Consider the following 43,677-nt stretch of genomic DNA (forward strand, 5'->3'; position numbering starts at 1 on the left):
GCCCAGCCCACCCGGACGCTGCCCGCGTTGCCGATGCCCATGGCCACCGTGAAGGTGACGCTCGCGAAGGAGATGGCAATCTGATGCGCCCCCACGCTCGCCGGCCCCAGGCCCGCCGCCAGCACCCCCGCCAGCGCGAACACGCCAATCTCCGCGGAGAAGTGGAGGCCAATGGGGATGCCCAGCTTCACCGCCCGGGCCAGGTCCGCCCACACGGGCAGGCGCGTGGAGGACTCGGCGCCCACCAGGGGCCTGCCCCGCACCGCGAACACCACCACGCCCAGCTGCACCGCGGTGCACAGCGTCGTCGCCATCGCGGAGCCCGCCACGCCCATGGCTGGAATCGCCCTCAGCGGCCCGAAGGCGGCCGGCAACACCTCACCGCCGAACACCAGCAGCACGTCCGCGGCCACGTTGAAGACGTTGGCCGCCACCGTCGCAATCACCAGCGGCCGTGTGTAGGCCGTGGACTGGCAATACGAGCGCACCATGAGGAAGGCCAGCATCAGCGGCATGCTGGGCGCGCGCCACAACAGGTAGTCCCGGGCGCCCGAGACCTCGGCCGCGCCAATGCCGCCCAAGAGCAGCAACGGCGGCGTCAGCAGCAGCAGCGCCCCCAACACCAGGCCCGAGAAGAGCGCCAGCCAGCCGCCCTGCCAGAGCAGCCCCCGGGCCCGGGTGAAGTGCCGCGCGCCCATGGCCTGGGACATCATCGGGTCGAACCCCATCATCAGGCCCATGCCGAAGCCGCTGACGGCGAAGAAGAGGCCGTTGCCCAGCCCCACCGCCGCCAGCGCGGACGTCCCCGCGCGCCCCATCACCAGCGTGTCCACCAACCCCATGAGCGCCTGCCCGCCCTGGGCGATGGCGATGGGGATCGCCAGCCGGGACAGCTCTCGGAGCTCGGTGCGGGGAGAATTCACGGAGGACGTCGGTAACACGGCGGTGGACATGGGGAGTGCGCCTATAGCGCCTTCCGGCAGGGAATGCGCTGCCCACGTCCGACGGCGCCGCGACCCCTCGCCTGACCAGGAGGCTGGTGATGCCATCCCCATGACACGTCCCCTGGGACACCCGGCGTCCCAGGGGGCGAGTCGCGCGTCAGCCCCGCGTCACGGCCCCTGGGGCCCTGGCTGAGCGGGCGCCGGAGGCAGGAAGGGCGCGGTGGCCAGCGGCGTCTGGAGGCTGCTCACGTGGGACACGCGCAGGCCCGCGTCGGAGATGGCGTACACGTAGTCGTCCGCCATGATGCTGCGGCGCACCGTGGGCTGCCAGTACCAGCTCCAGTGCGGGAAGTTGAACGCCTGGTACATGTCCCGCACGGAGACGGTGCCCACCGGCGAGAAGCCCGTGGCCGTGTCCACGCGGAAGACGCGCAGCTCACTGCGGAAGCCGGACCAGTAGTCGGAGGCGTTGTAATCCCAGTCCATGAAGGGCAGGGCCAGCAATCCCTTGGCGGGGAAGTAGGTGAAGGCCTTGTGCTCTTGGAGCGCCTCGCTGTGGCTGCTCATCGAGCCCAGCTGGTGCGTGAAGGTCTCCCTGGGCCGCGCCAGGTCGCTCACGTCGAAGAGCGACAGCTTGAGGGCGCGGTCCTGCCAGGTGCCGTCCTCGTTGCGGTGCTCGCCGAAGGTGAGCAGGTGCGTGTCGCCCAGCGGATGGATGTAGGTGGAGAAGCCGGGAATCTTCAGCTCGCCCACCATGCGCGGGTGCGCCGGGTCGCTCAGGTCGAAGGTGAAGAGCGGGTCCACCTGCCGGAAGGTGACGACGTAGCCGCGCGTGCCCACGAAGCGCGCGCTGAAGATGCGCTCGCCCCGGGCCAGGTCCTCGCTGCGCCCCAGCTGCTTCAGGTACCCGCCCTCTTCGCGCAGCGTCACCACGCGGTTGACCGTCTCCGGAGGCGTCCACACGGCGTCGCCATCCCCCGCGACCTCCTCCCCCGGGAGCTCCACGGTGGTGGCCACCCGCAGCACGCCCTCGTGCTCGTCCATGGCGAACTGGTTGACGACGTACCCCTCCACCGTGCCGCTGCCCACGTAGGTGGCCCGGTCCGGGTCGCGGATGTCGAACTTGTGGAGGTACGTGTGCGTCGTCTGGCCCGGCTCCGGCCACCACCACCAGTGGCGCGCCGCCAGGTAGAGCGCGTCATGGGACGCGTACACCTCGCCGGGCGCCGCCACCAGGCTGGTGCGGCCAGGCTCCGACTCGCTCGCGTCCAGGTTCAGCGACAGCACCGACACCAGGCCCAGGCCCGTGGGCGCGTTGGTGCGGTAGAACGACGTGCAGTCATACGCGAGCGGCTTCACCTCGCCGGCCGCCGTCACGCGGCGCCCAGGGGGGAGCCACTGCGCCAGCGTCTGCGCGCGGATGGCCTGCTCGTTCTGCTGGATGAGCGCGTCGATGTGCGCGGCCAGCCGGAGCCGGTTGTCGAAGAGCCCCCGCGAATACTCGGGGTAGAGGCGCACGTCCGCGGGCCAGCGGAACCCGTCCGACACCACCAGCCGCACGGCGCCCTCCACGCGCCGGGCGCTGAGGTAACCGCCGGGCAGGTATACCTGCTCCAGCACCCGCGGCGCCTCCAGGTCCGCCACGTCCACCACCGTCACCTTCACGGTGTTGCCGTGCCCGTAGCCGCCACAGCCGAAGCCGGCGCAGTCGAGTGCGGGCCCGTCCGTGACGCGGCCTCCCGAGCCCGAGCCCGGCCGCGGCTCGGACACCGCCGAGGTGATGACCAGCCGGTTGCGCTCGGGGTCGAGCAACATCTCCCGCGGCCAGCCCTCCACTTCCAGCGCGGCCGTCCGCGCGAGCTGCTCGGCGGGCCAGGAGCGGTGGAGGTAGAGCCGCTGCCCCGACAGCACGAAGATGCGCGTGCCATCGTTCTGCACGAAGTCGGCCTCGTGCACGCCGGACACCTGGTTGTTCGTGCCCGTGTAGTCGGTGGGGCTGCCGCCGCCGCCAGCGGAGTCTTCCTGCGGTGCCCCGACCGTGGGCGTGGGCGGCGCCTCACCCCCTCGGCCACCCCCGTAGGTGTACTGCTTGTAGACCTCCAGCACCGCGCGCATCTGCTTCGTCGCGGTGTCCTCGATGTGCTGCTCCAGGGCCTCGCAGCCGGGGAAGGTCTCCAGCCGGGCCTCCTGCCGCACGGGCTCGTTGCCGAACGGTGGCGGCGGCTTGCTTCCCTCGTCACCACACCCCACCGCGACGACCGCCACCACTCCGGCCCAACTCCAGCGTTTCCACTGCTGCATTCGCCCCTCCCTCTGCGCTTCGGCCCCACTGGCGGCCCACGGGCCTCCCCGGTGTCACGCCAGCGGCGGCCGGGCCTTGTTGCCACTGGCGTGCCAGGGCCTCGCCCCCTGTGAACCCAGGCCTGTCGAGCGGTCGCGCGGCCCCGCGCCTCTCAGAAACCTGAGGCGCGCGGTGAACCTGGAGCCGGAAAACCGAGACCCCGGGGCACGAAGCGGACGAACTGCTGGGTGAGCACCGGGTCCATGTGCTCCAGCCGCAGCCCCATGCCCACCGCGGACCGGAAGGCGCCCTGCGGCAGGGGCGGGTTGGACCACGCCACCGTCGCCTCGGCGGTGCAGGGCGAGCGCTGGCCCGCGAGCAACACCTTCAGCGTCAGCCGCGTGCCCTCGCGCGCTGGCGTCAGGGTGCGCACGAAGAGCGCGCCCGGCCCCGCGTCATGGCTGAAGCCCGACAGCGTCGTCCCGTTGGCCGTGGTGAACTCCACCACCGTGAAGAAGGGCACGCGCTCGGCGGCGCGCAGCGGGGTGTGGCCCGGGACCAGCCGCCCCAGGACGCGGCCGAGCAGCTCGTCCGCGCCCAGGTGACGCTTCTCCAGGAGCGGCGCGCCCCCCAGCGCCTGCGCCCGGGCGAGCACCTCCTGCGACTCCTCCGCGCGCGACAGCAGCACCAGCGGCTTGCGCGGGTGCGCGTCGTGGAGCTTCGTGGCCAGGGCCAGCGCCTCGCGCGGCGTGCGCGACACGTCCACCACGAAGCCATCCAGGTGCGCGCCGTGCTCCGCCGCCAGGTTCGCCGCGTCCCCCATGTCCCGTGCGTAGAGGACGTGAAGGCCCTCCTGCTCCAGCGAGCCGCCCAGGAAGGTGTGCAGGAAGCGCCCGCCCTCCACCAGCAGCACCCGGCGCCCTCGCGGCAGGCCCTCGCGGACACGCTCCCGGGCCTGGCGCACCGCGGCCAGCTTCGCCTCCAGGGCGCCCAGCGCCACCGGCTTGGGCAGGAAGTCGTCGGCGCCCGCGCGCCAGCAGTGCATCACCTCGTGGGGCTCGCCGCCGGAGGTGAACATGATGACGGGCACGTTGCGCCCCGCCGGGTGGGCCTTCACCAGCCGGCACACTTCATCACCCTGCATGCGCTCCATGCGCAGGTCCAACAGGATGAGCGCCGGGGTGCGCCGGGCCAGCTCGGCCATGCAGGTCTCGCCGCCCTCCAGCGCCACCGCCTCGCAGCCCAGCCGCGTCAGGTGCAGGCGCACCACCTCCCGGGCGGTGCGGGAGTCATCCACCACGAACACGGTGTCACGCGCGTTGGGAGGAGGGCTCATACGCTCACGGATAGGTGGAAAGAGGTGCCAAGGCCACGGGCGCCCGGGGCCACCGTTCGGGGATGGACGCTCAGGCGCGAGGCTCCTGGCGACCGGACAACAACCGCGTGAGCTGCTTGGCGATGGTGGCGCACTGCGCCGCGTTGCCGCTGTCCAGGGCGGACCGGCCGCCATCCAGCAGGCGCTGCACCGTGCCCAGGGTGGCCTGCGCCTCCGGGCTGGGGTTCTCCTGGGCGCTGCGCTGGAGGAGCCGCGCCAGCTTCTCCCCGCGCTCCAGCAGCTTGCGGAACAGCTCCTCCGCGCGCTTCGAGTCCACCACGCCCTGCGAGCGCGCGTAGTGGGCCTGCTCCGCGCCCAGCTTCTCCGCCTCGCCCTGCGGCAACCCGGCGCGGGCCTCCAGCCGCACGGCCTCCATGTTGCCGGTGGTCAGGTCCGTGGCCTTGACGGAGAGAATCGCCTCACTGGACAGCTCGAAGACGACCTCCAGCGGCACGTCTCCGCGCGAGGCGACGTGGAGGCGCTTGAGCACCACCTCGCCCAGCTTGTAGTTCTCGTCCTGGAACTCGCTCTCGCCCTGGTACACGGGGATGCGCGCTTCCTGCTGGCCGGAGCTGCCCGGATAGAAGATGTCCCGCGCCACCACCGGCACGCCGGTGTTCTTCGGGATGAGCCGCTTCACGCGCCCGCCCATGACGCCCACGCCCAGGCTCTGGGTGGCGACGTCCAGCAGCAGCGCCTGACCGGACTGGCGGATGAGCTCGTCGGCCTGCACCGCGGCGCCCAGCGCGACGGCCTCGTCGGGGTGCACGTCCGTGGAGGGCGCGCGGCCGAAGAAGTCCGCCACCAGCCGCCGCACCAGCGGCACGCGCGTCATGCCGCCCACCAGCAGCACCACGTCCACCGCGTGCGGGTCCATCTTCGCGTCGCGCATCACCGACTCGCAGACGTCCAGGCAGCGGCGCGACAGCGGCTCGGACAGCGTTTCGAAGAAGGAGCGCGTCAGCACCGTCTCCAGCTCCGCCATCCGCTTGCCGGGCGCCGAGTGGTCTCCCAGCCCGGCGACGTAGATGGACGCCTCTTCCTTCTCGGTGAGCTCGCGCTTGGCGGACTCGGCGGCCACCTTCAGCCGGCGCAGGCTCTGCGCGTCCTGCGACACCACGTGCCGCAGCTCATCGTCCACCTGCGCCAGCAGCCACTGGACGATGCGCTGGTCGAAGTCCTCGCCGCCCAGCTTCGGGTCGCCGCCGGTGGCGCGCACCTCGAAGACGCCGGACTTCACCTCGAGGATGGACACATCGAAGGTGCCACCGCCCAGGTCGAACACCAGCGCGTTGCCCTCGAAGCCGCGCGACAGGCCATACGCCAGCGCCGCGGCGGTGGGCTCGTTCACCAGCCGCACCACGTCCAGCCCGGCGATGCTGGCCGCCTCGCGCGTGGCCTGCCGCTGGTTGTCGTCGAAGTTGGCCGGGACGGTGATGACGCACTTGGTGACGGGGCGGCCGAAGTGCGCCTGCGCGTCCAGGGCCAGCTCGCCCAGAATCATCGCGGACACCTGCGTGACGGGCATCACCCGCCCGGCGAGCCGCACGCGCACGTCGCCAGCGGGCCCGGCCACCAGCGGATACGGCACCAGCGCCTTCGCCTCCTGAATCAGCTCCGGCGTGTAGCGGCGCCCCAGGAAGCGCTTGGTGGCCCACACCACGGAGTCCGGGTGCTCCTCGGCCAGGGATTGTGCAGCGACGCCCACCACGCGCTCGCCAGCTTTGTTCACGCCCAGCGTGGACGGCGTCAACCGGCCACCCGCGCGCGCGGGAATCAGGCGCGGGCGTCCGTCTTCCACGGTCGCCACGGCGCTGTTGGTAGTACCCAGGTCGATGCCGATGACGGGGTCATGCATGGGGGGCCGAGAGGACACCACCCTACGGGTGTTCGCGCCAGCTCGCCAAGCCCCCTTCCCGCGCCTGCCTGCCGATAAGCGTCGCTTTCCCACGCCGCGGCCCGGGCCGGCAGGCGTGCCCCGGGTGACAGGGCGCCCCGATGCCAGGGACGTTGCTCGGGGGAAATGCCCGTGCTAAGGGCGCGACCGCCATGGTGAACGTGTCGATCGCCCGCCGCTACGCCCGCGCCCTCCTCGATGTCGCTTCAGAGGCGGGCCGCACTGACGCCGTCGCCGAGCAGCTCACCGCCTTCGCTGACGTCATCGCGAAGAACGCCGAGCTGACGGATGTGCTCGTCAACCCCGCCTACACCCGCGAGCAGCGCCTGCGGGTGGTGGAGTCGGTGATGACGGCCATCCCCGGCGGCGTGGAGCCCACGCTGGCCAACACCCTCCGCCTGCTGGTGGACCGCAACCGCCTGGGTTACCTGGCGGACATCGCCCGCCTCTACCGCGACATGGCGGATGCCCGTGCCGGCCGCGTCCGGGGCCACGTCACCAGCGCCGCGCCGCTCCCGGCCGACGCCCTGGCCCAGCTCCAGCAGACCCTGCAGCAGCTCACCCAGCGCAACGTCCTGCTGGAGACGCGCGTGGACCCCAGCCTGCTGGGGGGGGTCGCCGCTCAGGTGGGCAGCATCCTCTACGACGGCAGCATCCGGACCCAGCTCGAGGAGCTGCGCCGCGAGCTGAAGCAGCGCTGAGGCCTGCCCGCTCGCCGGGCAACCAACGTTCCAGGTCGTCTTCATCACCCCGCAGTCCAGGGCTAACCGGTATTCCCAGCGGGCCCTGACAGCGGTATACTCGCCAGCGGAACGGGACAGCCCCGTGCCGCCTGGACGACCTGACCATGCCGCAGTCCCTACTCCACCGGTATTCCGAAGGTCCGTCCACGCTGGCGGCGCCCGAGGAGGCGCGGCCCTTCCTGGGGGCCCTGCTGAGCGCGGCGGGGTGTGGCGTGGCCCTGCTGGACCGGGAGCTGCGTCCGGTGTGGGTGAATGCCACGCTGGCGGCGCTGTCCGGCCTGGAGCCGCGCGCGCACGTGGGCCGTCCGTTGGCGGAGCTGTGGCCGCAGGTGGCGCAGGCGCTGTCGCCGCTGCTGGCCCGGGCGCTCTCCGGGGAGGACGTGACGGAGACCCCCGTGCGCGGCGTGCTGGCTCCCGCTGCGGGTGAGCGGCACCTGCGGGTGGGCCTGTCCCCGGCGCTGCAGGGCGGCGCGCTGGCAGGGGTGGCGCTGTGGGTGCGCGACGAGACGGAGCGCGTCCTGGAGGAGCAACGGCTGCGCGCGCGGGAGTCGCACATGCGCAGCCTGGCGGACGTGGCCTGTGACGGGCACTTCCTGCATGACAACGGCATCGTGATGGACGCCAACCGGGCGATGTCCCAGCTGCTGGGCTACGCGTCTCCGTCGGAGATGATCGGCCGGCACCTGGCGGACTACGTCGCCCCGGAGTTCCGCTCGCAGGTGGGGCTGGTGCTGAGCCGCGGGCTGGAGACGCCCTATGAGGTGGTCGTCCTCCGCCGGGATGGCCAGCGGCTGCCCCTGGAGGTGCTGGGGCGCTACGTGACGTGGGAAGGCCGGCAGGTGCGGCTGGCCGCGGTCTGGGACATCAGCAGCCGCAAGGCCGCCGAGGAGCGCTCCGCGAGCACCGAGCAGTTCCGGCACCAGATGCTGGGTGTGGTGGACGCGGAGCTGCGAGCGCCCCTGCAATCACTGCAGGAAGGCACGCGCTCCCTGCAGCGGATGGACGGGCTGGAGGAGCCGCAGCGCACGCTGGTGGGCCAGGTGGCCCGGTCCGCCCGGCGCATGGAGCGGATGCTCCAGGAGCTGATGGATTTCACCCGCACGCGGCTGACGGGCGGGCTGGCGCTGCGGCCGGAGCCCGCCGTGCTGGACGCGGTGGTGGAGCGCGTCGTGGAGGAGCGCCGCCGCGAGCATCCCCGGCGCACCCTCCACCTGGAGACGGAAGGCGACCTGCGCGGCCACTGGGACACCCGCCGGCTGGCACAGCTGGCCGACAACCTGCTGGGCAGCGTGCTCCATCAAGGCGCCGAGGAGTCGCCAATCACCCTGCGCGTGGCGGGCGCGGTGGGCGGCGTCACGCTTTGCGTGAAGAGCCCTGGACTGACCGTGGTGGCGGAAGAGCACTCCTCCCTCTTCGAGCCCTTCCGCAAGGAGCGCGGCGCCACCCCAGAGGGCCTGGGCCTGGGGCTCTACCTCGCGCGGCAGATCGCCGTGGCCCACGGGGGGAAGCTGGCGGTGGAGTCCTGCTCCGGGGGCGGCGTCAGCTTCACCGCCTGGCTGCCCCGTGAGGGAGCGGGACACTGAAGGCCTTGGGGCCTGTCGCCGACCGCATTGCAGCGGGTGGGTGTGCATGGTAAGGGGCCCCGACTTCAAGGTTTCGGCGGCCTGCTCCACGTCGGCCGCCCCTGCGCAAGGACGCATACGCTCATGGAAATCCGCGCCGACGAGATCAGCAGAATCATCCGGGAGCAGATCAAGGATTACGGGAAGAAGGTCACCGTCGCGGAGACGGGGACCGTGCTGTCCGTCGGTGACGGTATCGCGCGCATCTACGGCCTCGAGGGCGCGCTCGCCGGTGAGCTGGTGGAGTTCGCCAACGGCGTGCAGGGCCTCGTGCTCAACCTGGAAGAGGACAACGTCGGCGTCGCCATCATGGGTGACTTCCAGGCCATCCGTGAGGGCGACACCGTCAAGCGCACTCAGCAGATTGCCTCCGTGCCGGTGGGCAAGGAGCTGCTCGGCCGCGTGGTGGACCCGCTCGGCAAGCCGCTGGACGGCAAGGGCCCCATCGCGGCCACGGAGATGCGCCGCCTGGAGGTGAAGGCGCCCGGCATCGTGGCCCGCAAGAGCGTGCACGAGCCCCTGCAGACGGGCATCAAGGCGCTGGACGCGCTGGTGCCGGTGGGTCGTGGTCAGCGCGAGCTCATCATCGGTGACCGCCAGACGGGCAAGACGGCCGTCGCCATCGACACCATCATCAACCAGAAGGGCCTGAACGTTTACTGCATCTACGTGGCCATCGGCCAGAAGCAGTCGACGGTGGCCCAGGTGGTGGAGAAGCTGAACCGCTTCGGCGCCATGGAGTACACCACGGTGGTGGCGTCCAACGCCTCCGACCCGGCCCCCATGCAGTTCTTCGCGCCGTACGCCGGCGTGGCCATGGGCGAGTACTTCCGCGACAACAAGATGCACGCGCTCATCGTGTACGACGACCTGTCCAAGCAGGCCGTGGCGTACCGCCAGCTGTCGCTGCTGCTCCGCCGCCCGCCGGGACGCGAGGCCTACCCCGGCGACGTGTTCTACGTGCACAGCCGCCTGCTGGAGCGCGCCGCCAAGCTGTCCGACGAGGAGGGCGCCGGTTCGCTCACCGCGCTCCCCATCATCGAGACGCAGGCCGGTGACGTGTCGGCGTACATCCCGACGAACGTCATCTCCATCACCGACGGGCAGATCTTCCTGGAGACGGACCTCTTCTTCGCCGGCGTCCGCCCGGCCATCAACGTGGGCCTCTCCGTGTCCCGCGTCGGTTCGGCCGCGCAGATCAAGGCCATGAAGCAGGTGGCCGGCACCATGAAGCTGGAGCTCGCGCAGTACCGCGAGCTGGCCGCCTTCTCCCAGTTCGGCTCCGACCTGGACAAGGCCACCCAGGAGACGCTGGCGCGCGGCGCCCGCATGGTGGAGCTGCTCAAGCAGGGCCAGTACGAGCCCATGCCCGTCGAGAAGCAGGTCATGCAGATCTACGCCGCCACCAACCGCGACGACCCCAAGAAGCGCGGCTGGATTCGCGACATCCCGGTGGCCGACGTGGTGCGCTGGATGCGTGAGTTCCTGGAGTTCGCCGACGGCAAGCACCCGAACGTCGCCAAGGACCTGGCGTCGAAGCGCGAGCTGACCGCCGACATCAAGACGGCGCTGAGCAAGGCCATCACCGAGTTCAACGAGGTCTTCCAGCCGACGCCGGGCGCCAAGGTTTAACGCCCCCGCCGGTTGTGGCCCACGCGCCCCGCGCTCCCTTCACCGGGAGGCGGGGCTTCGTGTTTCCGCGGGCCCGGCCTTCAGCGCAGGCGGGGCAGCACGCCGTGCAGGCTGCGGTCCACGCCGCCGCGCGCGCCCAGCAGCTCCATGGCCTTCAGCTCGTAGGGCAGCACGTTGTCGCGGGCCACCAGCTGCACGTGCGCGCCCAGGGCGGCGGGCAGCGCCAGGTCCAGCTCGTAGATGTCACCGGCCACCAGCGTCTGCTCTGGCGTGGTGCCCGTGGCCTCCCAGACGCGCTTGAGGGCCTGGAAGTACCGGCCCCGGCGCAGGTAGACGGGGCGGCGCAGCACGCCGTCCAGCGTCTGCGTCTCCGGCACCGCGGTGAAGCGGGCATCCGGCGCGTCCGGCGGGTCCAGGAGGAACTTGCGCGCGTCCCCGGACACCGTCAGCTTCTCGCGCCCCTTGGGCGCCAGCTGGTCCAGCTTCTTCTCCACCAAATCCGTGTGCGCGTTGGTCACCACCGTCACCGGCAGGCCCGTGGCCACCAGCGCCTCCAGCACCTCCTTCGCCTCCGGCTTGAAGGCGGTGGCCGAGTGCGCGTAGGCCTCGCGGTAGAGCTTCTGCACCACGTCGGAGCGGCGGGCCTCGTCCTGGCCCTGCCCGAAGCGCTGCATGAGGCGGTGGGCCGCGCAGGTGGCCGTCAGGTACGGGTCCGCCGTCGCGGGCGCCACCACCCGGCCGCCCAAATCCCAGCCCAGCGCGTCCGCGCCCGCGCGCAACGCGGCGACCTCCTCCTCCCACGCGGACTCCAGGTCCTCCCCTACCGCCGCCGCCAGGCCCTGCCGGAAATGCCGGAGGAAGGGCGCGCTCTCCGCCGCCACGTCCGTGAAGGTTCCGTCGAAGTCCAGCACCACGCACGCAATCGCCATCAGACCACCGGCTCCCGAAGTTGAGGAAAGGGGCCGGATGACGCCTCACCCACGGGCCTCGAATCAAGCCCAGCCGCATCAACCGGCGGCCGGGGGGCTGCGCCCTGGCCTCGGGGTGGCCAGCACGCCTCGCTGTGGCGCGCGCTCCCACGTCCTCCCCTTGAAGCCTACCCCGCATGGGCCGCTAACCTCGCGGACATGGAAGCGATGCAGCGAAACGAGTCGGCGCCCCCGCGCCGGGCGTGGCTGCCCTGGGGCCTGCTGGTGAGCGCGGTGCTGCTCGCCACGACAGGGGCCTGGGCGGGTTCGCGCTCCATCTCCGCCCTGGTGGAACGCAACGACGCCCTGACACGCGAGGCGGCCGAGTCCGAGGCCCGCGTGGCCGAGCTCCAGGCCCTGCGCGAGGCCATGTCGCGCCGGCTGCGGACATTGGAGCAACAGCACCACGCCGCCTATGCCGCCGCGGTGACGGCCACCGCCGCGTGCACCACGGCGCTCCAGCCGCCGCCCGCGCCGGGCAAGCCCGAGCCCCGGCGCCTGGCCAAGGCCAAGAAGCAGGGACGGCGCTGACAGCGCGTGGCCTCCACGTCCACACCCCTTGAGCGGGTGTGGCCCCCCAGGCAACAGGGCCCGCTGGCAACCCCGCGAAACCGCGGGCCTGAGCGTCCGGCCCGCTACGTGCTACCCCGGGAGTCATCGAGTCCCTTTTCGCTCCGAGGTCCACGCTTTATGTCGCCCTTCGCGCTTCGCCTTTCCTCGCGCTCCTCGCGGGCCGCGCTCCTGTTCCTGACCGCGCTGCTGCTTCCCCAGGCTCCGGTTCAGGCGGAGCCCGGCATCCGCATCCTGAACTCGCTCCGCACCGAGGAGCTGGCCTTCAACGCGCTCACCAGCAACCGGGCCGCGCTGGATGCCCTCACCACGATGCCACTGCACACGCAGTCGTTCGCCACCGACGGACGGCTGAAGCACACGCTGGAGCACCCACCTGCCCGGGAAGTGATGACCTACCTGACCGAGTGCGCGTTGCCGCCGGGCGCCACCGTGAAGTGGAAGAGCCGCGCCGGCGACATCTACAGCTTCAAGGGCGAGCTGGGGCTGTGCCCGGAGTGGGAGAAGGACAAGCCGACCCAGGCCTGCCTGGGCTACGTGACGGCCTGTCTGCTGGCGCGCAACAACGCCTTCGGGGACAGCGTGATGGTGTCCATGCGCGGCGAGGACTCGCGCGAGCTCCGGCGCTTCAACCCCTCAGGCAACCACCGGGAGTGGAGCCCCATGTTCCTGCCCTGCGCGTCGGGTGAGGCGGGCCTCCAGGCCGAGTGCGGCTGGCTGGGGGAGCACGTGGGCGCCTGCACCCCGGGCGAGAAGGTGACGGTGGCCGCGGGCGCGCCCCACCCGGAAACCTGCACCGGCCGCCTGGGCCGCATCTTCGGCGACCGGGTGCTGCGCGTGTGCGAGGACCCGCGGGGCTGCGCCTGGGAGGACCGCCTGGCCGACACGCTCGACAACCCCTGCGGCGGCATCGAGCCCAGCGTCGACTTCAAGTGCCCCGCGAGCGGCCGCTACAGCATCATGTCCGCGCCCTACAGCCGCGCCGCGACGCCGGGTTCTTGGGTGGCCCCGGTTGCCACCGCCGGCACCTACCCGGCCGAGCCCTTCGGCGCGTACACGTTCCGGGAGGGCGCCTTCTACGGAAACATGTTCGACTCGCGCGAGCTGACGGTGGAGGTCGTCCTCAACCCGGATACCTTCGAGCCCAAGCTCGTCAACCTGCGCTTCAAGGGCGTGGTCCACGACAACGTCCACGCCTGCCACGGCCGGGACTGGGTGGACGGCGACAGCCACCTGCGCTCGCGCATCTGCGCCAACGCCGACATCGGCGGCCAGAGCATCTCCGGCTGCATGGCGCACGCGGCGGGCCCCTGCGAGCCGGGCAGCTACAACCCCCGCCCCGCCCGCTGCAAGTTGAATGACGGCGCCGCCGTCTGGGGAGACGGCGACTTCGAGGGCTGCGACGACTCGCGCGGCGTCCATCACCCCGAGCCCATCACCGTGTTCCTGCGCTCGCCCTGCGAGGATGTGGACCCCAAGGCGCAGACCACCTGTGGGGGGACGTGTGACTACTCCGTGTCCCCTCCCAAGTGCACGGATTCGTGCAAGCTCGCGAAGTCCCCGGGCCAGTGCCTGCAGACGGACGCGTGCCTGAAAGACCCCGCCGCCTGCCCAGCGCCGCCCAAGCAATGACGCGGATTGAATAAAGCAGGCCGCCGGGCGTCCAGGACTCCGGCGGCCGCATCCCCGGCCCATCCCCAGGAGCTGACCCCGTGTTCCCAATCCGGACCCTGCTGTGTGCCCTTCTCGCGCTCGCGCTGGGTCTGGGTCCCACGGCGGCCGAGGCCCGCTTCGGCAAGCGCTCGCGGCCGTCCCAGAGCGAGCCGAAGCGGGATGGGGATGACAAGGAGCACGGGGCCTCCGCCATCGGCTCGGACGACGATGACGACGACGCGCCCCGGCGGACGTCCCGGCCGCGCTCCTCGCGCAACCGGCGGTACGCGAGTGGCGGCTCGAGCACCACGTCGGTGAGCTGGCTCTCCTTCTTCTTCGCCACCGGCAACCACCGGCTGAGCCTGTCGCCGGAGCTGCGCGGGGCGCGCCACGCGGCGCCGCTGTCCTTCCGCCTGGGCCTCCAGGGCGGGCCCGTCAACGAAGGGGGCGGCGGCGCCGACCTGTTCCTCGGGCTGGAGGGCCGGCGCTTCGGCGTGGACCTGCGGCTGACGGGCCTGGGCCTGCCCACGGATGATGGGACGAGCGGCTCGGACTCCATCACCCTGACGCAGTCCCACCTCACCTGGGCGCTCATCTCCCACGAGCGTGCCCGCGTGCGCGCGGAGGCGGGCGTCAGCACCGCGCACGCGCCGGACATCACCTTCGTCGGCCCCAGCCTCGGCGCCTCCCTGGAGGCCTGCATCGCCGGCCCCCTGGACCTGGAGGCCCGCGTGCAGGTGACGCCCTTCCCCTACCGGCAGGTGGACGCGAGCGCCGCGCTGGCGCTGCACCTGGGCGCGGTGGTGCTGCGCGGCGGCTACCGCGGCATGGTGCTGGACGACGCCGGCTACGTGGATGGCGTCTCCCACGTCGACACCTTCTACGGCCCCTTCCTGGGCCTGGGCCTCACCTACTGACGTCTTCTGGAGCCCTCACGCGGGCGTCTTCACCGCGCCGCTGGCCACCGGGCAGTGCCGCCGCGTCGCCTCCAGCAGCATCTCCAGTCGCACGGGCTTGCGCAGCACCCCCGCCGCGCCAGGCGGCAGCGGCCCGGCCTCCGCCGTCATCACCACCACCCGCGTCCCGGCGAAGCGCTCATCGGACCGCAGCCGCTCGAGCAGCCCTCGCCCGTCCACGCGCGGAATCTCCCAGTCGAGCAGCACCAGGCAGGGGGACTCCAACGCCGCGAGCACGCGAAGGGCCTCCACGGCGTTGATGGCCATGGACACCTCGAAGCCCTCGTCGTGCAGCGCTTCCGCCATGGCCCCCCGAACGTCCGGGTCATCCTCCACAATCAGGACCTGCGGCTGCACCACGGGATGAGTCACACCCGGCACCCTAGTCCCTCCTTCGCGCCCAGGCACGAGCGACTTCGCCGCATCCCGCTCTCTGTCAAAGCATGAGCATCTGCCGGGCCCGAGCATGCAGATATTACAGCTCGGGAAAGGCCGCTGCCGCCCGCCAGCACCACGCGCCACATTCGCGGCGACGGCGAACCCCGCCGCGGTGTCCGGCGCCGCACAGCACGCGCTGGTGGACGACACGTCGCGCTGGAGGCCCATGGTCCGTGGGGAGGGAAGGCGGTTGAATCCGCCCGCCCCCGAAACCCCCACGAGGAGTGGACCTTGCCCGCATCCAAGGCCGTGCTGTGCGCCGCGCTCGCGGCGGGTGTCCTGCTGGGCACCTCCCCCGCCCAGGCGCGCTTCGGCAAGCGCGGCACCTCCTCGTCCTCGTCTTCGTCCCGGAGCCCGCCCCGCCAGGCCCCCCGTCCCAGGTGTCGCGCGGCGCCCGGGCTCATCCCGCGTCCGCCGTTGGCCAGCGCCGCGAGCGCTCGCGCGGCAACCGCCGCGCCCACCCGGCCTCCGCCATTGGCCGCGAGCGCACGCCCCGGGGTGACGACGCGCCCCGGCGGCGCGTCACGCGCGTGCGCCGGCTGCCACCGGGCGTCATCGTCACGGGGGCCCTCATCGGCGCCACCCGCCCGGGCTTCGCCTCCGCGCGGCCCGCCCAGCGGGTGATGCGCGAGCCGGAGGACACGGTGCCGCTGCTGGTGCGCATGGGCGTGCAGGGGGACTTGCTGGGCGACGCCGGGGCCATGGGGCTCTTCATGGCCATGGACGGCCGCCGCCTGGGCCTGGACACGCGCATCACCGGCATGACGCTGCCCGCGACGGACGGCTCGGGGGCCACCGACCGCATCACCCTGCTGAGCGCGCATGCCTCCGCGGCGCTGTGGGCGGGCGCGCGGGGCCGGCTGCGGCTGGAGGGCGGCTTCGCCAGCGCGCATGCGCCGAGCATCCTCTTCGTGGGCCCCAGCTTCGCCGCGTCCGCGGAGGCCTGCATCGGCGCCTCGCCAGTGGACATCGAGGCGCGCATCCAGGCGGTGCCGTTCCCGCACCGTCAGGTGGATGCCCAGGCCGGCCTGGCCCTGCACGCGGGCGCGCTCAACCTGCGCGGTGGCTGGCGCGCGCTCTACCTCAACGATGCCGGGCACACGAACGGGGAGGAGCAAGTCGAGCGGCTCACCGGCCCGTACCTGGGGCTGGGCCTCACGTTCTGACGCGTCCAGTGGTACTGGCCGGAGCCCCTGTCTCACGGGCCCCAGCCAGCCCTCCGTCACGCGTTACTCGTCGGACGCGGCGGCCATGGGCGCAGAACCGCCGCCCAGCTCACCTCCCAGCTCCGCCACGTTGGACGTCGCCGGGCCGGTGCCGCGCTTGCTGGTGCCGCGCCGCTTGGGCGGAGGCGCCAGCCGCGGCTGCGTGCCGAACAGGCGCTCGTACGTCTCCGGCGTGTTGATGTTCACCACCACGCCCGGGTCCTTCACCGGCACGCGGCGCACCTTCATCGCCGCCAGCGCGGGCTCCAGTTGCGGGCCGTCCGCGGCGCGCAGCCGCTCCGCCCCGCTCCGGGAGAGCACCAGCGGCCAGCCGGGCGCGCCCTCGAACTCCGGCCGCAGCAGCTCATCCGCGTCTTGCGCCATCTTCAGGAGCGACTTGAGCGTGGACGCGCGCAGCGCCGGCATGTCCACCGGATGCAGCAACACCACGTCCGCGCCCGCCTCCAGCGCGGCCTCCAGCCCCGCCTTTATCGACAGGAGGGGCCCCTCCTGCCACCGCTCCGCTTCCACCAGCTCCATTCCCGGATGCTGCTCGCGCACCGCCTCGGAGTCCTTCCCCACCACGCCGAGCACCATGGAACCCGCCTTGCCAAAGGTGGATGCCAGGGACTGGAGGAAGCTCTTGCCTCCCTCATGCTCGATAAGCGCCTTGGGGTGGCCCATCCGCCGGGCCTCACCCGCAGCGAGGATGATCGCCACTGCCTTCATGCCAGCCTCCTCCGCCCCCATGAATGAACGTCGCAGGCCCGGGGGCCTCCGCTCAAAGGCTGCGGCGTCCGCGTGGGATTGCAGCCCACCCCTGGGTCCCAGCCGTCAGCCAGACGCCAGTCACTCCGGACGGGTGTTCGCTGGATGAGCATCCGGCCAGGCGCTCCGTCCGCCATCCGTCACCCGAAACGCCGGGCCCCGTCGTGGGGCTCCCCGAGCGGCGCCGTGGGCCCCAGCGGCACCACGCGCGTGGCTCAATCAACTGTCCCATGGCGGACGCCTCCCCGCGCTCAACGTGTCCATCCTCGCAGCCAGGTGCACCCTCTCCGGCGCGGGTTTCCGCTCCCAGGCCGGGTCCGCCGGACGCGGCGTGCGCAGGGGCGGGCTCTCTTCTGACGCCGCTGAAACCTTGCACCGCCAGACACCTGCGCACACCGGGGCGCCTTGAGGCGCACCCTGGGCGTCTGGCTACGGTGGCCCCCGTTCAGCCACTCGGGAGGTCTCGACATGACGGAGTCCACGCAGCACGGCCAGGCACCGCACGGACGGCCCTGGGTGCCCTGGCTGGTGACGGCGCTGGTGGTGCTGATGTCGGGCGGGATGATGTACCTGGCGCACCGCGGGACGAGCCAGGCCGAGGCGCTGGCGGAGCAGTCCCGCCAGGCCGCCATGGACGCCGCCACGCGGGCGCGGGACGCGGAGACCGCGCGGCTGCAGTTGGAGCAGAAGCTGGCGACGCTGGAAGCCGAGCGCACCCAGCTCGCCACGGAGAAGGAGCAGCTCAGCTCGGAGAAGGAGCAGCTCAGCCAGACGGTGCAGGAGCAGGAGGCGGAGCTGGCGAAGCTGAAGGCCACCTACGACGACCTGCAGGACAAGATGAAGGCGGAGATCGCCGACGGCGCCATCCGCCTGTCCCAGGTCGAGGGCCGCATCCAGGTGGACCTGGTGGACAAGGTGCTGTTCGACTCCGGCGACGCGAGCATCAGCGCGCGCGGCCAGGAGGTGCTGACGCGGCTGGGCAGCGTGCTGGCCAAGGTGGAGGACAAGTCCATCCAGGTGTCGGGCCACACGGATGACTCGCCCCCGTCGCAGAAGCTGCAGAGCACCTTCCCTTCCAACTGGGAGCTGTCGGTGGCGCGCGCGGTGAACGTGGTGCGCTTCCTCCAGGACACCGGCGGCGTGCCCGCGCGGCGGCTGGTGGCGGCGGGCTATGGGCAGATGCGGCCGGTGTCCACCAACGCGACCCCGCTGGGCCGCGCGCGCAACCGGCGCATCGAGGTGCTCCTCATGCCGGACCTGCCCGCCAAGCGCACGCCGGCCGCGGCCGTCCAGCGCGCGCTCGCGGGTGGCACCGCGACCAAGGCCCAGGCGAAGCCCGCGCGCGGGGCGAAGTAGCCCCGCGCCGGCGGGTGGCGCCTTGTTCGCTACTGCTTCTTCACCGACTCCAGCAGCTTGCGGAAGGACTTCTCCGAAGCGGCCACCGTCTTCTCCGGGCCCGTCAGCTTGAAGAAGACGGCGCCCTGGGCGCCCTCGACGATGGCGCCCAGCAGCCGGAAGCCGGGCTTGGGCGTGGAGGGGCCCATCATCGGCCCGCCGCCCGTGTACGTGCCCTTCACGTCCACCGTCGTCAGCGGCAGGCCGTTGAGCTTCTCCGCCTTCGTCTTCGCCTCCTTCGTGATGGGCTTGCCGTCCGCCGTCTGGAACTGGCCCACCCAGCGCTTCACGTTGGCGTCCACCGCGCCGCCCTGCCCCGGGCCAAAGTAGAAGACGGCCAGCTCCGCGCCCTCCGTGTCCCCCTTGGCCGCGGGGAGCTTGTACGTCGCCGCGCGCATCGGCCGGGGCCCCTGCACCGCCCAGTCCGCGGGCGCCGTCCACGTCAAGCCCCCCGCGTCCTCCGCATGCGCCACCACGGCAACCGCCACCACCAGCACACCCAATAGTCGGTTCATGCGCGGCAGCGTAACCGCCCGGTGCCCACTGCGCAGCGTGTCAACGACCGCCCGTCTCACCACCCCGCACGCGCCATCACAAGTGACACAACGCGTCAAGTCCCTTGTCTTCCTGCCAACCCAGGGACGTGGTACGCCACGAACGTTTCCAGTCCAGTCATCCAACCCAGGACTTGGAGGGGGTTGTACCCATGAGAAAGGTGTTGTTCCTCGGGGCTATTGCCCTGGGCGCCTCGGCCTGTACTCCCGACATCGCTCAGGACCCGCCGCGGAGCGCCGAAGACTCCGTCGTCGCGGAGTTCGATCCGACCGGGTCCCCGCCCGTCGTCCCGTCGCCCAACGACCTGGCCATCGTCAATGGTCTGGTCAACGCGCCCATCAACCCGCAGGCGCCCGCCGCGGAGCAGGAGTTCACGCGCGACTACGTGAACACGCTCAACGGCTTCCCCACCACCGTCACCGCGACCACCCGGATCCAAGGCCTGGAGGCGGGGACGGTCAACACGAACACGGTGAAGATCATCGACGTGTACGCGGGCACGCCGCTGGCGAAGCCGGCGACGCCCAGCTACATCGGGTACAACGAGGAGACCAACCTCGTCACCATCATCCCCCCGCTGCCCGGGGGTTGGCCCAAGGGTGGCCGCTACGCGGTGGCCATCATCGGCGGTGAGAACGGCGTGAAGACGACGGCCGGCAAGCCGGTCATCCCGTCCGCCACGTGGTCCTTCGCCAGCTCCACCGAGTCGCTGGTCACCTGCGACGACCTGCAGGCGCCCGACTGCCAGACGGCCACCGAGCTCATCCCCTCCACGGTGACGGAGCCCGCCGCCCGCCTGGCGGACCAGACGGCCAGCGCCCTGCGGCTGGAGCAGCTGCGCCGCGGCTACGCGCCCATCCTGAACCTGGTGTCCGAGCAGTTCAGCGTGAAGCGCGAGGACATCGTCCTCCTGTGGACCTTCAGCATCATGGACCACCCGGAGGCCACCTTCGACCCGAACGCCAGCGTCATCCCCTTCCCCAATGACCTGCTGCGCGTGCCGGCCACGGAGACGACCCTGGCTCACCTGAACCTGCCCCTGCCCCCCGAGGCGGGCCCCGCGCAGAGCCTCATCGCGGGCCTCAACACGCTGGACGGCTGGTCCACCACCGCACCCATCGTGTCGGAGAACGGCGCGACCCGCGGCCCCATTGACCCGGGCTCCCTGCTGGACGCCAACACGGTGCGGCTGAAGATTGGCTTCGCGCCGGACGCCGAGGGCACCGAGGATGACGCGAAGACCACACTGCGCTTCGTCAAGCTGACCCGCCCCACCGAGGGCACCCACCCGCAGGTGAAGGTGTGCTTCAACTGCGAGCCCGTCGTGGAGGGCCTGACGCCGGCGCCGAACTCGCCGCAGCAGCTCCAGATTGTCCCGGAGGTGCCGCTGGACGAGGCCACCCAGTACGGCGTGGTGATGCTGCGTGGCATGAAGGACACGCTGGGCCGCACCGTGGCGCCCACCGCCGCGCAGGCGCTGATGCGCATGGCCAGCCCGCTGGTGGACGCCAACGGCAAGAGCCAGGTGGCCGCCGTGCCGGACGACCTCGCCGTGCGGTTGGAGCCGGCGCGTCTGGGCATGAAGCCGCTGTTCGACGGCCTGGAGGCCGCGGGCATTCCGCGCAAGGACATCAACCTGGCCTGGGCCTTCACCACCCAGAGCACCCGCTCCATCCTCGAGGTGCTGAACGGCGCCCCCACGCAGGTGCCGGCCGACCCCGTCTACCTGGTGGACCAGACGGCCACCATCAAGGGCACGATGGAGGCCCTGACGCTGGACAACGACGCGGTGGGCCGCGTCTTCATCGGCGCGTACCACTCGCCCTTCCTCCTGGATGACGCGCAGGGCACGCTCAACCGCGCCACGCCCCGCATCGACCGCGTGCCGTTCATGCTCTTCACGCCCGCCGGCACGGCGCCCGCGGACGGCTACCCGGTGGTCGTCTTCGGACACGGCCTGACGGGCAACCGCACCAACATCATGACGGTGGCCAACAACTTCAACGCGGCGGGCTACGCCGTGGCGGCCATCGACACCGTGTTCCACGGTGAGCGCGCCAGCTGCGCCGGCATCAGCCAGGCGTCCCCGGTCGTCATCGACGAGAACCGCGACGGCACGCCCGAGTACGTCTTCACCACGCCGGACGAGGCCTGCGATGACGGCGACACCTGCGACGTGACGGCGGGCAGCCCCACCTTCGGCCGCTGCGTGTCCAGCAACCAGCCCGTGTGCAACGTGGCGCCGGACGCCTCGCCGCACGGTGACCTGTTCTGCTCCAGCCAGGGCCTGGGCCGCTGCGTGGCCGCGCCTGGCAGCCCCACCGGCACCTGCGAGGGCGGCGACTTCGCCCGTCCTGGCCCCACCCAGCCGCCGTACGTCTCCGGCGCGGGCTTCCTGAACCTGGTCAACCTGTTCGCCACCCGCGACAACTTCCGCCACCACGTGGTGGACTTCGCCCAGTTCGTGCGCGCGCTGGACACCGACAGCCTCAACGGCCGCCTGGCCGGCGCGGGCGCCGGGACGCTGAACACCAGCCAGTTCAACTACGTGGGCCAGAGCCTGGGCGGCATCCAGGGCGTCCTGTCCGCCTCCGTGTCCCCCGTCGTGGGCCGCACGGCGCTCAACGCCGTGGGCGGTGACCTGGTGGACATCCTCCTGACGGCCACCGACCCGACGTTCGTGCAGTACCGCACGGGCTTCTTCAACTCCCTGGCCAGCATCGGCCGCACCCCGGGCACGCCGGAGTTCTACGAGTTCATCACCCTGGCGCGCACCATCCTGGACCCGGCCTCGCCCCGCAACTACGGCAAGTACCTGGAGAACTGGCCCGAGGACGATTCCAAGCCGCCGCTCCCCGCCAACCGCGAGGCGTTCATCCAGTACATCCAGGGTGACCTGGTCATGCCCAACGCGGTGACGGAGGGCCTCATCGACGCGGCCAACCACCCGCTGGTCAACGCCTCCACGCCTCGCACGGTGCAGTCGTACCTGGCGGACGTGCAGGGCCTGCCGGCGAACGTGCGTCACGCGTTCTTCGGCATCGTGGACCCCTCGCAGGACCCCGGCTCGGCGACCAGCCAGTTCCTCCGGTCCGTGCGCAACACCGCCCAGAACCAGGTCATCGAGTTCCTGAACACGGGCACCGCGCCCACGCCGTAACGGCCTCAAGAGAGAGAACGAACCCCCATGAAGAAGACACTCTCCCTCATCACGTTGCTCGCCGCCGGGACGACCCAGGCCGCGGGCTTCCAGGTCAACACCCAGAGCGCCCGCTCCTCGGGCATGGCCAACGCGGCGGCGGCGTGGCTGGACGACTCGTCCGCCATCTACTCCAACTCGGCCAACATCCTGGGCGTGGAGAAGCTGGACATCACCGCGGGCGTCACGGGCATCCTCCCCAGCCTGCAGTTCACCCCCACGGGTGGCCCGGTGCAGGGGCAGAAGACGACGCTGTCCCCGCCGCCGCACGTGTTCGCCGTGTACAAAATCACGGACTCGCTGGCGGCCGGCGTGGGCTTCTACACGCCGTTCGGCGCGAGCAGCCGGTGGGAAGACGGCTTCGTGGGCCGCTTCCGCTCCCAGGAGTCCGGGCTGTCCATCTACAACATCAACCCCACGGTGGCGTACCAGCTGCACGACCGCTTCCGCGTGGGCGCGGGCCTCAACATCACCCGCGGCACGCTGGAGCTGAAGCGCGCGCTGGGCTTCGTCACCAGCGAGGGCCAGGTGCACCTGGGCGGCGCAGGCTGGGGGCTCGGCTTCAACGCCGGCGTCCAGGCCGTGGTGGTGCCCAAGCTGGTGACGTTGGGCGTGCAGTACCGCAGCGCCATCGGCATGACGTTCAAGGGCGACGCGGACTTCCAGAACGTGCCGCCGGCCTTCCAGGCCCGCCTGCCGGACACCCGCGTGGAGGGTGACGTGAAGCTGCCGCAGTCGGTGGTGGCGGGCATCGCCGTCACGCCGCTGGACCGCCTGACGATTGCGTTCGACGCCAACTGGGTGGGCTGGTCCAGCTTCCCGGAGCTCGCCATCGAGTTCCCGGACAACCCGGCCATCAACAACCCGCTGCCGAAGAACTGGCGCTCGACGTGGAACTTCCACCTGGGCGGCGAGTACGGCATCACCGACGCGCTGCAGGTGCGCGCCGGCGTGCTGCTGGACCCGGCGCCCAGCCCGGATGACACGCTGACGCCGGACCTGCCGGACGCGGACCGCTTCGGCGTGTCGGCGGGCGTTGGCTACAGCTTCGGCGCGGTGCGCGTCGACGCGGCCTACCAGTTCGTCAACCTGTCCGACAAGAACAGCACCGCGCCGGGCATGACGGGTGTCTACAACGGCACGGCCCAGGTGTTCGGGCTGACGCTCGGCTACACCATGTAGTCTTCCGGCACCGTCCGGACCTCACCGCGCCCGGGTCTCCTCACGGAGGCCCGGGCGTCGTGTTTCCAGCGCCCGCCGTTCGCGTCAGACGCGCAGGTCTCCGTCGTGCAGCACGCGCCCGGAGGCCAGCGCCTGCGCCGTTCGCTGGAGCCGCTCCGTGCCCATGCGCATCAACTGCCCCTTGAGGCCCGGCTGGCTGAGCAGGTGCTTCTGGAAGGCGTCACGCTCCAGCCGCAGCACCACGCCCGCCACGTCCGCGCGCACGGTGACGGACACCGGCTTGTCCAGCAGCAGGGAGATTTCACCGAAGACGTCGCCCTCGCGCAGCGCGGACAGCGCCACGCGCCGCCCATGGGGCTGCTCCAGCCACGGCGTGCAGCGCCCGCGAAGCAGCACGTAGAAAGCGTCTCCCGCCTGGCCCTGCGTCATCAGCACCTCATCCACGGCGACGGAGCGCAGCTCGAAGTCGCGCGACACCGCGGCCTTCTGCGCGGGCGTCAGCTGGTTGAAGAGCGGGTTGCTGCGCAGCAGGTTCTCCACCATCCGCCGCCGGTAGAAGGCCTCCACCACCGCCGTCACGTCCGGATGCCGCGCCGCCACCGCCTCCAGGTGCTGCCGCGTGAGCTCCAGCAGCACCGCGCGCTCGGTGGCCACCACGGTGGCGAGCCGGGGCCCCTCGGAGATGAGCGCCAGCTCCCCGAAGAAGTCCCCCGGCGTCACGGTGCCCACGCTCCGCCGCTGGCCGTCCTCCAGCGCGCGCACCACGTCCGCGCGGCCCTCCACCAGGGCGAACATGGAGGCGCCCGGCGTCCCCTCCTCCACCACCGTCTGGCCCGGAAAGAAGGCGCGCACCTGGAGCGCCTCGAGCAGCGCGACGAAGGCCTCCCGGCTCACCTGCGAGAGGATGGGCAGCCCATTGGCGCCCTCCTCCGTGACCTGCACCCGGGTGGCCTCCACGGACACCGTGGCGCCCGGCGGCAGGGCGAAGCGCTCCGCCAGCACGCGCGCGGTGCGCACCCACGCGGCGTGGGTCGCGCCCAGCCGGGGCAGGGCCACGCACGCGGCCACCGCGCGCAGGGGCTGGCCCGCCTTCGTCCAGGCCAGCGCGGCCTCCTGGTACGCGGCGGCGGCGTCCGAGGGACGGCCGAGCCACTCCAGCAACTCCGCCACCTTCTGACGCACCTCCGCGTCGTCCGGCGCGTCCTTCACCACGCCCTGGTACTCCGCCAGGGCCTCCTCCAGCTTGCCCTCGCTGGCGAGCTGGACGGCTCGCTCCCTGTCCGCGCCGTGCCCGTGCGCCATGGCCGCCTCCCTTGCTACGCGCTGAGCGCGCGCACGCGCTCCGCGAGCTTTTCCGTGAAGAGGCGGAGGATGCGCAGCGCGGCCGCCTCGTGCGTGTCCAGGTAGTGCTGGAAGTCCACGCGCGTCACCCGCAGGGCCCGCACGGCCGTGCGCGCGCACACCTGCGCGGACGTGTCTCCGTCCAGGATGAGGGAGATTTCGCCGATGAAGGCCCCGGGCCCCAGCGTGTTGAGCAACCGGGCGCCGGGCTCCGGACCGACGAGCACGTCCACCGTCCCCTCCAGCAGCACCAGCAGCCCCGAGCCGGGCGCGCCCTTCTCCAGCACCGTGGCCCCCTGCGCGAATTGCACCGGGCGCGCCAGTTGATAGAGGTCCTTCATGTCCACCAGGGGCAGCTCACCGAAGAGGGGAATGGCCTTGAGGTATTCGTAGCCGTCCGGCGGCGGCGGTTGCTGCGCGCGGGCGGGCTCCACCGACGGGCCGCCATTCAGGTTCAGGTGACGCAGCAGCCGCGTGTGCTCCGCCTGGAGCGCGATGTCCCCCTGGAGCTCCGGCGCCTGGAGCGCATCCGCCAGCAGCACCAGCGCCCGCCACGAATCCCCCTGCGCGTCCAGCAGCGCGCTCATCCGCAGCACCGCCTCACGCCGCGCCACCGCGATGTCCGGGGACACGGCGCGCAGGGACTCCAGCTCCGCGTGTGGGTTGCCCAGCTCGCGGTACACCGCCGCAGCCTCCATGGGGCGGCGCAGCCGGGTGAGGCAGCGGGCCATGCCCTCGCGCGCCCGCAGCGACTGGTACAGCGACAGCGCCCGCTCCAGCGCGCCGCCGCGCTCGAAGGCCGCCGCCGCCCGGGTCGGCTCGCCCGCGCGCAGCCACGCCTCCGCTGCCAGGAGCAGCGCGCCCGCCTGCTCGTGGAGCTGTGCGACGTCGGCCGCGGCGCCCTCCATCTCCAGCACCCGCGCGGCGCCAGCGAAGTCACGCGCCCGTCGCAGCACCGACACCAGCGTGGCGCGAGCGGACGCGGATGCGCGCGAGGACTCCGCCAGCACGGCGTCCCGCCGCGACGCCGCCAGGGCCTCGTAGGTGCGGACGGCCACGTCCACCGTCCCCTGCGCCACCGCCTCCCAGAAGGGCCTCGTGCCCGTGCTGGCGGGCAGCTCGTCACCGTGCGCGGGCTCCATCGTGGAACGTGCCATGCCGTGAACTCCCCCAGGCACCCCTGGGCCCACCCCCTGGGCTCTCCACGTGCCGGATACAACGCCGTGCGTAGCAGACCCCATGCAGGGAGGCGAGCATCCTCGCGAGGCACCTGACCCGGCTCAGTCCACCTTCGTCGGGAACGGGTTGCGCTCGGCGAAGCCGCGCTGGTGCCAGTACGGATAGGTGGGCGTCACCGCGCTGGCCGCGTCGAGCCGGGCCACCTGCTCCGCGGTGAGGTTCCACCCCACCGCGCCCAGGTTCTGCCGGAGCTGCTCCTCGTTGCGCGCGCCAATGACGATGGTGGACACGGAGGGGCGCTGGAGCAGCCAGTTGAGGGCGACCTGCGGCACCGTCTTCCCCGTCTCCGCGGCGACGGCATCGAGCGCGTCCACCACGCGGAAGAGGTACTCCTCGGAGAGGGGCGGCGCCCCCTGGGCGTTGAGCGAGGACTGCATGCGGGAGCCCTCGGGCCGGGGCTGTCCTCGGCGAATCTTCCCCGTCAGCCGCGCCCAGCCCAGCGGGCTCCACACCACGGTGCCCACCTTCTGGTCCAGGGCCAGGGGCATCAGCTCCCACTCGAACTCCCGGCTCACGAGCGAGTAGTACGCCTGGTGCGCCACGTGCCGCGCGAGGCCGTACTTCTCCGAGGTGGCGAGCGACTTCATCAGGTGCCAGCCAGAGAAGTTCGACGCGCCGATGTAGCGAAGCTTCCCGGCGCGCACGAGGTCGTCGAGCGCCCGCAGCGCCTCCTCGACGGGCGTGAGCGCATCGAAGGCGTGCAGCTGGTAGAGGTCGATGTAGTCGGTGCCCAGCCGCTTCAGGCTGGCCTCCACCGCGCGGGTGATGTGGAAGCGCGAGGAGCCCACGTCGTTCGGCCCCTCACCCGAGCGGAAGGTGCCCTTCGTGGAGAGGAGGACCTTCTCCCGGCGGCCGGCGATGGCCTTGCCCAGGATCTCCTCCGCCAGGCCGCGCGAGTAGTTGTCCGCGCTGTCGAACATGTTCAGCCCGGCCTCCAGGCTGATGTCCACCAGGCGCGTGGCCTCCTCGACCCCGCTGCTGCCCCACACCTTGAAGAAGTCCCCCTGACCTCCAAAGGTCCCCGTCCCGAGCGTCAACACCGGAACCTTGAAGCCAGCGCCGCCGAGCTGCCGATATTCCATTCCCATAGAGGGGCCTCCTGGTAACGGGCGTGCTCCAGGCGCTCAACGGGAATGCGAGGCCCGGGCCGCGATTCCCCCCGCTATGCTCCGGCGAGGCGAACGTTAACGTGGGGGCCGGCACGTTCTCCCGGAGTCCATTGGCATGAAGTCGCGCATCACGGTCGCCTGGAGCACCGTCGCCTCCCTCCTGGCCTTGCTGCCTGGTGCGGCGGCGCAGGCCCACGCGGGCCTCCCGGAGACCTCCAACGTCACCCTCCGCCGAGGCCACCCCCAGGACTTCTTCTCCGGGACGACGTTCGGCGCGGTCATCTCCCGCGACAGCGGAAAGACGTGGCGCTGGGTGTGTCCGGATGCCATGGGGTATGGCGGGTGGCGCCCGGAGGCCTACCTGTGGCGGGAGACCGGCGACATCCTCGCCGCCACCGGCAGCGCGCTGCTGCACTCGCCGGACGAGGGCTGCTCCTGGCGCACGCACCCCTTCTTCAAGTCGACCTGGGTGACGGGGCTGGCGGCCCACCCCACCGATGACCGCGTCTTCCACGCCGTCACCGGTCGGCCCGGCATCGCCAACGGCGTGTACCGCTCCGACGACGGCGGGGAGACGTGGACCGCCACGCCGCTGCTGCGCACGGGGCTGGAGCTGAACGCGGTGCGCGTGTCCCCGGTGGACCCCCGCCGCCTCTACGTGTCGGGCGTCTCCAACAACCAGATGGTGGTGCTGCGCAGCGACGACGCGGGCGACACCTGGCAGGAGTTCCCCCATGCGCTTCCAGCGCTGCTGCGGCCCTACGCGCTGACGGTGGTGGCGGTGGACCCCGTCGCCGTGGACGGGGTGTGGGTGCGCGTGTCCGCCCAGGGCTACACGCACCTGCTGCGCAGCGAGGACGGGGGCCGCACGCTGACGCAGGTGACGGTGCTGGATGACACGTTCATCAACATGGACCTGTCCTCCGACGGCGGCACCGCCTGGGTGGGCACCCTCAACTATTTCTTCATGGGCTCGAGCACCGGCCCGCTGGAGAAGCAGCCCCTGCCCACCGGCAACGCGTGCGTGCTGCGCGACGGCGAGACGCTCTACGGCTGCGGCTCCACCTGGCTGCATGACTGGGCCCTGGCGCGCAGCACGGACCAGGGCCGCACCTGGGAGCACCTCTTCGCGCTGTACGAAATCCAGGGCACGCAGCTGTGCCCGCGTGGAACCCCCGTGCGGGACCTCTGCCCCGCCCGCTGGCCGCAGCTCGCGGAGCAGCTCGGCGCGCCGCTCTACCCGGATGGTGGCGTGGAGGAGCCACCGCCGCTGGACGCGGGCACGCCGGACGCGGGGACACCGGACGCGGGCACCGCCGACGCGGGGCAACAGCCACCCGAGCCGAAGGCCGGTGGCTGCGCCGCCACCTCGGGCCCCACCCTGCCCCTGCTGTTGCTGCTGTCCTCCCTCCTCCCGAGGCGCCGTGGACCCACGGCGTCCGCACCGATAGGCTCTTGATGACACTCTTGATTCGAACGCGGCTGTGGGCCCCCTGCGCGGCCGCGCTGCTGGTGCTGGGCACCGCCTGCGACGGCGGCGAGGACGCGCCACCCGTCGAAGCGTGCGGCGAGCCGCTCTACAGCGGCGATGCCACCGACGAGGCGTGGCGCACCTTCGTCGACGCGCAAGGCCGGCCCACCGACAGCTCCATGGCGGTGACGCTGGAGTCCCCCCTCCCGGGGCAGACGTATGCGATGGACGCGGCGCCGCCTACGTGGCGTTGGACGTCTCCGTTGGCCTCCCGGCTTCCATCCCACGCGCCGCGGACGCCCCGCTCCATGCTGGCGTGGCTGGGCAACCTGCTGCTGCCGTCCGCCCAGGCGCACCTGCCGCCCGTCACCGGCGACTTCTACTGGGTGCAGGTCACCGTGCCCGGGCGGCGGTGTCCGGTGGAGCTGCTGACGTCGGACATGGCGTGGCAGCTCGACGCGGCGACCTGGGACGCGCTCCGTGCGGCCTCGGGTCAGGACCTCCGCGTCCAGGTGACCAGCGCCTACCTGGTCCAGAACCGGCTGCGGGAAGGTCCGTATCGCCTGGAGTCACCCCGCACCATCCGCATGGAGACTTCACGATGAAGCACCGGACCCCGTGGTGGATGCCGGCGCTGGCGCTGCTGATGGCCGGCTGTGATGAGCGCTCGGCGCGGGTGGTGGGCGTGACGCCACCGGAAGGGCTGGACTACGCGCACGACGAGCCCTGGCGGGAAGGAACGTTCACTCCACCGCCGGGCCCCGGCGGACGCATCCTGGTCACCAACAGCCTGGACGACACGCTCAGCCTGGTGGAGCTGAACACCGTGGGCACGCCGGACTTCCGCGAGCTGGCGCGCGTGCCGGTGGGGCTCAACCCGGTGGAGCTGGAAGGACCGCACCACACCGCCGTGTCGCCGGCGGGGGACTTCTATTACGTCGGCATCTCCAACTACGTGCCAGGGGGCGGCTCGGGGCCGCACGGGGCCCATGGCACGGGCGCGGATGACGGCTACTGCCTGAAGCTGGACGCGCGCGACAACCGGCTCGTGGGCTCGGTGCGTGTGAACCCCAACCCCGGCGACGTCATCATCAGCGCGGATGGGAACACGCTGTACCAGACGCACTTCGACACGCTGAAGATCGCCGAGATGGCGCGCCAGGGCCGCCCCGAATCCGACATGAACGCGAACCTGGCCATCATCGACGCGCGGACGATGACCCGGAAGGACATGGTGGAGGTGTGCCCCGCGCCCCACGCGGTGCGCCTGTCCGCGGATGAGCGCACGGCCTACATCGCCTGCTGGTCGGACGAGGTGGCCATCGTCGACCTCGCGGAGGCGGACACGCCGGTGACGCGGGTGAAGGTGGCGGCGGGCTCGGGCGGCGCGGTGACGCCCCGGCACCAGCCCTACGCGCTGACGCAGTCCCCCACCACGGGCGAGGTCTGGGTCAGCTCCATGGCCAGCCGGCAGGTGCACGTGCTCAACCCCCAGACGCGCGCGATGATGCCCGAGCGCGCCGTGGCGCTGCGCGGGCCGCCGATGTTCGGCGCCTTCACCGCGGATGGGCGCACGCTGTACATGCCCTACCAGTTGGTGGACGCGCTGGCCGTCATCGACCCGGAGACGGGCACCGTGCTGCGCGAGGTGCCGCTGGCGGACGCCGGCTGTCTCAACGTGCATCAAGTCACGCTGACACCCGACGAGCGCATCGGCCTGGTCGTCTGCGAAGGCGACCACGTGGGGCCGGGCACGTTGCACGCGGTGAACCTGGAGGAAGGCACGGTGGTGGGCACGGTGGAGGTGGGCATCTTCCCGGACTCGGTGAGCATCCTGCGGGGGCAGCCATGAAGCGCGCGGCATGGGGTGTGGTGGCGCTGGCCCTGGTGATGGCGGGCTGTGACGACGGCGGCGATGGCCGCGTGCCGGCGGCGGAGTACGGCGAGGTGCTGTTCAACGACTCGCGGTTGTCGGAGAGCGGCTTCAACAGCTTCTCGTGCGCGACGTGCCACGCGACGACGCCCACCGCGCCCGCGGGGCGGATGGACTCCGGCTACACGCTGTATGACTCGGCGTTCCGGGAGCGCTGGTGGGGAGGCTTCGAGACGCGCCTGCTGGACGCGGTGAACTTCTGCTACGTGAACTTCATGCGGGGCGTGACGCCGCTGCCGAAGGACTCGCCGCGGAGCCGGGCGCTGTACGAGTACCTGGTGAGCATCAGCCCGAGCCCGTCCGCGCCGGCGCGCCCCTTCACGGTGGTGAAGGACATCGTCGAAGTCACGCGCGGTGACGTGACGCGCGGACAGCAAGTCTATGTGGAGGCCTGCCAGAGCTGCCACGGCGAGCCCCACACCGGCGCGGGCCGGCTGACCGAGCTGGCGTCGATTCTGCCGGAGGTGACGGACGACTACGACGCGCTGTTCCCCGGCGTGCCCAAGTCCCTGGTCGTCATCGAGAAGGTGCGGCACGGCCAGTTCTTCGGTGTCGGGGGCAACATGCCGCTCTACAGCCTGGAGGCCCTGTCCGACGAGGACCTGGGCGCATTGCTCGCGTTCCTGACTTTGTGACGGGACCTGCGTGTTCCGGTGGAGCACACGGGCCACCGGACATAACCTCGCCGCGGACACACACGTGGGAGCGAGCATGGGGTTCTGGGGCAGGCTTTTCGGGAGGAAGACACCAGCGGCCGCCGAGGTTCCTCCCGGCCCCTCCAAGGACTGGGCGGTGGAGCCGCGCGAAGCGCTGATGCGACAGGTGGAGGCCCTGCTGCGCGCCGACCCGGCGGTGGAGAAGGTGGCGCGGCGCACGCAGGACTACGGGCTCGACATCACCCGCGCCGGGAGTGACGGCACCTTCTTCCTGGACAACCTCTTCGCGGACACGCGCGAGCTGCCGCCCGAGCAGCGCGTCCAGCTCATCCAGCGCTACCTGCGCGCGCTGTGGCAGGAGTCGCCGGACTCGCTCCACTGGGAGCAGGCCCGCGAGCTGCTGCTGCCCGTGCTGCGCGCGTCCACCTTCGGCATGTCGCTGCGGAAGCAGGCGGAGGCGGACCGGGAGATGGTGGGACGGCGCACGCTGCCCTTCCTGCGCGAGCTGCTGGTGATGGACCTTCCGGAGTCCGCCATGTTCGTCCAGCGCCGGCACCTGGAGACGTGGGGCGTCACCGAGGAGGAGGCCTTCACGGCGGCCCACGCGAACCTGGTCCGCCTTCCGGACGAAGGCGTGGAGCTCTACGACGAGGAGCACGGCCCACTATGGACGGTGGAGACGCGCGACACCTACGAGACGTCCCGGTTGCTGCGCCCGGGGTTCCTCGCGTCCTTCGCCGGTCGCGTGGAGGGCCGACCCGTCGCCGTCCTCCCGGAGCGCTCCACGCTGCTCATCGGTGGTGACGCGCGTCCGGAGCTGGTGGCGCGGCTGAGCGAGAGCGCGGAGCGGGAGTACGCGGCCGCGTCCCGGTGCCTGACGCCCGCCCTGTACACGGTGGACGACGCGGGGCGCGTGGTGCCCTACGTACACCCCGGGCAGGACGCGCTGGCGAACCGGGTGCGGCTGGCCCACGTCCGCCTGGCGCTGGCGGAGTACAGCGCGCAGAAGGAGGCGCTCGACGCGCTTCATGCGGAGCAGGAGGTGGACCTGTTCGTCGCCAGCTACAGCGCGACGGCGCGCAAGCGGGACGAGTTCCCCATCTCCTGGTGTGTCTGGTCGCACGACGTGGACGCCTTGCTGCCGGAGGCGGACATGGTCGCCGTGCGTCCCGCTGCGGAAGGCGAGGAGTTCTTCACCGTGCCGTGGCGGGAGGTGCAGCGCATCGCGGGCGGTTGTCTCACGCCGGTGCCGGAGCTGTGGCCGCCGCGATACCGCACCACGCAGACGCCCTCCCCGGAGATGGTGGAGCAGCTTCGCGCCGCGCAGGTCTCCTTCGAGGACTTCCAGGCGCCCTGAGTCGGGAGGACGAAGCGATGCTTGCCTGCGTGGACGTGGACTACCGCCCCGAGCTCACCGTGGCCGGGTGCGTGCTGTTCCGAAACTGGGCGGATGGGCACGAGGCCTCGCACCTGGTGGAGCATGGGCCCGCCGCCGCGCCCTATGAGCCCGGGCAGTTCTACCGCCGCGAGCTGCCGCACCTGCTCCGGGTGCTGGCGCGGGTGGAGGTGCCACTGGAGGCCATCATCGTGGATGGCTATGCGTGGCTCGGCGAGGACCGGCCCGGGCTGGGGGCGCACCTGTACGAGGCGCTCAACCGGGAGGTGCCCGTCATTGGCGTGGCGAAGACGGCCTATGTCACCACGGGGCCCTCGGTGCCCGTGGTGCGGGGGAAGAGCCTGCGGCCGTTGTTCGTCGGAGCGGCGGGCATGGACGCGGCCACGGCGGCGGAGCACATCCGGCGGATGCATGGAGCGTCTCGCACGCCCACGATGCTGAACCGGGTGGACCGGCTCTGCCGCGCGTCCTGAGCGAGCGGCGACGGCGATAAACCCCCGACATTTCCGAACAGCGAGCGGCGCCTCTTCGTCCGGGGGGCGAGCATCCTCCTGGAATCCTCGCGCCGGGAGGCTTACCTTTGACGGTGGATGCCCTCGCACCCGACCTCACAGCTGGGCTTGTTCGACACGGCGGCGCCTGAGCGCGCGGACGTGGAGACGGAGCCGCGCGCGAGCACTGGCGTGCGGAGCCGGACTCCGGCCCGTGAGGAAGCGCTCCCGCTGGCGGCGGACCTGGCGCGGCGGTTGTCTTCGATTCTCGGCGTGCCGGTCCACCTGCGGCTCACGGACAACCGGGCCACGCTGGTGAGCTTTCGTCGGGGAGAAGAAGGCCTGCGTCTGCGCGTGCACCACCTCTTCCTTGGCGCGCCGGATGCGGTGGTGCAGGCCATGGCGGCGTATGCGGGCCGGGCGGATGCACAGGCGGGCGAGGTGCTGGAGTCCTACGCGCACGCGCACAGCGAGCGGGTCCGCCGGGAGCGACGTCCAGGGAAGCCGCTGCGCGCGAGAGGCCGCTGCTTCGACCTGCAGGCCGTCTTCGCCCGGCTCAACGCGAGCTGGTTCGACGGCCGGGTGCAGGTGGACGTGGGGTGGGCGCGCAAGCCGGCCGGCACGAAGCGGCGCAGCATCCACGTCGGCGGCTATGACGCGCGGCTGCGAGAGATTCGAATCCATCCGGCGCTGGACCGGCCGCATGTGCCCGCGTTCGTGGTGGACTACCTCGTCTTCCACGCAATGCTGCACGCGGACCTCGACGACGGGACGAGCACCGAGGGGCGTTGCGCACCGGAGCACACGTCAGCCTTCCGTGAGCGCGAAGCCCTGTTCCCGCTGCGGGACACAGCCCAGCGCTGGCTGGACGACAATCACGCGTCCCTGCTGCGCGGCCGATAGCGCGCGGGCCCTCGCTACTTCTGCACGGAGAGAATGACCCACCTGGCCGTATCCACGGCGTAGACGATGGGAACGTCCGACAGGGGAGGTCCTTCCATGTCGCGGCAGGCGTCAGGCCGGGCGGAGAAGCTGACGAAGACCACGGCATCCGCCGCCGGAACAGCCGTCACGTCGTAGGACTGGCGCTGCGAGGCACAAACCTCCGTGGGAGTCGCGCCCCGACGAGGCTGCGCACCCAGCGGCAGGAAGTCCTCCATGGCGAACGCGACAGCAGCGGCAATCGCCCCCGGCAGGACGTGCTGCCCATCAGTGGGTAGCACCACGGGAAATCGGTAGCGCGCGGCTTCGTCAGGCGGCGCCTTCGCGGGCCGAGGCGCGGGCCGAAACAACGCACAGCCTGGAAGCAGCGCTAAACAGAGCGGAACGAGCAGCCCGAGGCGCATCTTAGTCTCGCACGTCCTCAATCGCGGTGATGCGGCCAACTGCCTTGTCCTCGGGCTTGATGATCCCCACGAGTCTCCATCGTCTATCCACACGCTCATAGACCTCACCTGGTCGCGTCTCGCCAACATGGGGTATCAGCTTTTGGAGGTGACATGACGTATCGAACTGGAGCCTGATGAACCATCGCTGATTGCCACCCTGTCGGTCCTTGGGGGACATGGGCGAAGGCGACCAGGGATGGCTATGGAAATCCGCAAAGGGGACAGTTCGTCCACGCCCATCGACCACGCGGCGAGGCGAAAAACACGACTTTCGCCTGGAGGCTCCCACCAACTGCGTTTCCCCCAAGGGTGAGCCCTTGCTGGCATAGAAAACACCGTCGCCCAAGGAGTAGATGAGGCCACAATATTCCTGGCCATAATCTCGTTCACTTGCGCGAGGAAGTCGCATCACCGCAGGGCATAGCTGGTCGATAACCGCGTCCACGTCACGGGACGGTTCAATGTCCGCCCAAGGGCCACGTACCCATACGTGCCGACTCCCTGTCTCGAACCCGTAGTCGTCAGACGCCTCCGATTGAAGCGAAGCACTCGAACATCCGAGCGAGCACAACAGAAACGCCGCCGCGAGCCTCATAGACAATGAGTCCTCCATGTGAAGCGGATTCAAGCAGCAAAGGCTGACTTGAAGCGACTGACAGCCGCTTATATCCCATCCCCGCGTGACGCAGCCCAGCGCGGACTGGGCGACAAGCTTGCGCCCCTGCGCGCCGGGACAGTAGCGGCCGTGGGCCCCGCCGATGCATGCTCGGGGGGATGCGCTACTTCAGCGTGGAAGAAGCCAACCGGCTGGTGCCGCTATTGACGCGCACCTTTGAACGGGTCCGCCCGTGGGTGGAGCGTGCCCAGCAGCTCGCGGATGAGTTGGGCGCCGCGCCCAACCCCAAGGACTCGAGCCTGGCCTCCCTGCGCGACGAGCGCGACACCCTCCTCGAGCGCATCCGCGGCGAGCTCCTCCAGCTCCAGGAGATGGGGCTGGAAATCAAGAGCGCCGACGGCCTCGTGGACTTCCGCGCCCACCGAGGCGGCGAGCAAGTCTATCTGTGCTGGCGCTTCGGAGACCCCGCCGTCTCCCACTGGCACGCCCTGCTCGACGGCTTCTCGGGGCGGCGCCCCATCGAAAGCCCGGACGACTTCGCCCCCACGTACCTCAGCTAGCGCCACCGCCGAAGCTCGCCTGCAACAGCGACATCTTGTTCCGCGCCGACAGCAGCTGCTGACGCAGTGAGTCCGCCTGCCGGCCCACGTCAAGGAACGCCTGCTCCTCCGCGGCCCGCGCCAGCGAATGGGCCTCGTCCGCCACCAGGGACATCCGCTCCTGGAGCGCCTGGAAGGTCCCCGCCAGCGCGGCGTTCTCCTCCGGCGTCTTCGCCGCCTGCCGCTGCTGCGCGAACTGCTGCATCTGCACGTTCAGCTCGCCCGCGTTCTGTCCCAGGGCGCCATAGCGCACGAGCAAATCCCTGAAGACCTCGGTGCGCCGCTGGAGCTCCTGCGCGCGCAGGTGGATGGCCTCGGCCTGCGCCTGCTGTCTGTCCCGCACCTTCGAGATGGCCCCCACCAGCGCCGTCACCCGGCCTCGGAGCTGCTCATCCAGGTCCGCCAGCCCCTGCAGCATCGCCGAGGCGCGCTCCAGGTGCTTCTCGGCTTGAAGTGGCGCCTGCTCGAGCTGCTCGGCCTGGGCTTCGAAGCGCACCAACTCCGCGTCGAGTGCCCGGGCGGCCGCCACCAGCTCGGAGTCCTGAAGCTTGTCACGCTTGCTCATCGTGAGCGGGACCATGACATTTCCCAAGAGAAGGCGCCGCACCCAAGCAAGCACCGAGCGCCCCAAAGGTCTTCGGAGCGACGCGGCAAGACAGCAGACGCCCAGGCCGCCTGCTGGCCCGGCCGCCCGGCAACCCCTGGCCCTGAGACTCGATGCGCCCACGGTGTGCTCGCCAGCGACGTCCGTCATCCCCAACTTCCGGACATCTGTCGTCACGAGGTGCACACATGCCCATGGGTTTCTCACGCTCCGTGCTCGTTACCGGCGCCACTGGCCAGCAGGGCGGTGCCGTCGCACGGAAGCTCTTGCAGCGCGGCCACCGCGTCACCGCCTTCGTCCACCCTCCGGATTCCCCCGCCGCCCGGGAGCTCGAGTCGCTCGGCGCCGAGCTGGCCGTCGGGGACTACGACGACCTGGACTCCATCGCCCACGCCGCCCACGACATGGACACCATGTTCGCCGCCGCCACGCCCTTTGGCCCGGGCGGCGTGCAGGCGGAGGTCCGCCACGGAAAGAACCTGGCGGACGCGGCCCGGCTCGCGCGCGTGCAGCACTACGTCTACTCGTCGGTGGCCGGAGCGGACCGCCTGACGGGCATCCCCCACTTCGACAGCAAGCACCGCATCGAGATGCACGTGCGCGGCAGCGGCCTGCCCTACACCCTCCTGGGGCCCACCTTCTTCATGGAGAACTTCACCAGCGGCATGTTCGAGGAAGGGCTGAAGGCGGGCGTGCTCGCCATGGGCCTGTCGCCCACGCGTGGCCTGCAGATGGTGGCCCTGGAGGACCTGGCGGCCTTCTCCGTCCGCGTCATGGAGGAGCCGGAGCGCTTCGAGGAGCAACGCATCGAAGTGGCCTCCGACGAGGTGACGGGCCAGCAGGCCGCCGGGCTGCTGTCCATGGTGAGCGGCCACCGCATCCACTACGAGCAGCTCTCCCTGGACTACATCCGCGAGCGCAGCGAGGACCTGGCCGCCATGTATGAGTGGCTGGACCGCAAGGGCTACCAGGCGGATGTCCTCACGCTGCGGCACCGCTTCCCGGAGGTCCGCTGGCACACCTTCGAGGACTGGGCGCGCGGACAGGACTGGAGCGGCCTGACTTCTCCCGCGTGGCCCCATGCCGCCGCGGAGCCCGTCTCCCCATGAGCCCCCGAGGCCCGGCGCCCGGCGCGGCGGGCCTTCGTTCAGTGAAGCGTCGGCGAGACGTCCCGCCTGGACGCGCGAGGGAAGCCCTCCAACAACGACGCCTCGTCGGTCACCCCCAGCTCGCGCCGCAGCGTCGGGCCGTCCATGGGCAGGCCGAAGAGCGCCGCCATGGGCACCCAGTCCAGGGCCGCTGCCACCAGGGGTCCCAGGCCCAAGAGCGCCACCGCCGCGCCTCGCGACGTCCCTGACGCCAGTCCGCCCACCACCATCCCAGCGCCCGTCACGATGCGGAGCCACCGCCCCGGCCGCGACGCCAAGAAACCAACGACCATATGCACCTCCCCAGGGGCGAAGATGGCCACGTCCTGGCGGGCGGCCACCCGGGCCAGAGCCCCGCACGGGTGGAACGCCGGGCAGGCGGGCAGGCACCCGGTGGCGACGCAACACGGCCCCGCCCGCGCGGCGGCCCTAACCGAGCGCCCGCCCGCAGTCTCACGCGGGCTCCACCGCGCCCCCGGAAGTCCCACCCGCGGCGCACGGACGGCTCAGACGCCGCGGCCCGGGTCCGGTGCGCCCTCCAGGGCCGAGGTGGCCTCCGGTGCGCCGTCGCCACGCCATCCGGCACGCGCCTCCGCCTCGCGGGCCGCGCGCCGCCCCGCGGCCACATCCACCCGGGACAGCACCGCCGCGCCCGACACGAAGAAGAAGAGCAGGGACAGCACCGCCTGCCGGCTGGAGCCCGTCAGCTCCACCGTGGCCGCGAACACCAGCGGGCCCGCCACCGCGGTGACCTTCTCGAAGACGCTGAAGAGGCCGAAGAACTCCGCCGCCCTGTCCCGGGGCACCAGCTGCGCGAAGAGTGAGCGGCTCAAGGCCTGACTGCCGCCCTGCACCATGCCCACCAGCAACGCGAGCGCGAAGAAGTGCGCCGGCGTGCGCATGAAGTAGCCCAGGAACGTCACCCCCATGTACACCGACAGCGCGAACATCAGCGCGCGCTTCACCCCCACCCGCCCCGCGGCCCGGCCGAACAGCACCGCGCACGGCACGCCCACCACCTGCGTGAGCAGCAGCGCGCCAATCAGCGCGCCCCGGCCAATGCCCAGCTCCGTCCCGTACAGCGTGGACAAGCGGATGATGGTGCCGATGCCGTCGCTGTAGAGCAGGTAGGCCACCAGCAACAGGAAGGCCTGACGGTGCTGGCGCAGCCCGCTCAGCGTGCTCGCCAGCTGCGTGAAGATGCCGCGCGGGGACAGCGGGGGACGTGGGACGGACACGTCCGGCTTCGGCTCGGGGACGCGCCGGAAGAGGGGCACCGAGAAGACGGCCCACCACACCGCCACGGAGGCGAAGGCCACGCGCGAGGCGGCCCCCGCGTCCGCCAGTCCGAACCACTGGGGCTTCATCAGCAGCACCAGCTGCGCGGCCAGCAGCAGGCCGCCGCCCAGGTAGCCCAGCGCGTAGCCCGCGGTGGAGACGCGGTCCAGCTCGTCGTCCCGGGCGATGTGCCGCAAGAGCGCGTCCGCGAAGACGATGCTGCCCGTCACGCCCACGTTGCCCAAGCCGAAGAGCAGCAGGCCCCACTCCCAGTCCCCCGGGCCCACCGTGGCCAGCGCCAGCGTGGACACCATGCCCAGGCCCGCGAAGATGCCCAGCATGTGCTTGATGCGCCCGGCCCGGTCGCTCAGCGCGCCCAGCACCGGTGACAGCACCGCCACCACGCTCAGCGCCACCGCGGTGGCGGTGGCGAAGCGGCTGGTGGCCACCTCGCGCGGCAGGCCCTGCGCCGCCACGGAGGCGTAGTAGAGCGGGAACACCACCGTGACGACGGTGGTGATGAAGGCCGAGTTCGCCCAGTCGTACATCGCCCACGCGCGCAGCGCGGGCCGCGTCAGGCCCATGCGCGACAGGAGCCCCAGCACCCTGCGCCTCATGCGTCGAAGTCCACCCCGCCCACGGCGTCGTCACCCTGGGCCGACTGGTAGACGTGCCAGGCCGCCGCCAGGTCCTGGAAGGGCAGGCCCACCGCCGCGAAGACGGTGACGTCCTCCGCCGACGTGCGCCCGGGCTTCAGGCCGGCCAGCACCTCGCCCAGCTCCGCGTGGATGGCCTCCTCCCCCAGGCCCGCCGCGCCCGCGGCGCCGGTGGACACCGCCAGGCCCCGGTGGTCGACGATGAAGCGCGACTGGCGCAGCAGCTCCGCGGACAGCTCGGCCTTGCCCGGCTCATCCACGCCCAGCGCGATGAGGTGCGTGCCCGGCCGCACCAGGCCGGGGTACAGGAAGGGGTGACGGCTCCACGTCGCCGTCACGACGATGTCCGCGTCGGAGACGGCTTCTTCCACTGTCTCCGCCATCCGCACCGGCAGGTTCAACTCCTGATACATGCGCGTGGCGAAGGCGAGCAAGCGCTCCGGCGCCGTGTCGAACACCCGCACGTGCGTCAGCGAGCGCACCAGCCGCAACGACTTGAGCTGCAGCACCGCCTGCCGGCCCGCGCCGATGAGCGCCACCCGGCTCGCGTCCGGCCGCGCCAGCACATCCGCCGACAGCGCGCCCACCACGCCCGTGCGCACCGCCGTCAGGTGGCCGGCGTCCATCACCGCCATCAGCTCGCCGGTGGCGACGTCGTGCAGGTGCACCACGCCTCGAATCGCCGGCGACTGGCCGGGGAACTTCGCGTGCACCTTCACGGAGTAGGCGGGGATGGCGGGCAGGCTGCCAGGGAACAGCACCAGGGCGGTGCCCTCGGCATGGAGGGAGGCCCGGGCGCGCTGCGGCGCCACGGTGCGCGCCAGGGCGTCGGTGCGGAAGGCCTCGCGCATGTCCTCCAGCAAGAGGGGGGCCTGCAGGTTGCGGGAGACGTCGGAGCGGGTCAGCAGGAGCGTGCGCATCTTGCAGACACCCTAACCGAGCCCGTGCGGGCCCACAGCTCCACAGCGTGCGGCTACGGCGGCAAGCGCCCGAAGTTGGACGTCCAGGCGGACGGTGGGACGAGGCACGCGGGCGCTATCGTCCCCAGAATGGAAGTGAACGGCGGCGTGGGCGGACCCAGGGCCTCGGGAGGCCGGTGATGCTGGAGACAGAGTCCCGCACAGCGGGCGACAAGCAGGCCTCCGGGGCTCGGACGCTCAAGGCCGCGGAGTTCCTGCGCGCCCATCAGGGGGAAGTGCTGGAGGACTGGCAGCAGGCGATGCGAACGCTCCACGGAGGGCACGCGACGCAGCCTTCGTGGTTGCTGGACCACGTACCCCAGCTGCTCTACGTGCTCGCGAACCTCATCGACCACGACTCGGACGAAACCCTCACCACGCTGCCGGACGAGCACGCGATGTCCCGGCTGGACGCCGGCTTCAACCTGGGGCAGGTGGCGTCCGAGTACGCGCTCCTGCGCAAGTGCATCCTCCACAGGCTGGAAGCTGAAGCGGCCTTCCTGGCGCCGGGCGAGCTGGAGCGGATGGAGGACGCGCTGGACCGGATTGTCACCCGGACGATGACGTCCTTCTCCCAGGGACGGCAGCGCATCCTCCAGGCCCTGGACCGGATGACGCAGGCCGCGCTGGAGAGCCCCTCCATGGCCGGCCTCCCCTCGCGGCTGCTCTCCGTCCTGGTGGAGTCCGCGCTCTCGGTGGACTCGGCGGCGCTACTGCTGGTGGAGGGGGACGCGCTGGTGGTGCGCGCCGCGGTGGGCCTGGGCGCGGACGAGACACTCGGCGCGGCATTGAAGCTGGACGAGGGCTTCGCGGGCGAGGTGGCCCGCCAGCGCCAGCCGCTGGCACTGCGCTCGGCGTCCACGGACCCGCGCATCGCGCTGCCCGCGCTGAAGCAGGAAGGGCTGCGCGCCGTCTACGGCGTGCCGCTGCTGGACGGCGACCAACTCCTGGGCATCGCGTACATGAGCTCGCGCACCACCTTCGTCTTCTCCGAGCCGGACGCCCTCCTGTTCCGGACCATGGCGCAGCGGACCACCGCGTACCTGGTGCATGACCGGCTCCAGGCCCGCGAGCGTCAGGCCCACGCGGACGCCCAGCGCTCACTGGCACAGCTGGACGCGCTGCTGGCCTCCACGCCCATGGGCATCGCCCTGCTGGACCGGGACCTGCGCTTCGTGCGCGTCAACCAGGCCATGGCGGACATCAACTGCCACTCGCCGGAAGCCCACCTGGGCCGCCGCTTCCAGGAGATGGCGCCCGTGACGGCCGTGGGCATGTTCGAGCCCATGTTCCGCCGCATGATTGAGACAGGTGAGCCGGTGGACGCGTTCGAGTTCACCAACCCCGGAGACCTGCGGACGTGGCAGGCCAGCTTCCACCCGGTCCGCACGCCCGACCAGGGGGTGCTGGGCTTGAGCTGCACGGTGGTGGATGTCACCCACCACAAGCGGGCCGAGGCCGTGCTCCAGCGGGCGGTGGACTTCCGGGAACAACTCATGGCGGTGTTGGGACACGACCTGCGCAACCCGCTCAACGCCATCAACGCCTCGGCCTTCCAGTTGACGCGGTCCGATGACCTGGCGCCGCCCGAGCGCCGCGCCGTGGACCGCATCCGCAAGGCCACCGCGCGCATGGGGCGCATGATTACGGACATCCTCGACTTCGCCCGCACCCGCCTGGGCGGGGGGCTTCCCGTGGCCCGCCAGCCCATGGACCTCGCGGAGGTGTGCCAGGCGACGCTGGAGGAGCTCCAAGTCAGCGCCCCGGAGCGCACGCTGAGGCTCGAGGCGAGCGGAGACACCCAGGGGAACTGGGACCCGGACCGGGTGTCGCAGGTGCTGGGCAACCTGGTGGCCAACGCCCTCCAGCATGGCCAGGAGGACAGGCCCGTGTGTGTCACGGTGCGCGGAGAGGCGCGTGAGGTGGTGCTGGAGGTCCACAACACCGGGGAGCCGATTGCGGCCGAGCTGATGCCGAGCATCTTCAACCCGTTCAAGAGCATGCCCGTGAGCGCGCTACCGCAGGACATCGCGAGGAAGAAGCGCAGCCTGGGCCTGGGCCTCTACATCGTCAGCCAGATTGTCGGCGCACACGGGGGCCGCGTGGAGGTCCGCTCCAACCGGAACCAGGGCACCACCTTCACCGTCCACTGGCCCCGCACCCTCACGACGCTCGGGAGCACCTGAAGCAGCGCGGCAGGTGGGACGGCCTACCACCCCATGCCCGCACGCCTGCCTCTTCTAGGGGTGAATCGCGCCCGGCGGGCCGCTATGCCTGGGACATGTTCTTCAATCCGACCAAGAAGCCGAGGATTCCGACCCCGGAGGAGGCGCTGCCGGGCCGCTCGGACGTGATGCCCGTCCCGGAGAAGCACGAGGTGCTGGGCACACCCATCAAGGGCCCCGTGCCGGAAGGCCTGGAGGAGGTCTACTTCGGCCTGGGGTGTTTCTGGGGCGCGGAGCGGAAGTTCTACCAGACGCCCGGCGTGTACAGCACGGCGGTGGGATACGCCGGAGGCCTGACGCCCAACCCCACCTACCGCGAGGTGTGCAGCGGCCTCACCGGCCACAACGAAGTCGTCCGCGTCGTCTTCGACCCGAAGAAGGTGTCCTTCGAGCAGCTCCTGCGCGTCTTCTGGGAGAGCCATGACCCGACGCAGGGCATGCGCCAGGGCAACGACGTGGGCACGCAGTACCGCTCCGGCATCTACTTCACCAGCGAGGCCCAGCAGCGCGCCGTCGAGGCGAGCCGGGACGCGTACCAGAAGGCGCTCGCGGCCCGGGGCTTCGACGCCATCACCACCGAGCTGCTCCCCGCGCCGCCCTTCTATTACGCCGAGGACTACCACCAGCAGTACCTGGAGAAGAACCCGGGGGGCTACTGCGGCCTGGGCGGCACCGGCGTGAGCTGCCCGGTGGGCGTGGGCGTCACCGCCTGAAGCCAGACGCCGACGTGCGCCCCAGGCCACACACGCGCCTTTCTCGACTTGAGTCATTCCCAGGCCTCGATTTGAATTTGTTGTGATGCCGAAGGAATAGAATAGGCGGCAGAAAGGAAAGGACCGCTCGGACGCCGTTCATCGTCGCTGCGTGCTGGTTCACCCCTTCCCCTACTTTCTCCAACGGTCCGCTTTTCCCCATATGACCTCACCGGCCTGAGCGGCGGCGGGCGCTACGTGCGGGTGCGCGCCGCGGACGGCGCGGGCAACGGCACGCTGTCCAACGGGCCCATCTCCTTCACCAAGTAGTCAGGCGAGACCCTGGTGGCCACCGCGACACGGGCGGTGGCCACCTAGCCTCGCGAGGCATCGCCCGGCGGCCCTAGCCAAAACCCCATACATCGTCCGCGTCCCACGGGACGCATCCGCGTCTGGGCTGGACGCAATAAAATACAAACAACCCAACCCGCAC

At 71.4% G+C, this 43,677-nt stretch carries 37 protein-coding genes; 21 read left to right on the plus strand and 16 right to left on the minus strand.

Annotation, left to right across the window (positions count from 1 at the left end):
* The 4 genes from HV826_RS28230 to HV826_RS28245 form a co-directional block, all read right to left on the minus strand.
* Positions 1–923, minus strand: a 923-nt coding sequence (locus HV826_RS28230) for an MATE family efflux transporter (RefSeq protein WP_368671008.1), incomplete at its 3' end; no start/stop codon positions are given.
* A gap of 189 nt (positions 924–1,112) precedes the next feature.
* On the minus strand, positions 1,113–3,245 hold the full coding sequence (locus HV826_RS28235; protein ID WP_217918820.1) for a beta-propeller domain-containing protein: 2,133 nt from the start codon (positions 3,243–3,245) through the stop codon (positions 1,113–1,115).
* Positions 3,246–3,397: 152 nt separating this feature from the next.
* Positions 3,398–4,561 carry a TIGR02266 family protein gene (locus tag HV826_RS28240; RefSeq protein ID WP_176420072.1) on the minus strand — a complete coding sequence of 388 codons (1,164 nt, stop codon included), beginning with the start codon at positions 4,559–4,561 and terminating at the stop codon, positions 3,398–3,400.
* Positions 4,562–4,631: 70 nt separating this feature from the next.
* Positions 4,632–6,458, minus strand: coding sequence for an Hsp70 family protein (locus tag HV826_RS28245; protein ID WP_176420073.1), 1,827 nt, complete (start codon positions 6,456–6,458; stop codon positions 4,632–4,634).
* A 191-nt stretch (positions 6,459–6,649) separates the two neighbouring features.
* Between HV826_RS28245 and atpH the strand changes: the two genes are divergently transcribed.
* The 3 genes from atpH to atpA all read left to right on the plus strand — a co-directional run bounded on the left by atpH (position 6,650) and on the right by atpA (position 10,494).
* A complete protein-coding gene (gene atpH, locus HV826_RS28250; RefSeq protein ID WP_176420074.1) occupies positions 6,650–7,198 on the plus strand; it encodes an ATP synthase F1 subunit delta in 549 nt (182 codons plus the stop codon).
* 146 nt (positions 7,199–7,344) lie between these two features.
* On the plus strand, positions 7,345–8,823 hold the full coding sequence (locus HV826_RS28255) for a PAS domain S-box protein (protein WP_176420075.1): 1,479 nt from the start codon (positions 7,345–7,347) through the stop codon (positions 8,821–8,823).
* 123 nt (positions 8,824–8,946) lie between these two features.
* Complete coding sequence (gene atpA, locus HV826_RS28260; RefSeq protein ID WP_176420076.1) at positions 8,947–10,494, plus strand: F0F1 ATP synthase subunit alpha; 1,548 nt, start codon at positions 8,947–8,949, stop codon at positions 10,492–10,494.
* Between the two features lie 80 nt (positions 10,495–10,574).
* On the opposite strand, the gene HV826_RS28265 is transcribed toward atpA, so the two are convergent.
* Complete coding sequence (locus HV826_RS28265) at positions 10,575–11,423, minus strand: HAD family hydrolase (protein ID WP_176420077.1); 849 nt, start codon at positions 11,421–11,423, stop codon at positions 10,575–10,577.
* Between the two features lie 207 nt (positions 11,424–11,630).
* Here HV826_RS28265 and HV826_RS28270 point away from each other — a divergent pair, with 207 nt between their 5' ends.
* The 3 genes from HV826_RS28270 to HV826_RS28280 all read left to right on the plus strand — a co-directional run bounded on the left by HV826_RS28270 (position 11,631) and on the right by HV826_RS28280 (position 14,602).
* Positions 11,631–11,993, plus strand: coding sequence for a hypothetical protein (locus tag HV826_RS28270; RefSeq protein ID WP_225909612.1), 363 nt, complete (start codon positions 11,631–11,633; stop codon positions 11,991–11,993).
* Positions 11,994–12,152: 159 nt separating this feature from the next.
* Positions 12,153–13,664, plus strand: a complete 1,512-nt coding sequence (locus HV826_RS28275; RefSeq protein ID WP_255208481.1) for a hypothetical protein — start codon at positions 12,153–12,155, stop codon at positions 13,662–13,664.
* 80 nt (positions 13,665–13,744) lie between these two features.
* Positions 13,745–14,602, plus strand: a complete 858-nt coding sequence (locus tag HV826_RS28280; RefSeq protein WP_176420079.1) for a hypothetical protein — start codon at positions 13,745–13,747, stop codon at positions 14,600–14,602.
* A 15-nt stretch (positions 14,603–14,617) separates the two neighbouring features.
* Here HV826_RS28280 and HV826_RS28285 read toward each other — a convergent pair whose 3' ends face one another.
* Positions 14,618–15,022, minus strand: a complete 405-nt coding sequence (locus HV826_RS28285; RefSeq protein WP_176420080.1) for a response regulator — start codon at positions 15,020–15,022, stop codon at positions 14,618–14,620.
* Between the two features lie 437 nt (positions 15,023–15,459).
* Here HV826_RS28285 and HV826_RS28290 point away from each other — a divergent pair, with 437 nt between their 5' ends.
* Complete coding sequence (locus HV826_RS28290; RefSeq protein ID WP_255217458.1) at positions 15,460–16,245, plus strand: hypothetical protein; 786 nt, start codon at positions 15,460–15,462, stop codon at positions 16,243–16,245.
* A gap of 63 nt (positions 16,246–16,308) precedes the next feature.
* Here the strand turns inward: HV826_RS28290 and HV826_RS28295 are convergent, their stop codons facing one another.
* Positions 16,309–17,013, minus strand: a complete 705-nt coding sequence (locus HV826_RS28295) for an NTP transferase domain-containing protein (RefSeq protein WP_176420081.1) — start codon at positions 17,011–17,013, stop codon at positions 16,309–16,311.
* A 507-nt stretch (positions 17,014–17,520) separates the two neighbouring features.
* Here HV826_RS28295 and HV826_RS28300 point away from each other — a divergent pair.
* Complete coding sequence (locus tag HV826_RS28300; RefSeq protein WP_176420082.1) at positions 17,521–18,408, plus strand: OmpA family protein; 888 nt, start codon at positions 17,521–17,523, stop codon at positions 18,406–18,408.
* 29 nt (positions 18,409–18,437) lie between these two features.
* Here the strand turns inward: HV826_RS28300 and HV826_RS28305 are convergent, their stop codons facing one another.
* A complete protein-coding gene (locus tag HV826_RS28305; protein WP_255208275.1) occupies positions 18,438–18,962 on the minus strand; it encodes a hypothetical protein in 525 nt (174 codons plus the stop codon).
* Between the two features lie 191 nt (positions 18,963–19,153).
* On the opposite strand from HV826_RS28305, the gene HV826_RS28310 reads away from it, so the two are divergent.
* Both HV826_RS28310 and HV826_RS28315 read left to right on the plus strand, forming a co-directional pair.
* The gene (locus HV826_RS28310; RefSeq protein ID WP_217918821.1) at positions 19,154–22,162 is read left to right on the plus strand and encodes a hypothetical protein; all 3,009 of its coding nucleotides are present in this window, start codon (positions 19,154–19,156) and stop codon (positions 22,160–22,162) included.
* A gap of 27 nt (positions 22,163–22,189) precedes the next feature.
* Complete coding sequence (locus HV826_RS28315; protein WP_176420085.1) at positions 22,190–23,383, plus strand: OmpP1/FadL family transporter; 1,194 nt, start codon at positions 22,190–22,192, stop codon at positions 23,381–23,383.
* Between the two features lie 84 nt (positions 23,384–23,467).
* Here HV826_RS28315 and HV826_RS28320 read toward each other — a convergent pair whose 3' ends face one another.
* The 3 genes from HV826_RS28320 to HV826_RS28330 form a co-directional block, all read right to left on the minus strand.
* Positions 23,468–24,685: a cyclic nucleotide-binding domain-containing protein gene (locus HV826_RS28320; RefSeq protein WP_176420086.1), complete on the minus strand. Its 1,218-nt coding sequence runs from the start codon at positions 24,683–24,685 to the stop codon at positions 23,468–23,470.
* Positions 24,686–24,699: 14 nt separating this feature from the next.
* Positions 24,700–25,881 (minus strand): cyclic nucleotide-binding domain-containing protein, encoded by a 1,182-nt coding sequence (locus HV826_RS28325; protein WP_176420087.1) that lies wholly within the window; start codon positions 25,879–25,881, stop codon positions 24,700–24,702.
* Positions 25,882–26,004: 123 nt separating this feature from the next.
* Positions 26,005–27,045, minus strand: a complete 1,041-nt coding sequence (locus HV826_RS28330; protein ID WP_176420103.1) for an aldo/keto reductase — start codon at positions 27,043–27,045, stop codon at positions 26,005–26,007.
* A gap of 142 nt (positions 27,046–27,187) precedes the next feature.
* On the opposite strand from HV826_RS28330, the gene HV826_RS28335 reads away from it, so the two are divergent.
* The 7 genes from HV826_RS28335 (at position 27,188) to HV826_RS28365 (ending at position 33,922) form a co-directional block, all read left to right on the plus strand.
* Positions 27,188–28,531, plus strand: a complete 1,344-nt coding sequence (locus HV826_RS28335; protein ID WP_176420088.1) for a hypothetical protein — start codon at positions 27,188–27,190, stop codon at positions 28,529–28,531.
* Complete coding sequence (locus HV826_RS28340) at positions 28,531–29,148, plus strand: hypothetical protein (protein WP_176420089.1); 618 nt, start codon at positions 28,531–28,533, stop codon at positions 29,146–29,148. Before HV826_RS28335 ends, HV826_RS28340 begins: the two co-directional genes overlap by 1 nt.
* The gene (locus tag HV826_RS28345) at positions 29,145–30,395 is read left to right on the plus strand and encodes a YncE family protein (RefSeq protein ID WP_176420090.1); all 1,251 of its coding nucleotides are present in this window, start codon (positions 29,145–29,147) and stop codon (positions 30,393–30,395) included. Before HV826_RS28340 ends, HV826_RS28345 begins: the two co-directional genes overlap by 4 nt.
* Positions 30,392–31,111 carry a c-type cytochrome gene (locus tag HV826_RS28350; RefSeq protein WP_176420091.1) on the plus strand — a complete coding sequence of 240 codons (720 nt, stop codon included), beginning with the start codon at positions 30,392–30,394 and terminating at the stop codon, positions 31,109–31,111. The genes HV826_RS28345 and HV826_RS28350 overlap by 4 nt, the downstream gene beginning before the upstream one ends.
* Before the next feature lie 157 nt (positions 31,112–31,268).
* A complete protein-coding gene (locus tag HV826_RS28355; protein ID WP_368671009.1) occupies positions 31,269–32,489 on the plus strand; it encodes a DUF1444 family protein in 1,221 nt (406 codons plus the stop codon).
* 17 nt (positions 32,490–32,506) lie between these two features.
* Complete coding sequence (locus HV826_RS28360) at positions 32,507–33,001, plus strand: endonuclease V (RefSeq protein ID WP_176420093.1); 495 nt, start codon at positions 32,507–32,509, stop codon at positions 32,999–33,001.
* 117 nt (positions 33,002–33,118) lie between these two features.
* Positions 33,119–33,922 (plus strand): hypothetical protein, encoded by an 804-nt coding sequence (locus HV826_RS28365; protein WP_176420094.1) that lies wholly within the window; start codon positions 33,119–33,121, stop codon positions 33,920–33,922.
* A gap of 14 nt (positions 33,923–33,936) precedes the next feature.
* Here HV826_RS28365 and HV826_RS28370 read toward each other — a convergent pair whose 3' ends face one another.
* Positions 33,937–34,245: a hypothetical protein gene (locus HV826_RS28370; RefSeq protein ID WP_368671010.1), complete on the minus strand. Its 309-nt coding sequence runs from the start codon at positions 34,243–34,245 to the stop codon at positions 33,937–33,939.
* Between the two features lie 936 nt (positions 34,246–35,181).
* Here HV826_RS28370 and HV826_RS28375 point away from each other — a divergent pair.
* Positions 35,182–35,583 (plus strand): DUF2203 domain-containing protein, encoded by a 402-nt coding sequence (locus HV826_RS28375; protein WP_255208273.1) that lies wholly within the window; start codon positions 35,182–35,184, stop codon positions 35,581–35,583.
* Here the strand turns inward: HV826_RS28375 and HV826_RS28380 are convergent.
* Positions 35,576–36,187, minus strand: coding sequence for a hypothetical protein (locus HV826_RS28380; RefSeq protein ID WP_176420097.1), 612 nt, complete (start codon positions 36,185–36,187; stop codon positions 35,576–35,578). The two genes, HV826_RS28375 and HV826_RS28380, sit on opposite strands and share 8 nt — an antisense overlap.
* Before the next feature lie 227 nt (positions 36,188–36,414).
* Here HV826_RS28380 and HV826_RS28385 point away from each other — a divergent pair, with 227 nt between their 5' ends.
* Positions 36,415–37,335 (plus strand): NmrA/HSCARG family protein, encoded by a 921-nt coding sequence (locus HV826_RS28385; RefSeq protein ID WP_176420098.1) that lies wholly within the window; start codon positions 36,415–36,417, stop codon positions 37,333–37,335.
* Between the two features lie 38 nt (positions 37,336–37,373).
* On the opposite strand, the gene HV826_RS28390 is transcribed toward HV826_RS28385, so the two are convergent.
* From HV826_RS28390 to HV826_RS28400, 3 genes are all read right to left on the minus strand, one after another.
* Complete coding sequence (locus HV826_RS28390) at positions 37,374–37,667, minus strand: DUF2892 domain-containing protein (protein ID WP_255208272.1); 294 nt, start codon at positions 37,665–37,667, stop codon at positions 37,374–37,376.
* Between the two features lie 213 nt (positions 37,668–37,880).
* On the minus strand, positions 37,881–39,269 hold the full coding sequence (locus HV826_RS28395) for an MFS transporter (protein ID WP_217918823.1): 1,389 nt from the start codon (positions 39,267–39,269) through the stop codon (positions 37,881–37,883).
* Positions 39,266–40,228, minus strand: coding sequence for an ornithine cyclodeaminase family protein (locus HV826_RS28400; protein WP_176420099.1), 963 nt, complete (start codon positions 40,226–40,228; stop codon positions 39,266–39,268). The genes HV826_RS28395 and HV826_RS28400 overlap by 4 nt, the downstream gene beginning before the upstream one ends.
* Positions 40,229–40,407: 179 nt before the next feature.
* Here HV826_RS28400 and HV826_RS28405 point away from each other — a divergent pair, with 179 nt between their 5' ends.
* Together HV826_RS28405 and msrA are read left to right on the plus strand one after the other, a co-directional pair.
* A complete protein-coding gene (locus tag HV826_RS28405; protein ID WP_176420100.1) occupies positions 40,408–42,453 on the plus strand; it encodes an ATP-binding protein in 2,046 nt (681 codons plus the stop codon).
* A 95-nt stretch (positions 42,454–42,548) separates the two neighbouring features.
* On the plus strand, positions 42,549–43,205 hold the full coding sequence (gene msrA / locus HV826_RS28410; protein ID WP_176420101.1) for a peptide-methionine (S)-S-oxide reductase MsrA: 657 nt from the start codon (positions 42,549–42,551) through the stop codon (positions 43,203–43,205).
* The last annotated feature ends 472 nt before the right edge of the window (positions 43,206–43,677 follow it).

The sequence above is a fragment of the Myxococcus sp. AM010 genome (assembly GCF_013372585.1).
Classification (GTDB): Bacteria; Myxococcota; Myxococcia; order Myxococcales; family Myxococcaceae; genus Myxococcus; species Myxococcus vastator.

Excerpts from the sequence above, each read along its gene's own strand:
- HV826_RS28320 (WP_176420086.1), bottom strand. The coding sequence starts at position 24,685 with ATGGCGCACGGGCACGGCGCGGACAGGGAGCGAGCCGTCCAGCTCGCC.
- atpA (WP_176420076.1), top strand. The coding sequence starts at position 8,947 with ATGGAAATCCGCGCCGACGAGATCAGCAGAATCATCCGGGAGCAGATC.
- HV826_RS28400 (WP_176420099.1), bottom strand. The coding sequence starts at position 40,228 with ATGCGCACGCTCCTGCTGACCCGCTCCGACGTCTCCCGCAACCTGCAG.
- HV826_RS28270 (WP_225909612.1), top strand. The coding sequence starts at position 11,631 with ATGCAGCGAAACGAGTCGGCGCCCCCGCGCCGGGCGTGGCTGCCCTGG.
- HV826_RS28275 (WP_255208481.1), top strand. The coding sequence starts at position 12,153 with ATGTCGCCCTTCGCGCTTCGCCTTTCCTCGCGCTCCTCGCGGGCCGCG.
- HV826_RS28375 (WP_255208273.1), top strand. The coding sequence starts at position 35,182 with ATGCGCTACTTCAGCGTGGAAGAAGCCAACCGGCTGGTGCCGCTATTG.
- HV826_RS28405 (WP_176420100.1), top strand. The coding sequence starts at position 40,408 with ATGCTGGAGACAGAGTCCCGCACAGCGGGCGACAAGCAGGCCTCCGGG.
- HV826_RS28295 (WP_176420081.1), bottom strand. The coding sequence starts at position 17,013 with ATGAAGGCAGTGGCGATCATCCTCGCTGCGGGTGAGGCCCGGCGGATG.
- HV826_RS28300 (WP_176420082.1), top strand. The coding sequence starts at position 17,521 with ATGACGGAGTCCACGCAGCACGGCCAGGCACCGCACGGACGGCCCTGG.
- HV826_RS28365 (WP_176420094.1), top strand. The coding sequence starts at position 33,119 with ATGCCCTCGCACCCGACCTCACAGCTGGGCTTGTTCGACACGGCGGCG.
- atpH (WP_176420074.1), top strand. The coding sequence starts at position 6,650 with ATGGTGAACGTGTCGATCGCCCGCCGCTACGCCCGCGCCCTCCTCGAT.
- msrA (WP_176420101.1), top strand. The coding sequence starts at position 42,549 with ATGTTCTTCAATCCGACCAAGAAGCCGAGGATTCCGACCCCGGAGGAG.
- HV826_RS28255 (WP_176420075.1), top strand. The coding sequence starts at position 7,345 with ATGCCGCAGTCCCTACTCCACCGGTATTCCGAAGGTCCGTCCACGCTG.
- HV826_RS28325 (WP_176420087.1), bottom strand. The coding sequence starts at position 25,881 with ATGGCACGTTCCACGATGGAGCCCGCGCACGGTGACGAGCTGCCCGCC.
- HV826_RS28335 (WP_176420088.1), top strand. The coding sequence starts at position 27,188 with ATGAAGTCGCGCATCACGGTCGCCTGGAGCACCGTCGCCTCCCTCCTG.
- HV826_RS28315 (WP_176420085.1), top strand. The coding sequence starts at position 22,190 with ATGAAGAAGACACTCTCCCTCATCACGTTGCTCGCCGCCGGGACGACC.
- HV826_RS28340 (WP_176420089.1), top strand. The coding sequence starts at position 28,531 with ATGACACTCTTGATTCGAACGCGGCTGTGGGCCCCCTGCGCGGCCGCG.
- HV826_RS28360 (WP_176420093.1), top strand. The coding sequence starts at position 32,507 with ATGCTTGCCTGCGTGGACGTGGACTACCGCCCCGAGCTCACCGTGGCC.
- HV826_RS28245 (WP_176420073.1), bottom strand. The coding sequence starts at position 6,458 with ATGCATGACCCCGTCATCGGCATCGACCTGGGTACTACCAACAGCGCC.
- HV826_RS28310 (WP_217918821.1), top strand. The coding sequence starts at position 19,154 with ATGAGAAAGGTGTTGTTCCTCGGGGCTATTGCCCTGGGCGCCTCGGCC.
- HV826_RS28345 (WP_176420090.1), top strand. The coding sequence starts at position 29,145 with ATGAAGCACCGGACCCCGTGGTGGATGCCGGCGCTGGCGCTGCTGATG.
- HV826_RS28385 (WP_176420098.1), top strand. The coding sequence starts at position 36,415 with ATGCCCATGGGTTTCTCACGCTCCGTGCTCGTTACCGGCGCCACTGGC.
- HV826_RS28265 (WP_176420077.1), bottom strand. The coding sequence starts at position 11,423 with ATGGCGATTGCGTGCGTGGTGCTGGACTTCGACGGAACCTTCACGGAC.
- HV826_RS28240 (WP_176420072.1), bottom strand. The coding sequence starts at position 4,561 with ATGAGCCCTCCTCCCAACGCGCGTGACACCGTGTTCGTGGTGGATGAC.
- HV826_RS28350 (WP_176420091.1), top strand. The coding sequence starts at position 30,392 with ATGAAGCGCGCGGCATGGGGTGTGGTGGCGCTGGCCCTGGTGATGGCG.
- HV826_RS28235 (WP_217918820.1), bottom strand. The coding sequence starts at position 3,245 with ATGCAGCAGTGGAAACGCTGGAGTTGGGCCGGAGTGGTGGCGGTCGTC.
- HV826_RS28395 (WP_217918823.1), bottom strand. The coding sequence starts at position 39,269 with ATGAGGCGCAGGGTGCTGGGGCTCCTGTCGCGCATGGGCCTGACGCGG.
- HV826_RS28380 (WP_176420097.1), bottom strand. The coding sequence starts at position 36,187 with ATGAGCAAGCGTGACAAGCTTCAGGACTCCGAGCTGGTGGCGGCCGCC.
- HV826_RS28390 (WP_255208272.1), bottom strand. The coding sequence starts at position 37,667 with ATGGTCGTTGGTTTCTTGGCGTCGCGGCCGGGGCGGTGGCTCCGCATC.
- HV826_RS28330 (WP_176420103.1), bottom strand. The coding sequence starts at position 27,045 with ATGGAATATCGGCAGCTCGGCGGCGCTGGCTTCAAGGTTCCGGTGTTG.
- HV826_RS28305 (WP_255208275.1), bottom strand. The coding sequence starts at position 18,962 with ATGAACCGACTATTGGGTGTGCTGGTGGTGGCGGTTGCCGTGGTGGCG.